We start from the raw sequence: 53,511 nt of genomic DNA, 5'->3' as shown, positions 1-53,511 counted from the left end.
GAGACGTGCGCGGCAGGGTGTCAGCGGTGGGCATGGGCGGGCGCCTCCGTGGGGTGCGGGTGGTCCGTCGTGGGCCGGGTCAGGGCGAGGAAGACGTCGTCGAGGGACGTCGTGCGCAGGGCGAACGTCGCCACGTCCGTGCGGTGCGGGTCGACCGCGTCGAGGAGTTCCCGTACGTGCCGGGCGGTGCCGTCCGTCGGGATGCCGAGGGTGAGCGTCTCGGGGGAGCGGTGGACCGCCCGGCCCGTGAGGCGCAAATAGGCGGAGTGCGTGGTGAGGGTGAGGTCCAGGCGGTGGCCCGCGACGCGCGACTTGAGCGCGGCGGCCGTACCGTCGGCGACGATCCGGCCCTCGTGCAACACCGCGATGTGGTCGGCCAGTTGATCGGCCTCCTCCAGGTACTGGGTGGTGAGGAACACCGTGGTGCCGCGGTCCGTGAGGCCGCGGACGACCTCCCACATCTGGCGGCGGCTGCGCGGGTCGAGGCCCGCCGTCGGCTCGTCCAGGAAGATCACCTCGGGGTCGCCGACGAGGCCCGCCGCCAGGTCGACGCGGCGGCGCATGCCTCCCGAGTACGTGGCGACGAGGCGGTGCGCGGCGTCGGTGAGCCCGAAGGCGGCGAGGAGCTCGGCGGCCCTGGCGCGGGCGGCGTGCCGGGGCAGGCCGGCGAGGCGCGCCATCATCCGCAGGTTCTCCGCACCCGTCTGCTTCTCGTCGACCGCCGCGAACTGGCCGGTGAGGCTGAGCGCGCGCCGCGCCGCGCGGCGATGGGTGCGGATGTCGTGCCCGGCGACGCGTGCGGTGCCCGCGTCGGGTTCGGTGAGCGTGGCGAGGATGCGGACGGTGGTCGTCTTGCCCGCGCCGTTCGGCCCGAGCAGGGCGAAGACCGTGCCCGGCGGCACGCGCAGGTCGATGCCGCGCAGGACGGGGACGGGGACGGGGGCGGGGGCGCGGGTGCGGCCCGCGCCCGCCGCGTACGCCTTGGTGAGGCCGGTCGCCTCGATGGCCGGGGGTGTGGGCGGCATGAGCGGCTCCTCGACTGGTCGCGCTACTGCGTAAGGTATACGCATTACTGCGTAAGGGTTACGCAGAACTACGATGTGCGTCAAGCGTCAGTGGGCGGCGAGTGCGGACGGGACTGACACAGTGAGAGGCGGCTGGCGATGGCGGCGAACGACGGCGGGGGCACGGGGCTGCCCGCCGGCCTGGAGGCGGCCTGGGGGCTGCGGGAGCGCCCGGCGAAGGGGCCGAAGCGCGGACTCAGCGTGGACCGCATCGTCGCCACCGGCATCGCGGTCGCGGACGCCGAGGGGATCGACGCGGTCTCCATGGGGCGCGTCGCGAAGGAGCTCGGCGTCTCGACGATGTCGCTCTACCGGTACGTCGCCGCCAAGGACGAGCTCTACGTCCTGATGCAGGACGCGGCGACGGGCCCGCCGCCCCCGCGGCCCGCCTCCGCGGACGGTTGGCGGGCGGGGCTGGAGTGGTGGGCGCGGGCGCAACGCGCCGTGTTCCGGCGGAACCTGTGGCTGCTGCGCATCCCCATCAGCTCGCCGCCCGCGACACCGAACGGGCTGGCGTGGATGGAGCAGGGCCTGCAGGTCCTCGACGGCTGCGGCCTCGACGAGGGCCGGAAGATCTCCGTGATGATGCTGGTCGGCGGCTACGTGCGCAACGAGGTCTCCCTCATGTCCGGCCTGGACGCCGCGATGCGGGCCGAGGGGCTCACGCCGGACGCGGTCATGCGGCGCTACGAACGCACCGTCGACGCGCTGACCTCGGCCCGCCCCGAGCGCTTCCCCGCGCTGCGGCGGCTGCTCGCCACGGGGGCGCTCGGGGAGGCGGACGCCGAGGACACGGAGTTCGAGTTCGGGCTGGCGCGGGTGCTCGACGGGGTGGCCGTGCTGGTGGGTGGCCCGGGTTCCGGTGGCTGAGGCGGGAGCCGATCAGCGGTACTGGACGGTGTCCCGCGCCCGCGACGTCCCGGAGGGCTCACGCATGGCCCCGGAGGGCTCACGCATAGCGCGGTAGTCCCGCCCGGAGTTGCTCGTACGCCTCGTTCGCGGACCTGAGCGCGTCCGGCGCCGCGTCCTGCGCGCTCTCGCCCGCCGCGATGCGGCGCCACGTCTCCTCGGCGAGGATCCGCTGCACGGCCACGATCTGGCCGGCGGCCAGGCGGGCCTGGAGCGGGGTGCCGCCGTGCGCCTCGGTCAGGGCGGCGGCCAGCGCCTGTTCGGAGCGGTCCTGGTACCCGTACAGGCGGGCGACCAGGGACGGGGTGCCGTAGAGGAGGCGGTGGAAGGCGCGGACGGCGGGCACGTCGCAGAGGCCCGTCACCGGGTCGTGGCGTTCGAGGCCGGCCAGGAAGTTGCGGTGCAGGGCGTCGAGCGCGGCCGTGCCGGCGGGGCGCGCGGCGACCACTCGGGCCGCCTCGTCCTCGTGGTCGGCGAAGCGGTGCAGGACCAGGTCCTCCTTGGACGCGAAGTACCGGAACAGGGTCGGCTTGGAGACCTCGGCCGCCTCCGCCACCTCCGCGACCGACACCTTCTCGAAGCCCCGCTCCAGGAAGAGCGCGATGGCCTTCTCGGAGATCTCCTCGTACCGGCGCTGCTTCTTGCGTTCACGCAGGCCGGCGGGGGCGGGGAGGTCGCCGGGTGTTCCCGGGGTGCCGGCTGTTGCGGGACCTCCGGCCGCTCCGGGCGTTCCGGCCGCTCCAGGCGCCGGGCTCAGTTCGTCGCTCGTCCTGCGGGCGCTGCTCATGCGCACAGCATACCCGCTTCCGAAACCCGGTTACGAATTTAACTCGGTTACATTATTCTCGGCGCATGACCACCCCGACACCCCACGACGCCCACGCCCTCGACCGGGAACGCCACCACCACGACCTCTGCCGCGCCGCCCTCACGGCCATGGTCGAGGGCGCCGAGGAACGCGTCGTCAAAGGCGCGGACGTCTCGGCCTCGGGGGCCGACGCCGAAGTGCTCGGCTACCAGTTCCGCAGCCACGCCAAGGCCATGCGCGAACTCCCCGAGGCACCCCTCTTCTTCGGCCGCCTCGACTTCGCCGACAGCGGTCCCGAGGGCGAACGGGCCGGCGACCACCGCGGCCAGCGCTACCACATCGGGCGGCTCCGGATCACCGAACACCCCGCCGCGCCGCCCCTCGTCGTCGACTGGCGCGCCCCCGTCTCCCGCGCCTTCTACCAGGCCGTCGCCCACGACCCGCAGGGCGTCGCCGTCCGCCGCCGGTTCGGCTGGGCGCCCGGCAGCAAGGGCGACTCCGCCGACCTCACCGGCATGGAGGACGAACTCCTCGGTGCGGCAGCCGGGTTGGCGCCGGACACCGTCGACGCCCCCGCCGGTCGCATCCTCGCCGGTGAGATCGAGCGCCCCCGCGTCGGCCCCATGCGCGACATCGCCGCCACCATCCAGCCCGACCAGGACGATCTCGTACGCGGTGAACTCGCCGCCTCCGTCTGTGTGCAGGGCGCCCCCGGCACCGGCAAGACCGCCGTGGGCCTGCACCGCGCCGCGTACCTCCTCTACACGTACCCCCAGCGCGTGCGGCGTTCCGGCCTCCTCATCCTCGGGCCCAACCGCACCTTCCTGCGCTACATCGCCGAGGTGCTGCCCTCGCTCGGCGAGAGCGGCGTACGGCAGTCCACCGTCCAGGACGAGATCGCGCGGCACCCGGTGCGCGCCGTCGACGACGAGGCCGCCGCCGTCGTCAAGCACGACGTGCGGATGGCCGAGGTGCTGCGCCGCGCGCTGTACGCGCAGGTCGCGCCGCCCGCCGAGGCGCTCGCGGTGGTGGACGGTTCGTACCGGTGGCGGGTGCCGCTCGGTGAGCTGGAGCGGATCATCGCGGACGTACGGGCCGAGGAGCCGCCGTACGCCGTGGGGCGCGAGCGGGTGCGCGGCCGGGCCGTGCGGGCGATCCAGGAGCGGGCCGAGCGCCGGGCCGGGCCGCAGGGCGGCGCCTGGCTGCAGAAGGTGGGGCGGTCCCGGCCGGTCGGCGCCTTCGTCGACGCGGCCTGGCCCAAGGTCCGGTCCGACGAGGTGCTCGCCGCGCTCCTCGGCGACGCGGACGCGCTCGCCGCCGCGGCCGACGGCGTCCTCGACGAGGCGGAACAGCGCGCCCTGCGCTGGGCCCGGCCGCCGCGCTCGTACAAGTCCGCGCGGTGGAGCGCCGCCGACCTGGTGCTGCTCGACGAGATCGAGGGGCTACTCGAACGGCCCGCCGGATACGGGCACATCGTCGTCGACGAGGCGCAGGACCTCTCGCCCATGGAGTGCCGGGCCATCGCCCGCCGCGCCGGCTTCGGCTCGCTGACCGTCCTCGGCGACCTCGCCCAGGCCACCACCCCCTGGGCCGCCCGCAGTTGGCTCGACCTCCTCGCGCACCTGGGCAAGCCGGACGCCGTGGTTACCCCGTTGACCGTCGGGTTCCGGGTGCCGCGCGCCATCGTCGGTCTCACCAACCGCGTGCTGGGGCAGCTCGACGTGGACGTGCCGGCCGCCCAATCCATGCGCGCGGACGGGGAGTTGTCGATCCGGGAGGTGCCGGACGTGGCGGCCGCCGCCGTGGGGGCGGTGCGGGAGGCGCTCGGGCAGGAGGGGTCCATCGGGGTCATCGCGGCCGACGGGGAGGTGGAGCGGCTGCGTACGGTGTTCGGCGCGGCGGGCGTGCCGGTGGCCGGGCCCGACGAACTCGGCGCCCGCGTCGCCCTGTTGCCCGCCTCGGTCGCCAAGGGCCTGGAGTACGACCACGTCGTGGCCGTCGAACCCGCGGCGATCGTGGAGGCGGAACGGCGCGGAATGCACCGGCTGTACGTCGTCCTCACCCGGGCGGTCTCCCGGCTCGACGTGCTGCACAGCAGACCGCTGCCGTGGGAAGCGTAAGACGGGGTCTCTCGGGGTCCCGTCGCCATCTTGGAGCTGGGGGGGTGCTCGTCAGGGCGGCGACCGCCCGCCTGCTCCGCCTGCTCCGATCAGGCGTGAGCGACGTGCCGGGCCCGGCGGACGCGCCGCACCGCGCCCCTCTTCCGGCAAGCTGCCCGGTACAGCTCGCCGCCTACGGTTACGGAGTCCGCCCATGCCCCACCCCGACGCCCCCGGACCTACCGAGCGCCCGGAACCGGAGACGGAGACGGAGGCGGAGCCGGAGACCGTGGCGGCGACATGCGGGCACACCCACCTGTTCCCGGGGGCCCGCTGTCGCCTCCAGGGGCTGTCCGACCCGCAGGCCTTCGCCGCCGCGCCGTGGCCGGTCGGCGTCGACCTGCGGTTCTCCGACGGGGTGATCGTCGACGCGGACCTGCGTGCCGGGGGCGAGACGGACCCCGTACTCACCGTCCCGTCCTACACCACCGGCGCCGGCACCCGGATCGGTGAACGTGCCTGGCTGGTACGGGAGTTCGCACCCGTAGGAGCCGAGGTGGAATTGACGACCGGCAACCACGCGTCACCCTGAAGACCGGCCACCTCTCAGCGTCGGCCGAGCAGCTCCGTGATCCGGGTCGAGCCGTCGGCGCCGTGGCCTTCCCCGATGACGCGGCGGGCCAGGCCCTCGGCGGCGCGCATGACGCTCGCGTCGATGCCGTGGGACTCGGAGGTGTGGATGACGTGGGCCATGGTGGAGGCCGCCGAGGTGATCGGATTGACCTCACCCGAGTACGTGCCGGTGTCCACGTCCACCGCGAACTCCTCGAAGAGCGCCGGCAGGATCGCGCTGATGCCGGCCGCGAACGGCGCGAGCTCCCGCGCGGAGATCCCCTCCGCCTGCGCCACGGCCAGCGCGTGCAGATAGCCGGTCATCGAGGTCCAGAAGACGTCGAGGAGCGCGATGTCGTACGCCGCCGCCCGTCCGATGTCCTCGCCGAGGTGGGTGTGGGTGCCGCCGAGCGCGTGGAGGACGGGGCGGTGCTCCCCGTAGAGCGCGGCGTCGCCGCTGTGGAGGAACACCCCGAGCGGCGTCCCGATGGTCGTGGTCGGCGTCATGATCGCGCCGTCCAGGTAGCGGATGCCGTGCGCGGCGGCCCAGTCGCCGGTGTCCCTGGCCCGGTCGGGGGTGTCGGCGCTGAGGTTCACGAGGGTGCGCCCCTTGAGGGCACGGGTGACGTCGTCGCGGCGCAGCACGGCGTCCGACGCGTCGTAGTTGACGACACAGACGACGGTCAACGGGCTTGCGGAGACGGCCTCTTCGGCGCTGCCCGCGCTCACCGCGCCGAGTTCGACGAGCTCGCCGTCCCGTCCGGACGTCCGGTTCCACACGGTGGTCCGTACCCCTGCGGCGAGGAAGGCGCGGCTGAGGGCACGGCCCATGGGGCCCAGCCCGAGAACGGTGACGGTGGGAGGGGTGGAGGTGGAGGTGGCCGTGCCGGTGGCGGTGGCGGACGGCTGGTGGGTGTGCTGAGGCATGATTCGACTTCCGTATGCGCAGAAAAATGGATGAGTCGCGGCGGAGGGTGCCGTGAAGGGGGAGGGGTACGAAGATGACGCGCAGCCGCGCCCATGACCCGAACGTCTGCGGGGTGACCGCCGCGATCGCCGTGATCGACGGCAAGTGGAAGACCGCGCTGCTCTGGACGCTGGAGACCGGCCCGCGCCGCCCCGGCGAGATGCGCCGCATGCTGCCGGGGCTGACCGAGAAGGTGCTGACCCAGGCGTTGCGTGAAATGGAGGAGGACGGCCTCGTGCTCCGGGAGGTGCACGACGTACGGCCGTTGAAGACCGTCTACTCCCTCACGGAGTTCGGCAGGGACCTCTGTGCGGCGCTGGCCCCGCTGTCCGACTGGGGGCACCGGCGCCTGGACGGAATGGCGGCACGTGTTCCCGCCGAGACCGCTGTGCGACAAGGGTTTTGACGCTCCGTCATGTCCGCCCCTTCTCTTCCCTCCCGTCTGTTGTCGGCGCTGTCCGCCGCTGCCCCATCAGCTTCGCCGCCGGTCGGGCGCCCGCCAAGTACCCACTTAAAAGTGGCCATCCCGCGCCGCCGCGCCCGGCCGGCGGGACATCGTCATCCGACGACGTCGGCGATCACACAGCTGACGTTGTCCGGCCCGCCCAACGCGTTGGCCAGCGCGACGAGTTCCCGTACGGCCTCCTCGGGATCGTCGACCGTGGCGACCACCCGGCGCACCTCCTCGGAGGGGACGACGGCGGACAGGCCGTCGGAGCAGAGCAGGTAGCGGTCTCCGGGGCGGACGTCGTGCAGGCGGACGTCGAGGGCGGTGTCCGAAGCAGCCGTGAGGGCCCGCTGCAGCAGCAGCGGCTGGGGGTGCGAGGACGCCTCCTCCGGGGTGATGCGGCCCTCGTCGAGCAGCGACTGCACCACCGTGTGGTCGTGGGTGATCTGGAAGAACTCGCCCTCGCGCAGGAGACTGGCCCGGGAGTCGCCGATGTGCACGAGCGCGAGCTGCGAGCCGGTCCAGAACATCGCGGTGAGCGTCGTACCGGCGTGGTTCGCGGCAGTCGCTCCTGCGGCGGCGTCGCGCACGGCCTGCCGGGTCGCCTCGATGGATTCCTCCAGGACGTCGAGGAGTTGCTTGGCCTCCAGGGCCTTCAGGGCTTCCGGAGTCTCCAGGCGCTTCAGCGAGTCGACGGCGGCGGCGCTCACCGCTCCGCCCGCGGGGCCGAAGCCGTCGGCGACGGCGAGGAGGCGGGCACCCGCGTACGCGATGTCCTGGTTGCTCTCCCGGACGAGGCCGGTGTCGGACAGCGCGGCGCTGCGGATGCGCAGGGGCTGGGTCGTCGAGGGCAAGGTGGGGTCCTTCCGGGTCAGATGGTCGACGAGGAAGGTGGCGAGGTCCCGCCGGGCGGCGGTCTCGGCCTCGACCTGCGCCCAGTACGCGCGTACCTCCTGGGCGGCGGTCTCCGCCGGGCCCGCACCCGCAGGCCCCGGCCCCGCGCCCGCCGCCGCCTGCGCATCCGCCTCCGCGTCCGCCAGCGCACACACGTGCTGGACGCGGGCGAGCGGCATGCCCAGGCGGCGGAGCCAGCCGACCAGGCGGGCCCGGTCCAACTGGTCCGGGGCGTAACGGCGGTAACCGGTCACCGGATCGACGACAGCCGGGCGCAACAGGCCGAGCTCGTCGTAGAGGCGCAGTGCCTTCGGCGACAGCCGGGACGCCTTCGCGAACGCCCCGATGGTCAGCAGCCTCATGGCCCGCCCCTCCCTCGTACCGGGCACGGCGCCCGGCCCCACCGATGCTGCGGCTTCCCCCAAGGTGAAGGTCAACTACCGGTTCAGCGGTCCGCGTGCGGCTGGACGAAACGGAGCATGTTGCCCGCCGGGTCACGGAAGGCGCAGTCCCGTACGCCGTACGGCTGGTCCACCGGTTCTTGGAGCACCTCGCCGCCCGCGGCGCGGACCCGCTCGAAGGTCGCGTCGCAGTCGGCGGTACGGAAGTTGACGCCGCGGAGCATGCCCTTGGCCATCAGCTCGGCCGCCGCGCGCCGGTCGGCGGCCGGGGCGTGCGGGTCCGCGAGCGGGGGTTCGAGGACGATCTCCACGCCCGGCTGCGCGGGCAGCCCCACCGTCACCCATCGCATCCCTTCAAAACCTACGTCGTTGCGCACCTCGAAGCCGAGCACGTCACGGTAGAAGGCGAGCGCCTTGTCGTGATCGTCGACGGCGATGAAGCACTGCGCGAGTTCGATGTCCATGTCTTCCACGCTAGGCACTCGGGTCGGTCTTCGCTTCTCCGTTCCTGACCGGCCGGGTGCGCAGTTTGGCGACGCAGGCGGGGACGGCGGCGCCGGCGGCGTGGTCGCGGGCCCGGTAGGCGCTCGGGCTCTCCCCGACCAGCTCGGTGAAGCGCGAACTGAACGAGCCGAGCGACGTACAGCCCACCTCGAAACAGACCTCCGTGACGCTGAGGTCACCGCGGCGCAGCAGCGCCTTGGCCCGCTCGATGCGGCGCGTCATGAGATAGCTGTACGGGGTCTCGCCGTACGCGGCACGGAAGCTGCGCGAGAAGTGGCCCGCCGACATGAGGGCGCCGCGGGCCAGCGCGGGGACGTCCAGCGGCTGCGCGTAGTCGCGGTCCATCCGGTCGCGGGCCTGGCGCAACCGGACGAGGTCGGAGAGGGGGACACCGGACATACGGGGCACAGGACCACCGTACCGAGCGGGGGGCGGGGGCGCCCCCGTAGGACGGCGGCGGCAGCACCGTACGGCGGCGGCAGCACCGTACGGCGGGAGCACCCGCCTCCCCCCCCGCCCCCTCACGCCCCGACGTACTTGGCCAGGTGCTCGGCCGTGAGCGTGGAGCGGGCCGCGACCAGGTCGGCGGGCGTGCCCTCGAAGACGACCTTTCCGCCGTCGTGGCCCGCGCCCGGCCCGAGGTCGATGATCCAGTCGGCGTGGGCCATGACCGCCTGGTGGTGCTCGACGACGATGACCGACTTGCCCGCGTCGACGAGCCGGTCGAGGAGGCCGAGCAGCTGTTCGACGTCGGCGAGGTGGAGGCCGGTCGTCGGTTCGTCGAGGACGTAGACGCCGCCCTTGTCGGCCATGTGGGTGGCCAGCTTCAGCCGCTGACGTTCGCCGCCGGAGAGGGTGGTGAGCGGCTGGCCCAGGCTGAGGTAGCCGAGGCCGACGTCCGCGAGGCGCCGCAGGATCCGGTGGGCGGCGGGGGTGTGCGCCTCCGCGCGCGCTTCCGTATCCGTATCCGTATGCGCACCCCCGTGCGCCTCGCCGCCGCCGAAGAACTTCTCCGCCTCGTCCACCGACATCGCGAGGACCTCGCTGATGTCGCGCCCGCCGAGGCGGTACTCGAGCACCGACGCCTGGTAGCGCCTGCCCTCGCAGTCCTCGCACGGGGTGGCCACGCCGGACATCATCGCCAGGTCGGTGTAGATGACGCCGGCGCCGTTGCAGGTCGGGCAGGCGCCCTCGGAGTTGGCGCTGAACAGCGCGGGCTTCACTCCATTCGCCTTCGCGAACGCCTTGCGGATCGGGTCGAGCAGTCCGGTGTACGTCGCGGGGTTGCTGCGCCGCGAGCCGCGGATCGGCGTCTGGTCGACGGTCACCACCTGCTCGCCGGCCGGCATCGACCGGTGCACGAGCGAGCTCTTGCCGGATCCCGCGACGCCGGTCACGACGGTGAGCACCCCGAGCGGAATGTCGACGTCGACCCCGCGCAGGTTGTGCGTGTCCGCGCCGCGGATCTCCAGCGCCCCGGTGGGTTCGCGCACGGTCTCCTTCAGCGCGGCCCGGTCGTCGAAGTGGCGTCCGGTGACGGTGTCGGAGGCGCGGAGCCCCTCGACGGTGCCCTCGAAGCAGACGGTGCCGCCGCCCGTGCCCGCGCCCGGGCCGAGGTCCACCACGTGGTCGGCGATCACGATGGACTCCGGCTTGTGCTCCACGACGAGCACGGTGTTCCCCTTGTCGCGCAGCCGCAGGAGCAGGTCGTTCATCCGCTGGATGTCGTGCGGGTGCAGCCCGATCGTGGGCTCGTCGAAGACGTACGTGACGTCGGTGAGCGAGGAGCCGAGATGCCGGATCATCTTGACGCGCTGCGCCTCGCCGCCGGACAGCGTGCCCGCGGGGCGGTCGAGCGCGAGGTAGCCGAGACCGATCTCCACGAATGAGTCGAGGGTCTGCTGCAGGGCGGTGAGGAGCGGGGCGACCTTGTCGTACGCGGGGTCGTACGCGGGGTCGTGCGCGGGGTCGTGCGCGGGGTCGGGGGCGCCCGAGGGTGTGTCCTGGCGCAACCCCCGTACCCATTCGGCCAGGTCGCGGATCTCCATGGCGCAGAGGTCCGCGATGGACTTCTGCCTGATCTTCGAGGAGCGGGCGCCCTCGCTGAGCCGGGTGCCGTCGCACTCGGGGCAGACGGTGAAGGTGACCGCCCGCTCCACGAACGCCCGGATGTGCGGCTGCAACGACTCCTTGTCCTTGGCGAGGAACGACTTCTGGATCTTGGGGATGAGCCCTTCATAGGTGAGGTTCACGCCGTTGACCTTCACCTTGACCGGCTCCCCGTAGAGGAAGGCCTGCAGCTCCTTCTTCGTGTACGCGCGGATCGGCTTGTCCGGGTCGACGAAGCCGGACTGGGCGTAGACCTGCACGGTCCACTGGCTGTCGGACTTCCAGCCGGGAATGGTGAACGCGCCCTCGGAGAGCGACTTGGAGTCGTCGTAGAGCTGGGTGAGGTCGATGTCGGAGACGCTGCCGCGGCCCTCGCAGCGGGTGCACATGCCGCCGGTGCGCTGGAAGGTCGCCTTCTGGGCCTTGGTCTTGTTGCCGCGCTCGACGGTGATCGCGCCGCTGGCCCGTACGGAGGCGGTGTTGAAGGAGTACGCGCTGGGCGGGCCGATGTGCGGCTCGCCGAGCCGGCTGAAGAGGATGCGGAGCATGGCGTTGGCGTCGGTGGCGGTGCCGACCGTGGAGCGCGGGTCGCCGCCCATCCGCTGCTGGCCGACGGTGATCGCGGTGGTCAGCCCGTCGAGCACGTCGACCTCGGGCCGCGCCTGCGCCGGCATGAACCCCTGCACGAACGCGCTGTACGTCTCGTTGATCAGCCGCTGCGACTCCGCGGCGATGGTGTCGAACACCAGGGAGCTCTTGCCCGATCCTGAGACGCCGGTGAACACCGTGAGCCGACGCTTCGGGATCTCGATGCTGACGTCCTTGAGGTTGTTCTCGCGGGCGCCGTGCACGCGGATGAGGTCGTGCCGGTCGGCGGCGTGCGGGGTAGCCGTCTGCGGCGGGGTGGTCTTCCGGGCCTTGCTCATGGTGGTCTCCGTCCGTCGGGCCCGGACCGCCCGGCGATCCTTGCCTCCGGCGCGTGTCGCGGTGGGGGTCACGCTAGCGGCGGCGCGGGTCGGACGCTTCTCGATTACTGACCGGATCCGGCCGCTCCGCCGCGGGTTCCCAGACCGAGGAGTCGTGGGCGAAGAGGACACGTCGCGGGTCGAAGTCGGCGAGCCGGTCCAGCCAGCGCGGATAGGGAGGGAGCGGTGGTCCGACGCCGTGGAGCGCGGCGTCGCGGGCCAGCTGGGCGGAGGCGAAATCGGAGGCGAAGTCGTGCGCCTGCCCCGCGAGGACGACGCTGCCGTCGCCCCGGCGCAGGACCAGCGACTGATGCCCTGCGGTGTGCCCGGGCGTAGGGACGACCCAGATCCCCGGATGGACTTCGACCTCGCCGCCGACCTCTTCATAGGTGGCACCGGGAAAGTCGATCAGTTCATCGACGGTGTAGTCACCCCGGCGGGCGGCGGCGAGTTCGACGTCCTGGACGAGGATGGGCACGCCGGCGAAGAGGGGATTGCCGCCGCAGTGGTCGAAGTGCAGGTGGCAGTTCACGACCATGGAGATGTCACCGACCCCGACCCCGACCGCAGCCAGCGCATCGCCCAACGCCCGCCGCCGGGGCCGGTAGTGCGCCTCGGTCCCGGCATCCGCCGCGCCGATCCCGGTGTCGAAGAGGAGCAGCCCGGCGTCGTGCCGCACGAGATAGGCGAGGGCGGGTTCGACGCGGGGGTGCGGGCCGCCGACCTCAGAAGCAGGCCGAACAAACCAACCAAGCGCAAGCCGCCGCACCACCATGTCCCTGCCCATGCGGCCATCTTGGGCGGGGGGAGGGGTGACGTACAGGGGGATCTGCCGAGGGCAGAGGGGGCGGGCGGCGGAGACGGGACACCGGGCACCGGACGCCGGACTGGTCACGATGCGATGGGCTTGTGGGCGGCGTCGGGAGCGGCGCGATGGCCTACTTCGGCTGGGGTCCTTCACGCACCGCGGCGGCGGCCAACGCCACCAAGTTGTCGCTCCAGCAGTCGCTCTCTTTCGTCGCGACTTCGAGACCGCAGCCGGAACAGACGAGGTTGGGGCCGTCCTGGCCCGCGAGGCCGCAGCAACCATTGAGGCGGCGAGCATCGGAGTGGAGCACCGCCCCCGGAACGTCATCAGGGTGAAGGATCAGAAGGGAACCGTCGAAGTTGACCTTGAAGGTTCCCTGAGCCATCCGCGGTGAAGCGATCTCGTGACCAGGCGGGCGCTCAGGGCCTCTCAACGGTTCCCCGGCTCCACCGCGCCAGTCAGCGGCTGCTGACAGTTCCTGCAGCGAAAGACAAGCACACGACCATTCTGCCTGGGTGATGTCATGGGCATGCTCCAACACCGTGTTCATTCACCACCAGCTTGGCATCCTGACGGACGAAGGGCCGGCCGCAGCCGTCTCATCCAATCCAGTCCCCGCAGGTCTACGCGATCCGGCCCGACTAACTTCGCTGCGACAGGTCAGCCGCCGTTGGCGGCTCGCCTTCCGAGATCACCGGTCCCCTGTCCTCTGCCAACGAACTTGGACGGCTTGTCACTGAAGTCGGACCGGCGGAGACCGCCTGTGCGGGGGCGGAGGGCTGCAGGGCCAGGCTTCGCGCCTTGAGTGCCGGCTGGGTGTCACCAGTCGACGTGCGCCTCGATCCAGCGGACCAGTCCCGCCATGTCGCCCTTGGGGGGCAGTTCGGGGGCCTGACTGAGGGGGGAAGCAGCGAGTTGCAGATGGGTGAGGTAGCCGTAGGGGCCGTTGTCTGCGTGTGGCCCCACGATCACGGCCTGCGTGGCGGTGCGCCAGATCCGGTGAAGCATCGGCGGGCCCGTCACCACGGCCGCGTCGCTGGTGACCGTCCGCTCCGGAGCGGCGCCGAGATGGGCGGTGACGGCGTCCGCGGCTTGGTCGAGTATCTCGGCGCACGCCTCTACCGTGGACGGGCGGTGGACCGTCCAGCCCGGGGCCCTGCCCCAGTCGTCCACGAGTTCGCCCAGCCAGGGCATGTTGTCGAGGTCGTCGTCGTGCGGGTCGACGGGATACAGCTGCCCGAACACCAGGAAACGTCGCGCTGTCGGGTCCCCGAAAGGGGTGTCGCCCTCGGTGCACAACGGATGCCCGTAGCCCGTGCGGTAGGAGTCCGTCAGGCATGCGTGTTCCCAACTCCAGCCCCGAGCGCGCAGAACGGCGTCGAGCGCGTCGAAGCCATCCGCAGCCGTCGGTTGCTGCGGCAGGGTGAGGAACTCTGCCACGGCGGCCGGGGTCAGGGGGCAGTGGGCCAGTGCGTGCACATGGGTGGGCATGGGGGTCAGGTTAAGGCGTGTCTGTGGGCTCGTGGCGACGATCGCGAGGCGCCGACAGAGGGAAGCGCTCGCAGTCGATTGCACCGGGGTTCGAAGCCATCGCGCAGGCCGTCGTCGACGCCCTGCGAGAGCTGCCCACGATGGGCGTTTCCGAAGAGGACATCGAAGACGCGGCCGCGGTTGGAGCAGAGGTACTGAACGAGGTCGTGCAAGCGGAGCCTGACCGAGGGAAGATCCGCCGCGCGGTGGCTTCCCTGAGGGGATACCTCGCGCCCATTGCTACAGGTGCCGTGACCGCAGGTGTTGCTGCTGGCTCTGAGGAGACGGCTCGGGCCGTCATCGAGCGCCTTAGCACCGCCTTCTGAAGGTGGGGCACGCAGTCAGAACCTCTGGGACTCGATCACTTCGCTGATCAGTTCCAGAGGAAACTGCCATCTGTACTGGGAACGGACAGCACTGGTGACAACAACCGCTGGAAGGTGACATCTATCGCGGGAAGTCACACGGACGCGGGACAGTGGCGTGGCGCACTTTTGCAAGCGGGTGCTTGCAAAAGTTAGCAAGGGTGCTGCACCATCGACGGCATGGCATCGCTCAACGTCGGCAATCTCGGTGAGTACCTGCGCGAGCAGCGGCGCAACGCGCAGCTGTCGTTGCGGCAGCTCGCCGACGCCGCCGGGGTGTCCAATCCGTATCTGAGCCAGATCGAGCGCGGCCTGCGCAAGCCGAGCGCCGACGTCCTGCAGCAGGTCGCCAAGGCGCTGCGGATCTCCGCGGAGACGCTGTACGTGCGGGCCGGGATCCTCGACGAGAAGGAGCGGGACGAGCTGGAGACGCGCGCCGTCATCCTCGCCGACCCGTCCATCAACGAGCGCCAGAAGCAGGTGCTCCTCCAGATCTACGAGTCGTTCCGCAAGGAGAACGGCTTCGAGACCTCGTCGTACGTGGAGGATCGGGACGACCGCGATCGGGATGATCGGGATGATCAGGACGGCGCCGGCGGCGTCATCCGCGGAGTCGACGGGAGCGCGTGATGCCCGTCCATGCGACGCATGGAACTCGAAGCACGGAACTCGAAGCACAGAGCTCAACGCACCAAGTACCGAGCCACAACCGCAACATCACCCTCAAGTGACAAGCTGACGCGAATCCGGGAGGACCATCGTCATGGCCATCACCGATGACCTGCGCAAGACCCTCAGCAACCCCACGCCCGCCTACTTCGTCGCCGGTTCCGCGGACCTCGCGTTCCAGCAGGCGAAGAAGGTGCCCGGCATCGTCGAGCAGCTGATCGCCGAGGCGCCGTCCCGATTCGAGGCGGTGCGCAACACCGACCCCAAGGCCGTGCAGGACAAGGCCGCCACCCGCGCCAAGGAGGCGCAGGAGACCCTGCAGGCCAGGGTCACCGAGGTGCTCGGCTCGCTCGACACCGACCTGAAGAAGCTCGGTGAGACCGCCCAGGACCTCGCGCTGCGCGGTGTCGGCGTGGCCGCTGAGTTCGCGGTCAAGGCGCGCGAGAAGTACGACGAGGTCGCCGAGCACGGCGAGCAGGCCGTGAAGGCCTGGCGCGGCGAGGCCGCCGACGAGATCCTCGACCTGGCCGAGACGGTCGAGCCGGACGCCGAGCCCGTCGAGCCGGAGACCGGCAAGACGGCGGGGGCCTCCGAGACCTCCGAGACCTCCGAGACCTCCACGGTCACCCCCGTCACCCCCGTGACCCCGGCCCCCCGTCAGCCGTCCGCGGCCGCCGCCGCCCCGGCGAAGAAGCCCGCCGCGAAGAAGACCGCGGGCACACCCCGCAAGACGACCGCGAAGAAGACCACGCCGCCCGCCAAGTAAGCGGAGAGGACCCGGTCGCGCGTACGGCGCGTGTACGGGGCGGGAGCGGGGCGGGCACTACCCGAGTGCCCGTTCCGTTGACCGGGTAGCGGGTACCGTGGCCGCGTAATGATGAGCCGAGACTGGTGGTGGACGTTGTGCTGATGCAAGGGTTCGCGAACTTCATGTGGCTGCTGTCGCTGGCCCTGATCGTCTTCAGCGGATTCGCGCTCATCGACGCCGCCGTCCGGCGCGAGGACGCCTACCGTGCGGCGGACAAGAAGACCAAGCCGTTCTGGCTGATCATCCTCGGCCTCGCCTTCGTAGTGAATCTGATCTTCCCGATCCTGTCGTTCCTGCCGATCATCGGGCTCGTCGCCACCATCGTGTACATGGTGGACGCGCGCCCCGCGATCCAGCAGATCACCGGCGGCCGGGGCGGCCGCCGCGGCGGCTCCAGCAGCGACGGCCCGTACGGGCCGTACAACGGCGGCCGCTGACCCGTACCGGGGTCCATGGTCCACCCGTAAGCCCGCCGGGTGGCCTCACCGGCCGCCCGGCGTCCGGTCCAGGAGCAGGACCGCCACGTCGTCCGTCAGATCCCCGCCGTTGAGGTCGCGCGCCTCGTTCACGGCGGCTTCGAGCAGTTCGTCGCCCTGCATCCCGGCGGCGATCTGGCGGCGGACCATCTCCACCATGCCTTCCTGCCCCAGCCGCTGGTTGCCCTGGCCGATCCGGCCCTCGATCAGGCCGTCGGTGTAGAGCATCAGGCTCCACGTGCCGCCCAGCTCCACCTGGCGGCGCGGCCAGCGGGCGCGCGGCAGCAGTCCGAGCGCCGGGCCGCCGTCCTCGTACGGAAGCAGCTCGGCGAGCCGGCCCTCGCGCGCGATCAGCGGCGACGGGTGCCCGGCGAGACAGAGTCCGGCCCGGCGGCCGTCGGGGGCTATGTCGACCGTGCAGAGCGTCGCGAAGATCTCCTCGTCCGCGCGCTCGTGCTCCAGGACCTTCTGCAGCGTGGAGAGCAGTTCGTCGCCACACAGGCCCGCGAAGGTCAGCGCACGCCAGGCGATCCGCAGCTCCACGCCGAGCGCGGCCTCGTCGGGGCCGTGCCCGCAGACGTCGCCGATCATGACGTGCACGGAACCGTCGGGCGTGCGCACGGTGTCGTAGAAGTCGCCGCCGAGCAGCGCGCGGGAGCGGCCGGGCCGGTACCGCGCGGCGAACCGCAGCGGGGAGCCGTCCAGGAGCGGCGTGGGCAGCAGGCCGCGCTCCAGGCGGGCGTTCTCCTGCGCCCGCAGGCGGGACTCGGAGAGCTGGCGCTGGGCGACGTCGGCGCGCTTGCGCTCCACCGCGTACCGGATGGCGCGGCTCAGCAGCCGGCCGTCCAGCTCCTCCCGGAAGAGGTAGTCCTGGGCGCCGACGCGCACGGCCTCGGCGCCTGCCTCGGAGTCGTCGTTAGCGGTGAGGGCGAGGACGGCGTGCCGGGGCGCGAGGCGCAGCACGTGCCTGAGCGCCGTGAGCTCGTCCTCGTCCGCCTCCGCGGCGCCCGGCCCGGCCAGGGCCAGGTCGAGCAGGATGCAGTGCACGTCGTCCGTGAGCAGCCGCTCGGCCTCGGTGAGGTTGCGGGCGGTGCGGATGCGGATGGGCTTGCCCGCGGAGTCGAGGAGCGCGGGGAGGCTCAGCGAGCCCGTGGGGTCGTCCTCGATCACCAGCAGGGTGAGCGCCCCGGAGTTGCCGCCGACGCCGGCACCCGTGCCGGTGCCGGTGCTCGGCCCGGTGCCAGTGCCGGTGCTCGTGCCGCCGCTGCCGTCGCTGTTCTTTTGGGTGTGGCCGTTGTCGGTGCTGCCGGTGGATCCGGTCGTGCCGGTGGATCCAATGGATCCGGTGGAGGCCGCCGTGTCGAACGGGGGCGCCGCATGAGCCTGACCGCCTTCCGCGGCCGGGATCGCTCTCTGCCTCGGTATGGGTACGGGCATCGTTTGGTCCTTCCCTCCCCCCGAGGGCATGGTGCCGCGCAGGTCGACGCAGCACCGACGGGGACCATAGCGGTAGCCGCGCCTCCATTGGAATGCCGCGCGGCAAACGGCCACCGTCATATGCCGCATCCAGGAACGCAATTGGGCACGGCAGGTCCCTGCGGGGGATGACGAACGTCACGCCGTGAGGGTTGGGCGCGGCGCCCCGGCGTGCACTGGGTCACACCCTTATGTCCGTAGGGTGCGGCCCCCATCGCAACCGCTACTTGTCCGGCCGTACGACCCCGAGGATCTGCATCGACCCCGCCCCCGTGATCGTCACGTCCCGGCCCGGCCGGGGCGCGTGCACGATCGCGCCGTCGCCCAGGTACATCCCGACGTGGCTGGCGTCCGAGTGGTAGATGATCAGGTCACCGGGGCGCATGTTCTTGACGTCGACGTGCGGCAGCTGCTTCCACTGCTCCTGCGAGGTCCGCGGGATGCCCCGGCCCGCCGCCGACCAGGCCTTCGAGGTGAGCCCCGAGCAGTCGTACGACCCCGGGCCCTCGGCGCCCCACACGTACGGCTTGCCGATCTGGGCGGTGGCGAACGCGATGGCCTTCCTGCCCTGGGCCGACGCCTTGCCGTCGATGTCCTTCAGGACGCCCGAACTCACCCACGCCGACTGCTTCTTGAGGGCGGCGGCCTCCTCCATCTTCCGCAGCCGCTCCCGCTCCTTCTTCTCCAGCGTCGACTCGAGCTTCTCGGCGGCCGCGATCTTCTTCTTGATCCGCTTCTTCGACGCGGCCTTCGCCTTGCGGTTGGCCTCGAGCTTCTTCCAGCGGGCGGTGGCGTCCTTGGCGTAGATCCGCAGGTCCTCCTGCGTGCGCTCCAGTTCGGTGAGCATGCCCTTGGTGGCCTTCTGGCCCTGCCGCATGCGTCCCGCGCCGTCGAGGAACTGGCCCGGGCTGTCGCTCAGCATCAGTTGGGCCTCGTCCGGCATGCCGCCGCCGCGGTACTGGGCGCGGGCCGCCGCGCCCGCGCGGGCCTGCAGTCTCTTGAGCTTCGCCTGGCCGTCGGCGATGTCCTTGGCCAGCTTCACGATCTGCTCGGACTGCTTGTCGGCCTTCTCCTCCGCGGCGTTGTACGCATCCGTGGCCACGCCCGCGTCGTGGTAGAGCTCGTCGATGTCCTTGCGGACCTGCTCCAGCGACTTGTCCGATCTGGGGGCCGGGTCCGTGGGCCGTGGAGGGGCCGGGCTCGCGTACGCCGCTCCTGGTGCGGTCACCACCACAGCCGCGCAGATCAGCGCCACAGTCGCCGCCGCCGAGTATCGCTTGCCGGTCACGTCCTGCCACCCCCAAAGCTGATTTACCGTCAGTAACTTACGGTCGCCAACGGGATGGTGCCACGCCGACGCCCGATCCGACAGAGCCCGGCGGCAACTCCGATCCCCCCACTCGCCCCATGTGACGTGCGACACGCGGAGATCGTTCCCCGCCGGCTCCCCACACCGGACCATCTCCGGGTGACGTCCGGGTGTCCCCGGAGCGACCTCGGGGTTCACCCCAACGGAGGCAGCCAGGGTTCCTCCCGATGGAGGCAACCGGGGGTTCACCTCGGCGGAGGCGTCCGGGACTCACCCCGCTCGAGGCGCCAACGCCCCCCACCCCACCGTCACTTCCCCCTGCCGCCACCGCGAAGTCCCGTCGAGCACCGGCCAGTCTGCGGTCAGGTCGCGCACCGCCCTGATCCACCGCTGCCGGGCACCGTACGAGGCGTACGGCGCCGCGGCCGCCCAGGCCCGGTCGAAGTCCCGCAGGAACGCGTGCACCGGCTCGCCCGGCACGTTCCGGTGGATCAGCGCCTTCGGCAGCCGCTCGGCGAGGTCGGAGGGCCGCTCCAGGGAGCCGAGCCGCGCCGCGAACGTCACCGTGCGCGGCCCCTCGGGCCCGAGCGCCACCCACACGTGCCGCCGCCCGATCTCGTCGCAGGTGCCCTCGACGAGCAGCCCGCCGGGGGCGAGGCGGGCGCACAGCCGCCGCCAGACGTCGGCGACCTGCTCCTCGTCGTACTGCCGCAGGACGTTCGCGGCCCGGATCAGGACGGGGCCCGCGCCGGGAGGTCCCGGCAGCGGCACCTCGAAGCCGCCGTGCCGGAAGGTGAGGCCCTCGCGTGCGTACGGGGCGGCCGCCGCGACCCGCGCCGGATCGATCTCGATGCCGACCACGCGCGCGTGCGGCGCGACGGAGCGCAGCCGCAGCAGCAGCTCGACGGCGGTCCAGGGGGAGGCGCCGTAGCCGAGGTCGACGGCGACGGGGTCGGGGGAGCGGCGCAGCGCGGCGCCGTGGACGGCGGCGATCCAGCGGTCCATGCGGCGCAGCCGGTTCGGGTTCGTGGTCCCGCGCGTCACCGTTCCCACGGGGCGGGAAGGGGTGCGTGGGGCCATGGGAGAAGGGTATGCGGGGGCGACCGGTTGAGAGCTCCACGTAATGCTTTGGCAAAATAGGACACGCGGTGCGCGGGGTGGAAATGGAGCGGCGACATCCGGTGTTCCCCCTCCGGAGGACCGTACGCCCTCCGTGTCGTCATGCCCGTACACAAGGAGGACCGCCACGTGAGCCAGTACGTGTCCAGGCTCGGGCGTCGCTCCCCGGCGGCACCCTCCAGGCTCCGCATCCCCGGCTCTCCCCGGCGCCCGCGCCGCGTGGCCATGCTCAGCGTCCACACCTCGCCGCTGCACCAGCCCGGCACCGGGGACGCGGGCGGCATGAACGTCTACATCGTCGAGCTCGCCAAGCGCCTCGCCGCGATCAACGTCGAGGTCGAGATCTTCACGCGCGCCACCACCGGCGGGCTGCCCTCCGCGGTGGAGCTCGCGCCCGGCGTCCTGGTCCGGCACGTGGACGCGGGTCCCTACGAAGGGCTCGCCAAGGAGGAGCTGCCGGCCCAGCTGTGCGCCTTCACCCACGGTGTGATGCAGGCCTGGGCGGGCAACCGCCCCGGCTACTACGACCTGGTCCACTCCCACTACTGGCTCTCCGGACACGTCGGCTGGCTCGCCGCCGAGCGCTGGGGCGTCCCCCTCGTCCACGCCATGCACACCATGGCGAAGGTCAAGAACGCGGCGCTCGCCGCGGGCGACACACCCGAGCCCGCCGCGCGCGTCATCGGCGAGACGCAGATCGTGCGGGCCGCGGACCGGCTCATCGCCAACACCTCCGAAGAGGCCGATGAGCTCATCCGCCACTACGAGGCCGAGCCCGGCAAGGTCGCCGTCGTCCACCCCGGCGTGAACCTCGAACGGTTCCGGCCCGCCGACGGCCGCGCCGCCGCCCGGCACCGCCTCGGCCTGCCGCAGAACGCCCTCGTGCCGCTCTTCGCGGGCCGCATCCAGCCCCTGAAGGCCCCCGACCTGCTGCTGCGCGCGGTCGCCGTCCTGCTGGACGAGCGTCCCGCACTGCGTTCGAACATCGTCGTCCCCATAGTCGGCGGCCCGAGCGGCAGCGGCCTGGCGAAGCCCGAGGGGCTGCAGAAGCTGGCCGCGAAGCTGGGGATCGCGGACGTGGTCCGCTTCCAGCCGCCGGTCGGCCAGGAGCAGTTGGCGGACTGGTTCCGTGCGGCGTCGGTCCTGGTGATGCCGTCCTACAGCGAGTCGTTCGGGCTCGTCGCCATAGAGGCGCAGGCGGCGGGCACGCCGGTGCTCGCGGCGTCGGTGGGCGGCCTGCCGGTCGCCGTGCGCGACGAGGAGACCGGCTTCCTCGTCCAGGGCCACGAACCGGCCCACTACGCGCGCGTGCTGCGCGATTTCGCCGACCACCCGCATCTCGTGGACCGGATGGGCGAGGCGGCCGCGCGGCACGCGGAGTCCTTCGGCTGGGACACGTCGGCGTCCGCCACGGCGGACGTCTATACGGCGGCCATGCACGACTTCCGGGCGTCGCAGCGTCACGTACGCTCGCACCATGGCTGAGCAGGCAGACACTCCTCCGAACACCGCGACGGTCATCGAGCGGACCCTGGACGACGCGGAGCTCGAATGGGAGGCCACCGGGCCCGGCTCGTACGTGGTGAAGCTCCCCGGCACGCGGAAGCTCTCCACCACGCTCTCACTGCGGGTCGGCAACCACTCCCTGTCCCTGAACGCCTTCGTGATCCGCCACCCCGACGAGAACCACGAGGCGGTGCACCGCTGGCTCCTGGAGCGGAACCTCCGCCTCTACGGGGTGAGTTACGCGATCGACTCGCTCGGCGACATCTACCTGGCCGGCAAGCTGCCGCTCGCCGCGGTCACGCCCGCGGAACTGGACCGGCTCCTCGGCTCGGTCCTCTCCGCCTCGGACGACTCCTTCAACACGCTGCTGGAGCTGGGGTTCGCGTCGGCGATCCGCAAGGAGTACGAGTGGCGCGTGGCGCGGGGGGAGTCGACGCGGAACCTGGACGCGTTCACGCACCTGACGCGGCCTCAGGCCTCAGGGGCGCGCGGGGACGGACGGGGCTGAGGCGACGGCCTCCGCGGTGAGGGAGGGGGCAGAGGCGACGGCCTCCACGGCGACCGCGGGAGCCGGAACAACCGTCTGCACGGGGGCCGACTCCTCCTCGCGAACCGGCTCCTCCTCGCGAACCGGCTCCTCCATGTGGGCCGGCTCCTCCTCGCGTACGGACTCCTCCGGAAGCGCCCGCATCAACCCCCAGTACCCCAGCGCCGCCACCGTCCCGAGCACCGCGCACGTCCCCCACAGCCACTCCGCGCCGAACCGGTCGATCGTGAAGCCCGACATCAGCGGGGCGACCAGCGCGGCCACGGACCACGACATCGTGTACATGCCCTGGTAGCGGCCGCGGCCATGGGTGGGCGAGAGGCGGACGACCAGGCCGGTCTGGGTCGGCGCGTTGACGATCTCGGCGAGCGTCCACACGCACACCGTCATCGCGAAGGCGCCGACCGATCCGGCGAACGCGGTGAGCCCGAAGCCGTACCCGGCGAGGACCGAGGAGATCACCAACAGCCGCCGCGGATCCCGGTGTTCGATGAACCGCGTGACCGGGATCTGCAGGGCGACGATCAGCACGCCGTTCACGGCGATGGCGATGCCGTAGTCGGAGGGTGCGAAGCCCGCCTGGCCCATCGCGACCGGCAACCCGACGGACCCCTGCTGGAAGATCAGCGCCACGAGGAAGGAGAGCCCCACAACGCCCATGAAGCGCCCGTCCTTGAGGACCGTCCCCATGCCGACCGCCGGCTCCGCGGCCTTCTCCAGCGCCGTGCGCACGGGCCGGGACTCCGGCAGCTTCGCGAAGACGACGATCGCGCACGCCATGGTCATGGCGGCCTCGATCAGGAACCCGGCGCGGTAGCTGTACGAGGCGATGAAGCCGGCGCCCGCCGACGAGACCGCGAAGCCGAGGTTGATGGCCCAGTAGTTGAGCGAGAACGCCCTGACCCGGTCCTCGGGCCGCACGATGTCGGCCATCATCGCCTGCACGGCGGGCCGCGAGGCGTTGCTGGCCATGCCCACGAGGAGGGCGACGCCCGCGATGGCGACGGGATGCTCCATGAAGCCGAGCACCGCCACGGACACGGCGGTCGAGGCCTGCGCGATCAGCAGCGTGGGCCGGCGCCCGAGCCGGTCGGTCATCACCCCCGCGCCGAGCGAGGAGACGACGCCGCCGAGCCCGTGCAGCGCGGCCACGAGCCCCGCGTACGAGGCGGAGTAGCCCCGCTCCAGGGTCAGGTACAGAGCCATGAAGGTGGCGACGAAGGCACCGAGCCGGTTGATCAGGGTGCTGGTCCACAGCCACCAGAAGGCCCGGGGAAGCCCCGAGACGCTCTCGCTGACGGCGCGTCTCACGCGTCCTGTGGCGGCGTACGGCATGGAGGTCCCCCCGAAGGTGCAAGCGGCTGACGTGTAAGTGGCGAAGACGGCATGCACACGTTACGAGCCCCGCACCCGGGACCGCCACACAATTGACGAACGCCGTCAACTGTCGCCGCGTTCGTTTGTTGGGCCGACAACGGCTACGGAAGTCACCGCTGAGCACAATGGTCGTCGCGGCAGCGACGCGAACTCGCGCCCTAAAGTCGGCCTTAGCGTCGTCCGCGAGTTCGTGCAGGCCGACGCGCCTGACTCCACCATCTACCTGCACATTCGCCTGGAGCCGTACGGCACTACGGTTGCGGTGCGGCCACGGGATCTGCACAAGGCGCAACGGTCGCTCGGGGCTGGGCACGCGCGAGGAGCCGCAGACTCATGGGGTGACGCACAATCGGCCTAACGATCGAACGCATGTCGCGTGAAAGGCGTCCGCGTCGTAGTGTCTCCAACTGCGCAGCCAGTGGGGCCATTTCAGCGGCTCAGGAGTGGGTGTGCGTCAAATGCTGCCGAGTGGGGGGACCGTGGGGGATACCGAAGGAACCGTGCCGACCTCGACCGCAGGGCCGGATGCCCCTGTCGGGATATTCCTGGACCGCTCTCCGAGTGACGCGGGAGGCGGCCCACCAGGCCCTGTCCGTCCAGATCTGGCGTCCTCACCTGCCCAGAAGCGAGCCTCGGCCAAGGCTATCGAGGAGCACATCCAGCCCGATACGAAGAAGGCCGGCGAATCGGCTGACGAAGAGACACACAACGCCGTGAAGGCCTTTGGGCCGAAGGACGGGCACGGGTGGCTCACGTCGAAGGCGATGACCGAGGCGTTGAAGGCATGGGGCGACCAGGTCGACACCCTCGTGCATCGGCTGTCCTCCGAGAAGACCGCGCTGCGGAGCACCAACACCACGCTGACCGGTACGGATACCGGCGTGGGGGCCGGGGTGAGGTCCCCGTCTCCTCTCGACGGGTTCTGATCCAGACCGTACCGACGGACAACGCCGCATCATCCAACGGGGAACCATGCCGACGTACCACGAGCTCATGACGACCGACCTGGCCACGCTTACCACGGCTGCCGAACAGTGGGAGCGAATGGCGACCAAGGAGTTCCATGAACTGGAAGGCACGTACCGCCGCGAGGTGCACGGCACGTCCATGGGCGACGGGTGGATAGGACTCAGCGCGGAAGCCGCTGCCAAGCGCTTCGACGTCACACTCAAGGAGTTCCAGAAGGCCCAGACGGAGGCGAAGGCGATCGCCTCTCTGCTGCGGCAGGCACACAGCGGCTTCAAGAGGCTGCGCAGGCAACTCAAGGTAATTCGTGACGCAGCTGTCGAGGCAGGAATGAAGGTGTCCGAGCGAGGAGTGGTGGCCTTCGACACCGCGAAACTGACCGACGGCGAGCGCACCGCCATGGTCCATGACCCCGACTATCAGAGCAGCGTGCACAAGGCCACCAACTCGTGGCAGCAGCTCATCGACCAGTGTGTGAAGGCCGCTGACGAGGCCGACAAGGATGTCCAGACCGCACTGTCGGGTGCGACGGCCGACGGGAACCTCCAGGACGGCACCGTCGTCGGATTCAACGGCAAGGCTCATGGAGACATCGACCAGTACCTCGGCAAGAAGGACACCGGTACGGAGATCGACGGCTGGCCGCGGTCGGGCTTCACGGTCACCGGCGCCAAGTATGGCAAGGAGGGGACTCTCAAGGCGTACATCGACTTCTCGCACGACACCGCCAAGGGTGAGTCCACCCACGGCGACCTGAGGCTCGCGTGGGTGGCGGACAACGCCACCGCCGCCCGTGCCACCGCGAACTACGGGTTCAACGAGAAGGGCGTCGTCGGCAAGGGCGAGATCTCCATGACGAGGCGCACCATGGTCGAGGGCCGGGCTGAGTACGGTCCGTACGGGGGCGGGTACGCGCGGGGCGAGACTTTCGAGGGCGTCGAACTCGGCGTCAACGCCAAGGCCACGAAGGAAGAGCTCACCGTGGGGGCGAAGGCCTTCGTGGGTGGCAGAGCCAGTGTGGCCGGTGGCGTCGAGGTCGCGGGGATCGGCGTCGGCGGGACGGCGGAGGGTTGGTTGGGCCCCGGTGGAGAGGCGTGGTGGGGCCTCAAGAAGGACGAGGACGACGGCGAGTACCACCTGGGCGGCAAGGCAGGTGCCTCCCCCTTTCTCGGCGGCGCGCTCGGAGTCGAGATCACCGTCGACCCGGGCAAGCTGAAGGAGACCGCCGGCGATCTCGCGGGCGCGGTGGGCGACGGAGCCGAGGCGCTCGGGGACGGCGCCGGCCACCTCAAAGACGCCCTGACCAGTTGGTACTGATCCACTTCTACTGGAAGGAGGGCCGGAGATGCCCACGCCTCTGCCCGTCCCCATCGACTTCCGCCTGCCCGAGGGCTGGCGGCCCGCCCGTCCGGAGATGGCCGACGCCGGCGGCCTGGCTTTCGCTGCTCTACATCCGCGCCCCGACGCCGGATTCGCCGCGAACATCACCATCGCCGGCGAGGTGCCACCGGAGACCACCACGCTGGAAGATATCGCGGACGAGTCGGTGGAACGTCTGCGCGAGGCCGCCCAGGCGGTGGTCGTGGTCCATCGCCGTGAGGCGGGATCTGCCGATGCACCAGGCCTCATCCAGCGACTGTCCTTCTCCGCCGACACCAACGGCACGCGACGCGACTTGGTCCAGACACACGCGTACCTTTCTCTGCCGGACATCAAGAATCCGACGCATCGCGCCGTGATTCGGCTGGTGTTGACCGCCACCGCGGCGCAGCACGGCGCCGTACTGGGGCAATTCCAGGAGTTCATCAGCACGATTCACACGGGCGCAGAGACGGAGGCGGGGGCGTAGTCATGGGCTTCTGGAACAAGTGGACCGGCACGAGGGTCCCCGATGGCCACGTCACTCCGAAACCTGAGGCCGAGGTCCGGGACGCACTGCTCGCACTGGACAGGCCAGGCGTGCTGTACAGCGTGCGTGAGGGGCGCCCCGACGAGAAGGCGGACCTGGTGGCCGAGTGCAACGTCACGAGGGTGGGCGTGCGCCTGAAGACCCGTATGCGTCTGGTCCCGGGGAAGCACGAGGTACGCGTGCTGCACGAGCGGTGGGAGAACCGTTCCGCTGGCAATGCCAACAAGCAGTACGGCCGTGGCCACGCGCCGGCGGTGTTCACGCAGAAGAAAACCGTGGTGGGAACCGACGGTCGCAAGCGGCGTGTGGTGGCGTTCCGGTTCGATACGCGGGAGATGACGACCCCCTTGGAGGTCGCGGTCCTGAGGGCCGGGTGGACCTGGCGTGGAGTGTTCAAGCTCTGACGAAGGTCGCGGGGTCCACAGGAGGCGCGGTCATGCCGTACCCCGCGCCCCTGCTCCGCATACTCGCGCCCGCGCGCGCGAGGCCCCCCGCCGTTCCATTACGCTCAGAGGCATGGCCGACGCACCGTACAAGCTGATCCTCCTCCGCCACGGCGAGAGCGAATGGAACGCGAAGAACCTGTTCACCGGCTGGGTGGACGTCAACCTCAACGAGAAGGGCGAGAAGGAGGCGGTCCGCGGCGGTGAGCTGCTGAAGGACGCCGGCCTGCTCCCCGACGTGGTCCACACGTCGCTCCAGAAGCGCGCGATCCGCACGGCCCAGCTCGCCCTGGAATCGGCTGACCGCCACTGGATCCCGGTCCACCGCAGCTGGCGCCTGAACGAGCGCCACTACGGCGCGCTGCAGGGCAAGGACAAGGCCCAGACGCTCGCCGAGTTCGGCGAGGAGCAGTTCATGCTGTGGCGCCGCTCGTACGACACCCCGCCGCCGCCGCTGGACCGCGACGCGGAGTACTCCCAGTTCGAGGACGCGCGCTACGCGACGCTCCCGCCCGAGCTGCGCCCGCAGACGGAGTGCCTGAAGGACGTCGTCGTCCGCATGCTCCCGTACTGGTTCGACGGCATCGTCCCGGACCTCCTGACCGGCAAGACGGTCCTGGTGGCAGCCCACGGCAACAGCCTCCGCGCCCTGGTCAAGCACCTGGACGGCATCTCCGACGCCGACATCGCGGGCCTGAACATCCCGACCGGCATCCCGCTCTCGTACGAGCTGGACACCGACTTCAAGCCGCTGAAGGCCGGGGGCACCTACCTCGACCCGGAGGCCGCGAAGGCGGCGATCGAGGCGGTCAAGAACCAGGGCAAGAAGAAGTAAGGCCTGCGGTCACGCCCCTGACCTGCGCGGAAAGCGCGGATCAGGGGCGTTTTCGCGTCATGCGGCGCTACACCGCTCCGTCCCGCCAGCGGTAGAGGTCGCGCAGTAGGCACATCTCGGCGCCGTGATGGATCAGCTCCCTGTTGACGTGCAGGATCCTGTTCTCCAGGGGAAAGCGCTCGGGGCCCGCAGCGGGCGGATTCTCCAGGTCGGCGTCCGAGAGTCCGCGGACCCCCGCGTTCCATTTCCCGTACATCTCATCGAGCTGCCGCAGCGCCTCGTCGGCGGTCCCCGCGTACGCGAACGTCTCGGAGTCGATGTCCTGGCCGCCGAAGTACCAGCCGACCCGGTAGCCCAGGCACGAGACGATGATGTGCGCCAGCCGCCAGGCCACCGTGGTCACCGGCGCCGGCTCCGGGGACGGGTACGCGAAGTCCATCGTCCATTTCCCCGAACCTTCGGACATCGGGGCGGTCGACGTGCCGCGCGGGCGGATGCTCCAGCAGCCGCGTACCGGCTCCCAGAAGTACTCCTCATCGGTGAGGCCGGCCAGCCGAGGCCGCAGGTTCTGCTGCCAGTACCAGTCCAGCTGCTCCGCGAGCCGCTCGCTTCTTGTCATGGTCATTTGCGCACGCTACACACGACGTACCGGCCCCGCTCAGCGCGTGCTCGACTCCGAGATGCCCTGGGCCAGGTCGGTCACCACGTTCTGGATGCCCTGGCCGAAGTCGGTCGGGGCGACCAGGATGCCGAAGACCAGGACCACCGTCATGGTCAGCGCCGTGTCCGCCTTGGTGCGGGGCGCCACCCGCCTGCGCAGCAGCACGATGATGACGACAGCCAGGAGAACCGCGAGATCGATCGACAGCACCACTTGGCCACCCCTCCCGTCAGGCCCGTCAGGAGCGAAAGACGCAAACGCCCGTCGTTCCTGTGTAGCCCCGACCGGTCCGGGGAGTGGGGCACTTGCCCGCAGTTGGCAGCAATGCGCTCATCAGAGGCTGGATCGCTCGGGCCGCATCGCTCGGGCCGGCGCGGCACCATCCGTGCCTGACCGCGCCGTCGGGCGAGCCCCGGCACACGCCCCCCGCCCACGCCCCGAAGAGAGCCACGCGCGCGTGCGCCGTTGATGCGCCCGCCCCCGTGGGCATGCAATGGGCAACAGGCAGTACGTCGTACGCCTTCGAGGAGGAGACCATGGCCGAGTGCCCTATGCGCGAACCCGTCCCCGAGCAGCCGGTCGACACGCCTGGGCTGCCCGCCCTCGTACTTCTGGGCGCCTGCGGCTGCGGCTCCGGCTGCGGCTGTGGCTGCCAGTCTGGCGGTCCCTGCCAGTGCGGGGGCGGCTGCGGCTGACCGAAGGACCGGCAGGACCGCACACGGCTGTGCCCCGCGCGACACCTGACGTCGTCGTGCGGGGCACCCGCGCGCGGGGGGCGAGTTACGCGCCCTCCACCGGAGCCGGCCCCGTCGAGCCCGCCGCAGGCCCCGCCGACCCCGACCCCGCCCCCGTCGCCTGGATCTCGTCCGCGTGCTCGCCCGTGACCAGGTACACGACCCGCTTCGCGACCGACACCGCGTGGTCCGCGAAGCGCTCGTAATAGCGGCCGAGGAGCGTCACGTCGACGGCCGTCTCGATGCCGTGCTTCCAGCGGTCGTCCATCAGGTGCTGGAAGAGCGTGCGGTGCAGCTGGTCCATCTCGTCGTCGTCCTGCTCCAGTTGGAGCGCCAGGTCGACGTCCTTGGTGATGATGACCTCCGCCGCCTTCGCCATCAGGCGCTGCGCGAGCTGGCCCATCTCCAGGATCGTGGCGTGCAGATCCCGCGGCACCGCCGACTCCGGGAAGCGCAGCCGCGCCAGCTTCGCGACGTGCTGGGCGAGGTCGCCCGAGCGTTCCAGGTCGGCGCTCATGCGCAGGGACGTGACGACGATGCGCAGATCCGTGGCGACCGGCTGCTGCCGCGCCAGCAGGGCTATCGCGCGCGCCTCCAGGTCGTGCTGGAGATCGTCGACCTTCTGGTCGGCGGCGATCACGCTCTCGGCCATCTTCAGATCGGCGTCGAGCATGGCCGTCGTGGCGCGCCCGATCGCGGACCCGACCAGGCGGGCCATCTCGACCAGGCTGTCGCCGATCGAGTCAAGTTCCTCGTGGTACGCGTCCCGCATGTGGCTGTCCCTCTCTCGTACGTCCAGGGGGCCGGCCCCTACCGCTCCGATACGTCGCAAGGGGCTGGCCCCTACGCTCCCACGGTGCGGGCCGCACGCGTCCGTTTCCGGCACCCCACATGAATCGCCCCCGTCGCCAAGGTGAACTGTGGGCGACGTAACCCTCCGTCCCGGCGCGCGCCCGCCGCCGTCCGGCCGGGGGAAGTGAACCGGCACCGTCCCCACGGTGAACTCTGGGCGACGAGTGTTCGAGGCGGCACCCGTTTGGCTGTGGGCGACACCGAACCGGCGCATAACCTGGAGACATGGACGTGAACGCGGCGGTCGCCGCAGCGGCAGCGATCGCCGGGGTGTGCACCGGCGTCATCGCCATGCTGGCGTTCCGATGGAGCGAACGCGACCAGAAGCGCCCCACCCGGACCTCCCTGCACACCGACCCCGTACTCCCGCCCGGCGTGGACACGGTGCTCTCCGTGCTGCGCTCCTCCGCGGTCGTCCTCGACGAGGCCGACAGCGTGGTCAAGGCCAGCTCGGCGGCGTACGCACTCGGGCTCGTGCGCGGCGGGAAGCTCGCCGTCGAGCCGATGCTGCAGATGGCCCGCGACACCCGCCGCGACGGGGAGATACGCCAGGTCGAGCTGGACCTGCCGCGGCGCGGCACCGGGCGCGGCGACGCCCTCGCGGTCTCCGCCCGGGTGGCGCCGCTCGGCTCACGCCTCGTGCTGCTCCTGGTCGAGGACCTCACCGAGGCCCGGCGCATCGAAGCGGTACGGCGCGACTTCGTCGCGAACGTGAGCCACGAGCTGAAGACCCCGGTCGGCGCCCTCAGCCTGCTCTCCGAGGCCGTCATGGATGCCTCGGACGACCCGGAGGCCGTCGAACGCTTCGCGGGCCGCATGCAGATCGAGGCGACCCGCCTGACCAGCCTCGTCCAGGAGCTCATCGACCTCTCCCGGGTGCAGAACGACGACCCCCTGGAGGACGCCGAGCCCGTCCCGGTCGACGAGCTGGTGGCGGAGGCGATCGACCGCAGCCGGCACCAGGCCTCCCACAAGCAGATCACCATGGCCGCCGGAGGCACCGCCGACCTGCAGATCTGGGGCAACCGCGGCCAGCTCGCCGCCGCCCTCGGCAACCTCGTCGAGAACGCAGTGAACTACAGCCCCGCCCGCACCCGCGTGGGCATAGCCGCCCGCCGGGTCTCCGCACCCGGTGGTGGGGGCACCTCCCAGGCATTCGGCTCCGGGGACCTCATCGAGGTCGCCGTCACCGACCAGGGCATCGGCATCTCCGACAAGGACAAGGAGCGCATCTTCGAGCGCTTCTACCGCGTCGACCCGGCCCGCTCCCGGGCCACCGGCGGCACCGGCCTCGGCCTCGCCATCGTCAAGCACGTGGCCGCCTCGCACGGCGGGGAGGTCACCGTGTGGAGCTCCGAGGGACAGGGCTCCACCTTCACCCTGCGGCTGCCCGAGGCGGCCGCGCACCGCGACCGCGGAACCGGTCGTGGCGGCGGAAACGACGGCGGGCTCGACGAGGAGACCGCCACCCCGCCCCACGGGGGCACAGCAACCGCCGCGACCACCACGTACGAACCCATTCCTGCCCCGGAGGTCCTTCCGTGACCCGAGTGCTCGTCGTCGAGGACGAGGAATCCTTCAGCGACGCCCTGTCCTACATGCTCCGCAAGGAGGGCTTCGAAGTCGCCATCGCGGCGACCGGCCCGGACGGACTCGACGAATTCGAGCGCAACGGCGCCGACCTCGTCCTGCTCGACCTGATGCTGCCCGGCCTGCCCGGCACCGAGGTCTGCCGCCAGCTGCGCAGCCGCTCCAACGTCCCGGTGATCATGGTGACCGCCAAGGACAGCGAGATCGACAAGGTGGTCGGCCTGGAGATAGGAGCCGACGACTACGTCACCAAGCCCTTCTCCTCGCGGGAGCTGGTCGCCCGCATCCGCGCGGTCCTGCGCCGCCGCGGGGAGCCCGAGGAGGTCGCCCCGCAGGCGCTGGAGGCCGGCCCGGTCCGCATGGACGTGGACCGCCACGTGGTCACGGTCTCCGGCTCCAAGATCGACCTGCCGCTGAAGGAGTTCGACCTCCTGGAGATGCTGCTGCGCAACGCCGGCCGCGTCCTGACCCGCATGCAGCTCATCGACCGCGTCTGGGGCGCCGACTACGTGGGCGACACCAAGACCCTCGACGTCCACGTCAAGCGACTGCGCGCCAAGATCGAGCCGGACCCGGGCGCGCCGCGCTACCTGGTGACGGTGCGCGGCCTCGGCTACAAGTTCGAGCCGTAAACAGCGGACACCGACCCGACAGCGACATGAAGAAGGGCGGGACCCCGGTGGGGTCCCGCCCTTCTTTCACGCTTTCACGACGTGGGTACGGAGATCAGTGCTCGGCGCCGGTCCCGGCGTCGTCCGTACCGTGCTCGCCCGCGTCCGACGCCTCACCGGAGGGGTTGCCGGACGGCTTGCCGGAGGCCGTACCCGAGGGGTCCGTGCCGCCGCCACCGGGCTTGCCGGACTCGCCGGGCTTGCCGGACTCGTTCGGCTCACCCGACGTGCCGGGCTTCGCCGACTCCGACGCCTTGCCGTTCGGCGCCTGCGGCACCTGGCTCGGGCCCCACTTGGTGAAGTAGCTGTCGGCGGGGACGACGAACGCCTCCATCTTCACGTCGCCGGACCTGCTGAAGGCGAACGTGATCCGCTGCGCGTTGCCGTCCTTGACCTCCTCGCCGGCGCCCGAGATGAGCGCGGAGGCGTTGTCCTTGCCACCGATGACGAGGGAGCCGCCGGCCGGGATGGTCAGCGGGCCGTTCGGCTTGGAGACCTTGTCCTCCTTGCCGCGGGCGAGCTTGGCCTTCGAGTCGGCGCCCTCGACCGAGATGGAGTTCAGCTTCTGGGGCTTGTCGCCGGCGTTGAAGATCGTCGCGGAGACCGCGGCAGGGCCCTGGGCCTCCTTGTCCGGCTGGGTGATGACCAGGGCGTTCTGGATCTTGATGTCGCCGACGGAGATCGCGGCGTTGTCCGGCTTGACCTCCATCGTCTGAGCGTTGTTGCCGGCTGCGCACGCGGAGAGCGAGGCAAGCGAGAACGCGATGGCGGTGGCGGCGAGGGCGCCGCGTCGAAGGCTGCGGCTCACGGCGGCGGCAACTCCTTGAACGTGGGCGGTACAGGACGGGGCGGGCGGCCGTAAAGCCGTCCTAAGGGTGTGTCAGCGCGCTTAGATTACCGAGCCGTTCCCGTGCCACCGCACCCGACCCGCCCCTTAACGCGCCCGGCCGCCCTCCGGACACCACGCGCCCCGCCGGACGGCCCGCGCCCCACCCGTCCCCGTGTCCCCTCGGTCATCTTTCGGATAAGCACTGTCAAGAGCTCGGGGGCCCACCCTGCGGATTTCCGGTAAGGAATGCATGGGGGTCCGGAGAATTGATCACCCGGTGCCTTGATCAATTCAGGAAACGCTCCGGACGGCGCACAGCACACCTCTTCCTCCTCCGAACGGAGTATCGAAAGTTCACCGCTTGGAACCGCGCAAACCGGGACGTTCGGCCGCTCGGAGCGCACGTGAGGGGCGCGTATCGGGCGCGATTCCGGGTCCTCGGAGAGCCGCTCCGACCTGCGAATACCCCGTTCCGGAGGCCCTCCGCAGCACGTTCCTGTCGCTGTTGTCAAGCCCCGAGATATGCCCTGACCTGCGAAAACGCCATTCAGAAGAGGCGATTCTCGTGTTAGGATGGATAGCCACGGAAGGGGTACCTGTCACATGACGTTCAAGGTTGGCGACACCGTGGTCTATCCCCATCACGGGGCCGCGCTGATCGAGGCTATCGAAACTCGCCAGATCAAAGGCGTGGACAAGACCTACTTGGTGCTGAAGGTCGCCCAGGGCGACCTGACGGTGCGTGTGCCAGCGGACAATGCGGAGTTCGTCGGTGTGCGTGATGTGGTCGGGCAGGACGGCCTCGACCGGGTCTTCGAAGTACTGCGCGCGCCGTACGCCGAAGAGCCCACGAACTGGTCGCGTCGCTACAAGGCAAATCTCGAGAAGCTCGCCTCCGGCGATGTCATCAAGGTCGCGGAAGTCGTGCGTGACCTGTGGCGTCGTGAGCGGGAGCGGGGACTGTCGGCCGGCGAGAAGCGCATGCTCGCCAAGGCCCGCCAGATCCTGGTGAGCGAGCTCGCCCTCGCGGAGAACACGAACGAGGACAAGGCCGAGGCCCTGCTGGACGAGGTCCTCGCGTCCTGACGCGGACGGTCCGGGGCAGCCGCCTCGGAAGTTCCGCGCTGAATTGGCGCAGCAATGCCGCGGTGCCCGCTGACCCTGATGGTGTCGCCGGGCGCTGCGGCATGTTCGTACCCGGACTCGACACCTCGTGGACACCCAGGCCCTGTACGTCTTGTACGGCCTGGTCCTGTGCGTCTCGTACGTCTTGTTGTCAGCGGCCCCGAGCGGGGCCGTGCTCGGCGTGCCGGGTCCGGGCAGCTCGCTCGACCGGATGTCACGGAAGGGTCCGGTCGAGGCGTCCCACCCGGCACGGTGTGGCCATACCCACGTCGGTCGAGCACACAAACCTGAACGGAACCGATGTCTAGCGAATCCCGTACCGCGGTGGTCATTCCCGCGGCTGGGCGGGGCGTGCGCCTCGGCCCTGGCGCCCCCAAAGCACTGCGCGCGCTGAACGGCACCCCGATGCTCATCCACGCGGTGCGTGCGATGGCGGAGTCCCGCGCCGTCTCCCTCGTCGTCGTGGTCGCACCGCCCGACGGCGCCCCCGAGGTCAAGACCCTCCTCGACGACCACGCGCTGCCCGAGCGGACCGACTTCCTCGTCGTCCCCGGCGGCGAGAGCCGCCAGGAGTCCGTGCGGGCCGGTCTCGACGCGCTGCCGCCCGGCTTCGACGTCGTCCTCGTGCACGACGCGGCCCGCCCCCTCGTGCCGGTCGACACGGTCGACGGCGTCATCGAGGCGGTACGCGACGGGGCGCCCGCCGTGGTGCCCGCGCTGCCGCTCGCCGACACCGTCAAGCAGGTCGAGCCCGCCGCGGCGCCGGGCGAGCCCGAACCGGTATTGGCCACACCCGAGCGGGCGCGGCTGCGCGCCGTGCAGACCCCGCAGGGCTTCGACCGGGCCACGCTGGAGCGCGCGCACGCGAGCGTCACCGGCGAGGTCACCGACGACGCCGGCATGGTCGAGCAGCTGGGCCTGCCCGTCGTGTGCGTGCCGGGCCACGAGGAGGCCTTCAAGGTGACCCGCCCCCTCGACCTCGTCCTCGCCGAGGCCGTCCTCGCCCGCAGGAGGGCCAACGATGGCTTCTGAGACGCCCGCACCCGCGCCCGTGCTGCCGCAGGTCGGCATCGGCACCGACATCCACGCCTTCGAAGAGGGCCGCGAGCTGTGGTGCGCGGGCCTGAAGTGGGAGGGCGAGGGCCCCGGCCTGGCCGGGCACTCCGACGCCGACGTCGTCGCGCACGCCGCGTGCAACGCGCTGTTCTCCGCCGCGGGTCTCGGCGACCTCGGCGCCCACTTCGGCACCGGCCGCCCCGAGTGGTCCGGCGCCTCCGGCCTGACGCTGCTCACCGAGGCCGCCCGGATCGTCCGGGACGCCGGCTTCACCGTCGGCAACGTCGCCGTGCAGGTCATCGGGGACCGCCCGAAGATCGGCAAGCGCCGGGACGAGGCGCAGAAGGTGCTCTCCGAGGCGGCCGGCGCGCCGGTCTCGGTCTCCGGGGCCACCACCGACGGCCTGGGCTTCCCGGGCCGCGGCGACGGCCTGGCGGCGATCGCCACCGCGTTGGTCGTACGTACGTCGTCGTAGCCGGGCGATGGGGTATTCGTATGCCTCGTACAGGCAGATGCCCCGTACGCACACCGCACGAAGGAGTGAGCCATGTCCGCCCAACTCTCCGACGCCCTGAAAGAGCTGCTCGACAGCCCCGTCTTCATCACGGTCGCCACGATTCAGCCCGACGGGAGTCCTCAGGTGTCCCCGGTCTGGGTGAAGCGTGATGGGGACGACGTGTTGTTCTCGACGACGGTGGACCGTCGCAAGGAGAAGAACCTGCGGCGGGATCCGCGGGTGACGGTGCTGGTGCAGCCCTTCGACGCGCCGTACTCGTACGCGGAGATCCGTGGGACGGCGCAGATGACGACGGAGGGCGGGCAGGAGCTGATCGACGAGCTGTCGGTGAAGTACACGGGCAAGAAGTACGCGGAGTTCAACCCGTCCTCGAAGGACGACACCCAGCGCGTGGTCGTCCGCGTCTCGGCGCGCAAGGTGGTCGGGAGCATCTGAGGGCCGTGTCCGCCGTGCCCCGCGGCGCGTGACGTCACAGTTCGGTGCCCTGTGGTCCAAGGGGCGCGGGGCACTGTCCCGCGCCCACTACCCTGGTGTGGTGACCATTCGCCTGTACGACACCAGCGCCCGGCAGATCCGTGACTTCAGCCCCCTCAACGACGGCTGTGTCTCGATCTACCTCTGCGGCGCCACGGTGCAGGCGGCCCCGCACATCGGGCACATCCGGTCCGGCCTGAACTTCGACATCATGCGCCGCTGGTTCGCCTACCGCGGGTACGACGTCACGTTCATCCGGAACGTCACCGACATCGACGACAAGATCATCAAGAAGTCGGCCGAACAGGGCCGCCCCTGGTGGTCCATCGGGTACGAGAACGAGCGCGCCTTCAACAGCGGATACGACGCGCTCGGCTGCCTCCCGCCCACCTACGAGCCCCGCGCCACCGGCCACATCACCGAGATGATCGAGATGATGCGCGGCCTCATCGAGCGCGGCCACGCCTACGAGGCCGACGGCAACGTCTACTTCGACGTGCGGTCCTTCCCGGGCTACCTGGAGCTGTCCAACCAGGACCTCGACGAGCTGCGCCAGCCGTCCGGCGAGGGCGAGACCGGCAAGCGCGACCCCCGTGACTTCGCCATGTGGAAGGCCGCCAAGGAGGGGGAGCCCAGCTGGGAGACCCCGTGGGGCCGAGGCCGCCCCGGCTGGCACCTGGAGTGCTCGGCGATGGCCCACAAGTACCTGGGCCGCGAGTTCGACATCCACGGCGGCGGGATCGACCTGATCTTCCCGCACCACGAGAACGAGATCGCCCAGGCCAAGGCCTTCGGCGACAGCTTCGCGCGGTACTGGGTGCACAACGCCTGGGTGACCATGAGCGGCGAGAAGATGTCGAAGTCCCTCGGGAACTCCGTCCTCGTCAGCGAGATGGTCAAGAAGTGGCGGCCCATCGTGCTGCGCTACTACCTGGGCACCCCGCACTACCGCTCGATGATCGAGTACAGCCCGGAGGCCCTGCAGGAGGCCGAGTCCGCGTTCGCGCGCATCGAGGGCTTCGTGCAGCGCGTGGTGGAGATGGCCGGCGGCGTCGTCGAGCCCGCCGCCCAGGTGCCGCCCGCCTTCGCCGACGCCATGGACGACGACATGGGCGTCCCGCAGGCCCTCGCCATCGTCCACACCACCGTGCGGCAGGGGAACTCCGCCCTCGCCGCCGACGACAAGGAAGCCGCCGTCGCCCGCCTCGCCGAGGTGCGCGCCATGCTCGGCGTCCTCGGCCTCGACCCGCTCGCCCCGCACTGGGCCGGCGCGGCGAGCGACCGCGGCGAGGACCTGCACGGCGTCGTCGACGCCCTGGTTCGCCTGGTCCTCGACCAGCGCGAGGCCGCCCGCGGCCGCAAGGACTGGGCCACCGCCGACGCCATCCGCGACCAGCTGGGCCAGTCGGGCCTCGTCATCGAGGACAGCCCGAGCGGGCCCCGCTGGACGCTCGGTCCGCGCTGACCGACCCCGCTGATGTGCCGCCCGGCCTTCCGGGCGGCACACTTCATAGACGTACACGGCACACTTCAGAGACGTACACCTCTGCGCGTACGCACGTACGCGCACCCGCAACACGACAGACAGGTAGGTCATGGCCGCTAACAACCGCCGCATGTCCGGCAAGAAGGGCGCGCAGGTCGGCAGCGGCGGCAATCGGCGCCGCGGCCTCGAGGGCAAGGGCCCGACGCCGCCCGCCGAGGCGCGCAAGGGGCACGTGAAGAACCGCATCGCCAACGCCAAGGCCAAGAAGGCCGCGGGTGGCCGCCGTCCCGCCACGCTCAAGGGGCGCGGCGGCAAGGGCACGTCCGAGATGGTCGTCGGACGCAACCCGGTCTTCGAGGCGCTGCGCGACGGCGTGCCCGCCTCCACGCTCTACGTCCAGCAGTTCATCGACAACGACGAGCGGGTCCGCGAGGCGCTGCAGCTCGCGGCCGAGCGCGGTGGCATCCACCTCATGGAGGCCCCCCGCCCCGAGCTGGACCGCATGACGAACGGCCTCAACCACCAGGGCCTCGTCCTGCAGGTCCCGCCGTACGAGTACGCGCACGCCGAGGACCTCGCCGCCGCCGCGTACGACGAGGGCCAGGACCCGCTGATCGTCGCCCTGGACGGCGTGACCGACCCGCGCAACCTCGGCGCCGTCGTCCGCTCCGTCTCCGCCTTCGGCGGCCACGGCGTCCTCGTCCCCGAGCGGCGCGCCGCCGGCATGACGGCCGGCGCCTGGAAGTCGTCCGCGGGCACCGCCGCCCGCACCCCGGTCGCGCGCTGCACCAACCTGACGCGCGCCCTGGAGGCGTACAAGAAGGCGGGCGTCGCCGTCGTCGGCCTGGCCGCCGACGGTGAGCACGAGGTCGGTGACCTGGAGGCGCTCAGCGGCCCGGTCGTCGTGGTCGTCGGCAGCGAGGGCAAGGGCCTGTCCCGCCTCGTCGGCGAGACCTGCGACTTCCGGGTGCGGATTCCGATGCCGGGTGGCGCGGAGTCCCTGAACGCCGGTGTCGCCGCGGGCATCGTGCTCTACGAGGCCTCGCGCCGCCGCGCCTGATCCACCTGGGATGTCCGGGCCGCGGTGATCTCTTGACGCGGCCCGGACATTTCCCCATGGTCAAGGCAGTGTCCTAAACACACATCACTCGGTTAGATGAGTGTGGACACCAGAACACCCCGCACTCCCACGGGGGGAAGCTCGTCAGGTTTCGACGATGCTCCCGCGCTGAGCATGGTGAAGGTGCCGAGCGACCCGGCGCAGGTCATCGTCAATCACGCGAGTTTCCGCGTGCAGCTTCCCGCCGCTGGGCGCACTCAATCCCCGCGTATCTCACGGCACTTGGGCACCCCCGACGAGACGGTGCGGATCCCCGCCGTCGGGGCGGCCGCCAGGCGTCGCGCGCCCGTCGTCTGGAGCGGGAAGTCCGATCCGGACGACACCGGCGCGATCAGACTGCTGCAGGCCGTCCGAGGCAACAGCGTGCGCCGTTCGGCCGAGGAGGCAGGGCCCTACCAAGAGGCCGGAGCCACGCAGGTCATCCCGCGCATCGACCTCGACGACGGCCCCGAGACCGCCGAGACGCCCGCCGTCATCGGACCGCGCACCCCCGAACCAGGGACCCGGCTGCTGCCCCAGATGCGGCCGTCGGGCAGCGACTACGACGAACGGATCGCCCAGGAGGGCGAGGACGCCGACGCGTACGGGTACGGATACGACGCCGCGGACGGCGGCGCGGAACGGGTCCGCCGGCACGGCTCGGACCCCGTCCGGCACGCCTACTACCCCGGCCGCCGCATGAACCTCGGCGTCGTCCTGCTCCCGCTGCGCGTCTTCCTCGGCTTCATCTCCATCTACGCCGGCATGGGCAAGCTCTGCGACCCCGTCTACTTCGACGGCGGCCGGCGCGGCTCCATGGTCAAGTGGCTCACCTCGCTGCACCCCTGGGCGCTCGCCGAGCCACTGCGCGACTTCGCCCTCCAGCACCCGGTGGGCGCCGGCCTCTCCATCGCCTTCCTCCAGGTCGTCGTCGGCGTCCTGACCGTCCTCGGGCTCTGGCAGCGCGTCGCCGCCTCGATCGGCGTGCTGCTGTCGGCGGCGCTCATCGTCACGGTGAGCTGGAAGACCGTCCCCGCCTACGACGCGCCGGACATCATCTACCTCGCCGCCTGGTCGCCGCTGATCATCGCGGGCGCCCCCGTCTACTCCGTGGACGGCCGTCTCGCGGGCGAGGCCTGGCGCACGCTCGGGCCGCGCGTCGACATCTGGGACCTGCGGCGGCGCGTGCTGCGCCGCGGCGCCCTGGTCGGGGCGGTCGTGGTCGGCCTCACGCTGCTCATCGGCTCGATGCTGGGCGGCGCGGTGCGGGACGCGGACCGCGTCACCGCGCCAGGCCCCGGCGAGGCCCCGCGCAACGAACTGCCCGGCTCCCCGCTCCCCGGCGACCCCGCGAAGAAGCGGCTGCACCGCCAGTCGCAGAGCCCCACGGCCTCGACGGGCGCCCCCACACAGGGCAGTTCGGCGAGCCCCACGCAGGGCGGCGCGACGACGCCGGGCGCGGCCCGCTCCCGCGACACGGGCACGGTCGGCTCCACGCAGCCCAGCCAGACCCGGGGCAGCGGCACGTCCGGCCAGGCCCCACCGCAGCAGTCGGCGCCGCAGCAGCCGTCGGCCACGACCGCGGGCCCGTCGACGACCGGCGGCTCCGGCGGCTCCGGCGCCGCGGGCGGTACGGGTGGCGGCGCGGGGACGTCGGGCGGCACCGGCGGGGGCGACGAGCCCGGCGGGCTGCTGGGTGGCGTGCTCGGCCGCTGACCTGCTCCCACTCCCGCTGAACACACGGGGCCCCGCACAGCAGGTGTGCGGGGCCCCGTCGGCGTATCCGGAGGAAAGGTCGTACGAGTGGAGAGGTCCTCAACGGGCCTGTGCGGAGAGCTCCTTGGCGGCTTCGGTGAGGTCCTTGGCGGTGTCGATCGCGCGCCAGTAGGCGCCCTGCGGCAGCGGGAAGCCGGCCAGCCGCTTGGCGCGGGCGAGCCGCGGGAACGTGGTCCGCTCGTGGTCGCCGAGGTCCGGCAGGAGTTCGGTGAACGCGGCCGAGAAGACGTACACGCCCGCGTTGATGAGGTACGGGGACGGCGGGGCCTCGATGAAGTCCGTGATGTGGCCGAACGCGTCCGTCTCGACGGCGCCCCACGGGATGCGGGGGCGGGCCAGGGCGAGGGTCGCGGTGGCGTCGCGCTCGGCGTGGAAGGCCGCCATGTCGCGCAGCGAGAAGCGGGTCCAGATGTCGCCGTTCGTCGCGTACCAGGGCTGGTCCGCGTGCGGCAGGTGGCGGGCGGCGTACTTGAGGCCGCCGCCGCGGCCGAGGGGCTCCTTCTCGACGACCGTCGTGACGTTCAGCGGCAGGTCGGCGGAGTCCAGCCACTCCTGGAGGACCTCGGCGAGATGGCCGCAGGAGACGACGGCGTCCGTGACGCCTTCCTCGGCGAGCCAGGCAAGCTGATGGCCGATGATCGGGGTCCCCGTGCCGGGGATCTCGACCATCGGCTTGGGTCGGTCGTCGGTGTACGGACGGAGGCGGGAGCCTTGGCCTCCGGCGAGGATCACGGCTTGCCGGGGCGGCGGGTCAGTAGTCATGCACTGCACCATAAGCGGACGCAGTGCGGCTGTGTCCCGGGCCCCGGCGCGGAGTCGTGCGGGGGTGCGTGCGGGGGTGCGTGCGCGGGCTTGGGTACGGGTGCGTGCGCGGGTTACGCGGGTCCGCGTACGGGGGCGTGCGCGGGCCTCTGCGGGGACTCGGGCCCGGGTCTGTGCCGGTGGCTCTGCCCGGGCCCTCGCCCTCGCTCCCGCCCTTGTTCTCCCCTGCGTTCTCACCCGCGTTCTCACCCGCGTCCGCGGGCGCCGGGTGTCTCAAGAGGCGTACCGGGCCACGCCCGTGGCGTACGACGTGTCGCAGACGGGCCTGGCGTACGACTGGGCGCGGCTCGGGCCGTACACCCGCACGGCGGCACGGCCGAGCGCGCGGGCGATCGCGGCGCAGTGCCGGGCGAGCGAGGGATGGCGGTTCACCTCCTGCTGGAGGTGGGTGAGGGCGACGCCCGGGTTCTTCTCCTGGAGTTCCAGGAGGAGCCGGTCGCGCACAATGTCCTGCGGGGCGCGCGACTTGGCGGGCTTGGAGAGGTTGTCGGCGGATGCGGTGAGCATCGAGTCCGAGGAGTTCCCCGACCAGTTGACGCTGGTGACCGCGAGGGTCCCGGAAAGCACCAGCATCACGGGCAGGACGAGGGCGAGCGTGCGGCCGATGCGGCGGGCGGGGCCCCGGTGGGCTCGGCGCGGCTTCTGGGTGTAGTTGGCGGAGTGCGTCACGCGAGTGAGCGTAGCGCTAGGTGATGATTTGGCGACATTTAGTCACTCGGTCGAGCGACACGGAATCATGTTTCTCTGGAGCGGTGTTGACGGGGCCGCGGCGAAATGACCGATGTGCCGGGGTATTTGTCGACAACGTGGCCGAACGCGCAGGGCCCCGCACCGAGGTGCGGGGCCCTGCGCGTCGCTGGTGAGCGGGGTTCGCCCGGGGTTCGCTCGGGGTCAGTCGCTGAGGCGCTCGCCCGTCGAGGTGGAGAACACGTGGGTCTCACCCGGACGCGGTACGACGTGGAGCTGGGCGCCCTTCTCCGGGACGCGGCGGCCGTTCACGCGGACCACGAGGTCCTTGTGCTCGCCGGCGACCTCCGCGGAGCCGTAGACGTACCCGTCGGCGCCGAGCTCCTCGACGACGTTCACGGAGACGGCGAGTCCGGCCGGGGCGTCGGCGGTCTCCTTGGAGAGCGTCTTGGCGGTGGTGCCGTCCTGCTCGACGATGTCGAAGTGCTCGGGGCGGACGCCGACGGTGACGGTGCGGTCGCCGCGGTCGGCGGCGGCGGAGAGCGCCTCGCGGTTCACGGGGACGACGCTGTTGCCGAACTTCACGCCGCCGTCGGTGATCGGGACCTCGACGAGGTTCATGGCCGGGGAGCCGATGAAGCCGGCGACGAAGAGGTTGGCCGGGCGGTCGTACATGTTGCGGGGGCTGTCCACCTGCTGCAGCAGCCCGTCCTTGAGCACGGCCACGCGGTCGCCCATGGTCATGGCCTCGACCTGGTCGTGGGTGACGTACACGGTGGTGATGCCGAGGCGGCGCTGGAGGCTGGCGATCTGCGTACGCGTCGAGACGCGCAGCTTGGCGTCGAGGTTGGAGAGCGGCTCGTCCATGAGGAAGACCTGCGGCTCACGCACGATGGCACGGCCCATGGCGACACGCTGACGCTGACCACCGGAGAGCGCCTTGGGCTTGCGGCCCAGGTACTCCGTCAGGTCGAGGATCTTGGCGGCGTCCTCGACCTTCTGCCGGATCTCGGTCTTGTTGACGCCGGCGATCTTCAGGGCGAAGCCCATGTTGTCGGCGACGGTCATGTGCGGGTAGAGCGCGTAGTTCTGGAACACCATGGCGATGTCCCGGTCCTTCGGCGGCAGGTGCGTGACGTCGCGGTCACCGATGCGGATGGCGCCGGCGTTCACGTCCTCGAGCCCCGCGAGCATCCGGAGCGAGGTGGACTTGCCGCAGCCGGACGGGCCGACGAGTACGAGGAACTCGCCGTCCTCGATCTCGATGTCGAGGCCGTCGACGGCGGGCTTGTCGCCACCCGGGTAGATGCGGGTCGCCTTGTCGAACGAAACAGTGGCCATGGTGAGGGCCCCCTTCACCGGCAGGAACGTGCCGGACGATCCGTTGTAGAGAGGGAGTGGTGTAGTCCACCTGAGTGAACTGCTCGTGACGGTATACCGGAGCCCCGCGGTCTGTCAGCAGTCGCGGCCCGACGACCTTCGACCTTCGAGGAAACTTTCGACGGGCGTACGGCGGGGTTGGTTACACTGCGGGGGCGCGATCCGCGAGGACCGTGTGTGCCTCCTTAGCTCAGATGGCCAGAGCAACGCACTTGTAATGCGTAGGTCGTCGGTTCGAATCCGACAGGGGGCTCCATTTTTTTCTCCCTCTCGCCGGGTTTCGGCGCCCCCGTGGCGCGCGGGATCCGAAGGCGCTGCACGGATGGCGCGGTCGCGGGTAGGCGTTCAGGCATGGACAGATGGTCTGTGATCAAGCTTGTGCCGGTGTCGTGGCGGGAGCGGCGCGGGGTGCTCTGGGGTGTGGTGATCGCCGTCTGGGTGGTGCTCTACGGGGCACTCGGCCTGTTCTGGCACTTCGTGCTGGACCACTCCTGGACGGAAGCCCTGGTGTTCACCGTGGTGCTGTCGGTGGTCAACGGAGTCATTCAGTGGTGGGCCCTGGGCCACCGACAGCGCACGCGTCGTCGCGCCGGATGACCTCTGGTCGCCTGGGCCCGCGCCCGGCGCCGCCTCACCGGAGGTCGCACGGGTCCTCGCCCGGGGGGATCGGCTTGGTGTCGGCCACCAGGCAGGAGGAGTAGACGCGGGTCGGCGCTGGCTGCGGCTCGGGGTCCGGCTCCGCCCCCACCGCGACGCCCACGGCCACCCCGGCGCCCGCGCAGAGGAGGCCCGCCGACAGGGCGAGCCGGGTGCGGCGGCTCACCGGTCGCCCTGGAGGTGGTCGCGGAGCTCTTCGTCGCAGCTCTCCTCCCCGGCCGTGCGGATGCGTGAAATGGCCAGTAGGGGGTCTCCTTCGCCTCCGTCGGCCTCCCGCTCGGCCTTGGCCAGTTGCGCGTCGATGTCCGCGATCTGCTCGGCGCACTCGGCGCTGACGGACTGCTCGGGGTGTGGGTCCGGTGTGGTGGAGGCGTTGAGTCCGGCGCTGGCGGCGATGCCGCCCGCACACAGGACCGCCCACGCGGCGACCCACGTGCGACGGCTCGTTCGTATTCGGGCGGGCATTCGGGCAGGCATTCGGGAATCTTACGAGCGAACGGCCGGTCCCGGCAGTCCTGTTGGGTCACCGTGCCCGGCGATCAGTGCCGGCCCGCCACCCGGTTCGCCCACTGGGCCAGGCGGGAGGAGTCGGTGGTGTGGGTGGTTTGTTCGCGGCGGTCTGCGGCGTGGTACGTGGCGTACATGCCGTGTACGCCGAGCCAGCGGAACGGTTCCGGTTCCCACTTGCGGACCTTGTGGTTCACCCACGGGAGCGTGGTGAGGTCCGTGGGGCCCGCCTGGCCCGAGTCCTGTTGGACCAGGTCGCGCAGGGTGCGGGCGGCCAGGTTGGCGGTGGCGACGCCCGAGCCGACGTAGCCGCCCGCCCAGCCGAGGCCCGTGGCGCGGTCCAGGGTGACCGTGGCGCACCAGTCGCGCGGGACGCCGAGGACGCCGGACCAGGCGTGCGCCACCCGTACGCCCGCGAGTTGGGGGAAGAAGCGGGTCAGGATGGCGTGCAGGGCCTCGACGGTGGGCTGCTGGGTGCGGCCGTCGTTGTCCGTCTTCGAGCCGTAGCGGTACGGAACGCCGCGGCCGCCGAGCGCGATGCGGCCGTCGGCCGTGCGCTGGGCGTACATGTAGGCGTGGGCCATGTCGCCGAGCGTCTCGCGGCCCGCCCATCCGATCGACTCCCACTGGGCGTCCGACAACGGCTCCGTCGCGATCATCGAGGAGTTCATCGGGAGCCAGGTGCGGCGCTGGCCCTTGAGGGAGGCGGTGAAGCCCTCCGTGCAGCGCAGCACGTACGGGGCGCGGACCGTGCCGTACGGGGTGACGGCGTGCTTCGGCTTGATCTCCGTGACGGGCGTCGACTCGTGGATCGTGACGCCGAGCGCCTCGACGGCCGCGGCCAGGCCCTGGACGAGCTTGACCGGGTGCAGGCGGGCGCCGTGCGGGGTCCAGGTCGAGCCGACGGCGCCCGCCACCCGTATCCGCTCGGCCGTCTCGCGGGCGCCGTGCAGGGTGCGGTCCTTCTCCCCGTACGAGAGTTCCGTCGCGTGGAAGGCCTTCAGACGGGCCAACTGGGCCGGGGTGTACGCCACTTCGAGTACGCCGCCGTGGTGGACGTCGGCGTCGATGGACTCCTCGGCGGCGGCCCGGATCACCTCGTCGACGGTGTCGTTCATCGCCCGCTGGAGGCGGACCGCGGCCTCGTGGCTGTGCAGCTTGGCGTAGCGGTCGCGGCCCGCGATGCCGTTGTAGAGCCAGCCGCCGTTGCGGCCGGAGGCGCCGTAACCGCAGAACTTCTGCTCCAGGACGGTCACGCGCAGGAAGGGCGCGGCCTTCTTCAGGTAGTACGCGGTCCACAGGCCGGTGTATCCGCCGCCGACGACGCAGACGTCCGCCGTCGCGTCGGCGGTCAGGGGCTCGCGGACGGGGGGCAGGCCCTGGTCGGCGTACCAGAACGATATGCCGCCGTTGACGGTGCCGGCCCCGCTCCCGGTCCCATGGGACGTGTTGTTCGTGTTGTTCGCGCTGCTCATGGGCGGACGTTACTGCGCAGGTGGGGGCCGTGTGCAGGGGGTGGGGCCTTGGTCCTTGGGGGCGGGTCCTTCGGCGGGTGGGACGCGGGATAGATTCCGATACTTTGAGCGGTACGGGTCGAACTTCTGGAGGATTCCACTCATGGCCGTACACAAGGCCGGGCGCAGGGCCGGGCGCGTCGCCACCGCGGTGGCAGCGGCGGCGCTGATCGGGGTGGCCGCGTCCGCCTGTGGCCCCGACGACGGGAACGACAGCGGCAAGGGCGGCGGCAAGAGCGCCGGCGCCGACGAGAAGCCCGCCGCGTCCTCCGACGGCTCGTCCGGCGGTTCGTCCGACGGCCCGTCCGGCGAGCGGTCCCCCGGGGCCGACGCCGACGCCCCGAACGCCGAGGAGCCCCCGGCGGCCAGTTCCCAACTCGCCGACGTGCCCGCGTCGGTGAAGGGCGGCGTGATCACGGTCGGCGATCCGAAGGCCGGGCACACGGTCAAGGTGTACGAGGACCCGCGCTGCCCGTTCTGCAAGAAGTTCGAAGACGGCGGGGCGCAGGCGCTGGTGAAGCCGGTCGTCGACGGCAAGGTCAAGGTCGAGTACACGATCGCCTCGTTCCTCGACGACAACCTCGGCGGCAGCGGCTCGGTGAACGCGGCGAACGCGCTGCGGGCGTCCGTGGAGGCGGGCAGGTTCCCGCAGTTCCACGCGGCGGTCTTCGCCAACCAGGCGGAGGAGGAGACCGAGGACGCCTACACCCCCGCGTTCCTGCTGAAGATCGCCGACAAGGTCGACGGCCTGCGCGGCGGCGCCTTCGACAAGGCGGTCACCAACGGGACGTACAAGAAGTGGGTCGGCGAGGCGATGGAGGCCTTCACCGCCGACGGGGTCCAGGGCACGCCGACCGTCTTCATCGACGGCAAGAAGGCCGGGGGCGGCGGCAACGCGCTCTACGAGCAGGCGGCGTTCGCCAAGGAGCTCAAGGCGGCGGGGATTTCCTGACGGGCGGCGGCGCGGCGGGTGGGGCCGGTGCGGCTGTCGCGGCTGGTGCGGCTGGTGCGGCGCCCCGGGTGAGCGGGTAGCAGGCCAGGCCGACCAGGACCGACGTGAAGTGGCCCAGGTCGGTGAAGGTCCTGCCGGTGATCAGCGGGGCGCCGTACACCGCGAGGACGATCAGGAGATACGCGTACCGCCACGGGCGCGGGATCCGGTACGTGAGTACGGCGACCACGCCCGCGAGCGCGTAACTCACGCCCACGTCCAGAGTGTTGACCGAGGAGCGCGGGGCGGCGCCGTGGTGGATCGCGAGCGCGAGGACGCCTTCGCTGATGAGGGTGGCGAGGACGTGGGAGAGCGCGGCCACCGCCAGCCAGCGGCGGGTGCCGAGCCAGTGCTCGGCGCTCGCGTGGAAGACGGTGTAGAGCACGGCGTACGGCAGCCAGCTTCCGCCGTCGATCCAGAACGCGCTGGAGATCAGCACCCGCACGGGGTTGCGCGACAGCTCGTGGATGTTCGTGGAGTGCTGACGCAGGAAGGCGTCCTCGAACTCCGGCGACATGTGGTGCAGGGCGACGGTCGTCACGAAGAGGGTGGTCAGCCAGATGTACGTGCCCGGGGCGGTGCGGATGTAGGCGGCGGCGCGGGAGACGAGGGCGGTGGCGACCGCTCTGGGGGTGCTGGCCGCTCCGGGGGTGCTGGCCGCTCTAGGAATGGTGGCGAACCGGGCGGTGGCGATCCGGGTGGCGGCGCGCTTGGCGGTGGCGATCCGGGCGGCGGCGTGCTTGGCGGTCCGCGCGGGTCCGGTCACGTCCCGCCCCAAAATCCTCATGCGGCGATTCACGCACGCCGGTAGGGTCCGGGCCGTGATCGACATTCGCGTTCCGGACGGGTTGGTCGCGTCGCAGCACATGTACGCGGGGGAGGCGGGCCGCGCCTTCGTCGCCGCGCTGCCCGCGCGCGTACGGGAGTTCGTCGAGCGGTGGGAGCTGACCCCCGACGGAGAGCCGATGCACGGCATGGCCGCGCTCGTGCTGCCCGTGGTGCGCGCCGACGGCACGCCCGCCGTGGTCAAGTTCCAGGTCCTGGACGAGGAGACCGAGGGCGAGCCGGTCGCGCTGCGGGTGTGGGACGGTGACGGGGCGGTGCGGCTCCTCGACCATGACGCGGACACCGGCACCATGCTGCTCGAACGCCTCGACGCCGGGCGGATGTTGTCGACGATGACCGACACCCGTCAGGCCGTACTCGTCATCGCGGAACTCCTCGCCCGGCTGACGGCGGGGCCCGCGCCCGAGGGCATGCGCCGGCTCGGCGACATCGCGGCCGAGATGCTCGACGGGCTGCCGGGGGCGCTGCGGGCGATCGCCGACCCGGCCGAACGCGCGCTCGTCGAGCGGTGCGGGGGCGCGGTGCGCGAGGTCCTGGATGAGCCGGGGGACCGGCTGCTGCACTGGGACCTGCACTTCGAGAACGTCCTCGCGAGCGAGCGTGAGCCGTGGCTCGCCATCGACCCGAAGCCGCTCGCCGGGGACCCGGGCTTCGACCTGTGGCCCGCCCTCGACAACAAGTTCGACGCGGACGACGTGCTGTGGCGGTTCGACGCGATGACGGAGGTCCTGGGCCTCGACCGCGAGCGGGCCAGGGCGTGGACGCTCGGCCGCGTCCTGCAGAACTCCCTCTGGGAGATCGAGGACGGGCGCCCGCTGGTGGCCGACCACGTGGAGACCGCGCGGCGGCTGCTGGGGCGGTGAGGGGCCTCTGGGGCTGGGGCTGGGGGGGCGGGGTGAGGTGACGCCGGCGTCGGTGGGGTGGTCTCGCTGGTCGGTGGGACGGCGTTGACCGTGGTGGGGTGGGCGTGGCTTGCTGACCTCATGATTCGTACCGCCACGCCTGCCGATGTCCCCGTCATCCACACCCTGGTCCGCGACCTCGCCGCCTACGAGAAGGCGCTCGACGAGGTGCGGGCCTCCGAGGAGCAGCTGCGCGAGGCGCTCTTCGGGGAGCGCCCCGCCGCGTTCGCGCACGTCGCGCAGGACGACGCGTCCGGCGAGGTGGTCGGCTTCGCGCTGTGGTTCCTGAACTTCTCCACCTGGCGCGGGGTGCACGGGATCTACCTGGAGGACCTGTACGTACGCCCCGAGGCGCGCGGCGGCGGCCACGGGAAGGCGCTGCTCGCCGAGCTCGCACGGATCTGCGTGGCCCGCGGCTACGAGCGCCTCGAATGGTCCGTCCTGAACTGGAACGAGCCGTCCATCAACTTCTACAAGTCGCTCGGCGCGCTGCCGCAGGACGAGTGGAGCGTCTATCGGCTGACGGATGGGGCATTGGGGGACGTGGCGTCGCTGGCCGCGCGGGTCTAACGGTGTGGGGGTGGGGGGCGAGGGAGGGAGGAATGGGCGGCCTCGTTCTCGTCAAAAGATTCCTTTGCGCAAAGAAGATCATTGCGTGTGCGGAGGGCCCGCTGGTAGCGTCCCGCGTGCAATGACCAAGCAATTGCGGGAAGTTGGGGGAACGACTTCGTGAAAATGCGCAATAAAGGGATATCCGTGGCGATTGCCTGCGCCTTGACCGGGGTAGCGGGTAACGCGGCGTACGCGTCTTCTTCGGCGCACGGCGAGGGAAATGCGGTGGCCGCCTCGTCGGCCTCGTCGGCCTCGTCGACGGCGGCTCGTCAGGCGCTGGGAGCGGACGAGATCTGCGCGGTCCTGGGAATCGGCAGCGGGGCGGCGGGCCTTGCCAAGGCGCTGGCCAAGGGGGCATCGTGGGTGGGCATCGGCGCCAGCGTCGGGTGCTACGCCTATACGAAGGCCAAGGAAGCGACGCCTGCGCAGAAGCGTGCGGCCATGATCAAGTCGTACAAGAAGTACCAGGCCATGAGCGATCTCAAGAAGCTTGATGCCCTCGGCTATTACTGCCGGAAGCAAAGCGGCGGTGGCGGTGGTGGAACCGATGTCGCCCCGATGAACACGACCGTAGGGGTGATGGCGGGGTGGCGGACCATCAAAATGAAGGGCGTCACGTACAAGTGCACGGCCAGCAGGGACTGATGACGCGCCGCGGCCCCGGATACGGGGCCGGATATGGGGAGCGCTTTCTGCTCTCCCTGGCCTTGGCCGTGGTGAGCCTGCTGTGGATGACGCGGGACATGGCTCAATGGGCGACCGTGTTGTGTGCCGTCGGTGCGGGGATCGGAGTGGTGGGAATGCTCTACTTCGGCCGGGGGTATGTGCGGGAGCGCGGGAATTCCCGTTAGGGGTTGGCGGTAACGGTTCAGCCGACTCTCTTCCGTGCTGGATTATTCCGTGCTGGGTTGAATTCGTGTGCGCTGATTCGTTGGGCGCCCGCACCGCCTCGGGATGAGGTTCGGTGCGGGCGTCCTGTCTTTCTGGTGCGTGGTGCGTGGTGCGTGGTGCGTGGCGTGTGGTGCGCGGTGCGTTGCGCGTGGCGCGTTGCGTACGGGGCCCGCGGCCGCCCCGCTTCAACCCGACGTCGGCCTGAGGTGCAGGCGGGACTCGGTCAGCGCGAGTGTCACCGCCTCCAGTGCGCTGTTGAACGAGACCTCGGAGAGCAGGCCCGGCGCCGCGACCTGGTCGCCCGCGAGGTAGACGCCGTCGCCACGGTCGATCGCGGGGCGGTCCCGCCAGGTGGTCCCGGGGCGGTCCAACGCGCCGGTGCGGCCGTTCGCGACCGCGGCGCGGCGCCATGTCAGCCGCTCGCGCCAGCCCGGATACCCCAGGTCGAGCAGGTGCTCGGCGCGGGCCACGCCGTCCGCCTTGGTCTCGTCGGGGGAGAGCGGGATCTGTGCCTGGACGAGCTGTTCGCCGTCGGGGGCGAGGGTGCGGTCCTGTGCGGTGAAACGTTCGACCCACCCCGTACGGTCCAGGTCGGACACGACGAAGGCGTCGCCCCTGCGGGAGCGGAACGCCACGTCGACGAGGGCGGTGCGGCCGCTCGGCCAGCGCAGGGACTCGTCGTCGAGGAGGCGGCGGGCCGACTCCAGTGAGGTGGCGACGACGACCGGGCCGGTCCGGGTGGGCCCTGTCAGGTCGTCGACGCGGTCCAGGGTCTCCGTGCGGACGCCCATGTTCCAGGCGAGCGCGGCCATGCGGTCGATGACCGAGCCCCAGCCGCCGCGCGGGTAGTGCGCCTCCGGGGGCAGTTTGGCGGCGCGGCGCAGGCGTTCGTGCACGAAGCGGGCGGAGAGGGAGCCGGGGTCGTGGTGGAACGTCGCCACGGCGACGTAGTGCGCGGCCGCGCGTGCGCCCTCCTCGCCGACCTGTGCGGTCGCCCAGGTCGTGAAGTCCTGGTCCACCGGGGCGTGTTCGGCCTTGCGGCGCAGCAGCTTGAGCATGGCGAGGGGAGGGACGCGGCGCAGCTCACCGTGGTGGAGGAGGCGCAGGCGGGCGCCTTCGAGGGGTGGGAGGGGTGCGAGGGGGCCGATGAGGTCGCGCTGCTTGAGCCAGGCCCAGTGGGGGCCGCCGTTGTAGAGGGCGTGCGGTCCGTCGTTCGTCTTGTACGTGCCTTCGGAGGTGCGGGCGCGGCCGCCGAGGGTGTGGTGGGCCTCGCGGAGGGTGACGCGGGCGCCGGCCTCCGCGGCGGTGATGGCGGCGGTGAGTCCGGCGAAGCCGCCGCCGATGACGGTGAGGTGGGTGGGGTCGGGGCGGGGCGTGGGGGTGTGGGGGTGAGGGTGGGTGCGGGGGTGGGGCTGGGCGTGGGCGTGGGTGGCTGTGTGGGGGTGGGCCGGGGTGTCTGGCATGGGATGGGCTCCCTCGGGGTGCTTGGGCTTCACCTCTTGGACGGTCGGGGGTGGGCGGGGTGTGACATCGGGTGGGGGGAGGTGGCTTGGGGTGGGGGAGGTGACTTGGGGCGGGTGGCGGTGGTGCGGTGGTGCGGTGGTGGGGCGGGGATTGTCAGTGGCGGCGTGCACGATGGGGGGATGGTGCGGAAGAGAGTTCAGGCGGGTGCGGGTGCGGGTGCGGGGGCCGGGGACGGGGACGGGGGTGGGGCCGTCGTCAAGGCTGCTCGGCGGGCCGAGGTGCGGTTGCCTGCGCTGAGTCCCTTCGAGGGGCGGGAGTTGGAGCCCGACGGGGATTACGACGGGGTCGAGTTCCGTGGCCTCGACCTCGGGGGGCAGGACGGGGGTGGCGCGTTGTTCATGGACTCCGCGGTGACGGGGTGCACGGTGGACGAGACCCGGCTGACGCGGGCGCGGTTCGTGGACTCGGTGCTGACGGAGTTGCGGGGGGTGGGGACGGATCTGGTGGAGGCGTCGCTGCGGGACGTGGAGGTGGTCGACGCGCGGCTCGGGGGCGTGCAGGTGCACGGGGGCGTGCTGGAGCGGGTGGTGGTGCGGGGCGGGAAGATCGACTACCTGAACCTGCGGAAGGCGCGGTTGCGGGACGTGGTCTTCGAGGAGTGTGTGCTGGTGGAGCCGGACTTCGGGGAGGCGACGTTGGAGCGGGTGGAGTTTCGGGGGTGTGTGGTGCGGGGGGTCGACTTCACGCGGGTGCGGATGCGGGATGTGGACTTCCGGGACGCGGCGGAGTTGGGGGTCGCGCGGGGGATCGAGAGCATGGCGGGGGCGGTGATCAGTCCGGTCCAGCTGATGGAGCTGGCGCCGGTGTTTGCGGGGCAGGTGGGGGTTCGGGTGGCGTGATTTTTCCTGGCGGGGGCGCCTTGGGCGGGGGCGTGGCGTCTGCGCTCTGGGTCCGTGGTGGGGTGCGGGGCGCGGGGGCGTGCGTCTGCGCCTGGGGTCGTTTGTGGGTGCGGGGCCGCGGGGGTATGTGCGTACTCGCCATCCACTGTTCGCCACGCCTCACGAACAACATTGCTACAGCGCGCTCGGTGCTCCGTGCGCACATACCCCCACGTCCCCTCCCGAGCGTTTGCGCCTGCGGCCCGGTGGGGCGGCTCCCTGTGCCTGCGACCGGTTCAAGGCCGCGGGTCGGTGGACGGCCGCCCGCGCTCGCAGCGGGTTACGCCCCGCCGCGCCCTGGCGTCAGCCGGGCCCCGTTGTGGGGTGGACCCGCCCGCCCACCGCTACTCCCGCCGCAGGTCGCGGGGCACACCCACCCGCTCGTCCCTACGCCGGCTGGCCACACATCGCAGGTAAGCCCACCTACCCGCCCCGCGCCGGCCGTACGTCGTGGGTAAGCCCACCCACCCCTACGCCGGTCGCACGTCGCGAGTAGGCCACCCGCCC

The 53,511-nt window shown here is 71.3% G+C and carries 57 protein-coding genes and 1 tRNA gene (1 of these 58 only partly in view); 31 read left to right on the top strand and 27 right to left on the bottom strand.

Translation table 11 applies throughout. The features are described 5' to 3' along the window. Both ACZ6CV_RS19250 and ACZ6CV_RS19245 read right to left on the bottom strand, forming a co-directional pair. On the bottom strand, nt 1-34 hold the 5' end (the start) of the coding sequence (locus ACZ6CV_RS19250) for an ABC transporter permease (protein WP_469251951.1). The gene continues 749 nt to the left of window position 1, outside the view; only the first 34 of its 783 coding nucleotides appear in the window; it begins with the start codon at nt 32-34; its stop codon lies beyond the left edge, outside the window. Then, entirely contained in the window at nt 21-1,025 is a 1,005-nt protein-coding gene (locus ACZ6CV_RS19245) for an ABC transporter ATP-binding protein (RefSeq protein WP_469251950.1), read from the bottom strand. The genes ACZ6CV_RS19250 and ACZ6CV_RS19245 overlap by 14 nt, the downstream gene beginning before the upstream one ends. Before the next feature lie 138 nt (nt 1,026-1,163). On the opposite strand from ACZ6CV_RS19245, the gene ACZ6CV_RS19240 reads away from it, so the two are divergent. Beyond that, complete coding sequence (locus tag ACZ6CV_RS19240) at nt 1,164-1,934, top strand: TetR/AcrR family transcriptional regulator (RefSeq protein ID WP_469251949.1); 771 nt, start codon at nt 1,164-1,166, stop codon at nt 1,932-1,934. A gap of 79 nt (nt 1,935-2,013) precedes the next feature. On the opposite strand, the gene ACZ6CV_RS19235 is transcribed toward ACZ6CV_RS19240, so the two are convergent. Next, nucleotides 2,014-2,760, bottom strand: a complete 747-nt coding sequence (locus ACZ6CV_RS19235) for a TetR/AcrR family transcriptional regulator (RefSeq protein ID WP_469251948.1) — start codon at nt 2,758-2,760, stop codon at nt 2,014-2,016. Nucleotides 2,761-2,825: 65 nt separating this feature from the next. On the opposite strand from ACZ6CV_RS19235, the gene ACZ6CV_RS19230 reads away from it, so the two are divergent. Together ACZ6CV_RS19230 and ACZ6CV_RS19225 are read left to right on the top strand one after the other, a co-directional pair. Further along, a complete protein-coding gene (locus tag ACZ6CV_RS19230; protein ID WP_469251947.1) occupies nt 2,826-4,901 on the top strand; it encodes a HelD family protein in 2,076 nt (691 codons plus the stop codon). Nucleotides 4,902-5,094: 193 nt separating this feature from the next. Continuing rightward, nucleotides 5,095-5,472, top strand: coding sequence for a hypothetical protein (locus tag ACZ6CV_RS19225; protein WP_469251946.1), 378 nt, complete (start codon nt 5,095-5,097; stop codon nt 5,470-5,472). A gap of 14 nt (nt 5,473-5,486) precedes the next feature. Here ACZ6CV_RS19225 and ACZ6CV_RS19220 read toward each other — a convergent pair whose 3' ends face one another. Next, a complete protein-coding gene (locus tag ACZ6CV_RS19220) occupies nt 5,487-6,419 on the bottom strand; it encodes an NAD(P)-dependent oxidoreductase (protein WP_469251945.1) in 933 nt (310 codons plus the stop codon). A gap of 74 nt (nt 6,420-6,493) precedes the next feature. Here ACZ6CV_RS19220 and ACZ6CV_RS19215 point away from each other — a divergent pair, with 74 nt between their 5' ends. Continuing rightward, nucleotides 6,494-6,865 (top strand): winged helix-turn-helix transcriptional regulator, encoded by a 372-nt coding sequence (locus ACZ6CV_RS19215; RefSeq protein WP_469251944.1) that lies wholly within the window; start codon nt 6,494-6,496, stop codon nt 6,863-6,865. A 152-nt stretch (nt 6,866-7,017) separates the two neighbouring features. Here the strand turns inward: ACZ6CV_RS19215 and ACZ6CV_RS19210 are convergent, their stop codons facing one another. The 7 genes from ACZ6CV_RS19210 to ACZ6CV_RS19180 all read right to left on the bottom strand — a co-directional run bounded on the left by ACZ6CV_RS19210 (nt 7,018) and on the right by ACZ6CV_RS19180 (nt 14,079). Beyond that, a complete protein-coding gene (locus tag ACZ6CV_RS19210; protein ID WP_469251942.1) occupies nt 7,018-8,163 on the bottom strand; it encodes a MerR family transcriptional regulator in 1,146 nt (381 codons plus the stop codon). Between the two features lie 83 nt (nt 8,164-8,246). Beyond that, a complete protein-coding gene (locus ACZ6CV_RS19205) occupies nt 8,247-8,666 on the bottom strand; it encodes a VOC family protein (RefSeq protein WP_469251941.1) in 420 nt (139 codons plus the stop codon). Between the two features lie 10 nt (nt 8,667-8,676). Then, nucleotides 8,677-9,105, bottom strand: coding sequence for a helix-turn-helix transcriptional regulator (locus ACZ6CV_RS19200; RefSeq protein WP_355819253.1), 429 nt, complete (start codon nt 9,103-9,105; stop codon nt 8,677-8,679). Between the two features lie 122 nt (nt 9,106-9,227). Then, nucleotides 9,228-11,741, bottom strand: coding sequence for an ATP-binding cassette domain-containing protein (locus tag ACZ6CV_RS19195; RefSeq protein ID WP_469251940.1), 2,514 nt, complete (start codon nt 11,739-11,741; stop codon nt 9,228-9,230). Nucleotides 11,742-11,814: 73 nt separating this feature from the next. Further along, a complete protein-coding gene (locus ACZ6CV_RS19190; protein WP_469251939.1) occupies nt 11,815-12,567 on the bottom strand; it encodes an N-acyl homoserine lactonase family protein in 753 nt (250 codons plus the stop codon). 151 nt (nt 12,568-12,718) lie between these two features. Continuing rightward, on the bottom strand, nt 12,719-13,138 hold the full coding sequence (locus ACZ6CV_RS19185; protein ID WP_469251938.1) for a hypothetical protein: 420 nt from the start codon (nt 13,136-13,138) through the stop codon (nt 12,719-12,721). A 269-nt stretch (nt 13,139-13,407) separates the two neighbouring features. After that, a complete protein-coding gene (locus tag ACZ6CV_RS19180) occupies nt 13,408-14,079 on the bottom strand; it encodes a hypothetical protein (RefSeq protein WP_469251937.1) in 672 nt (223 codons plus the stop codon). A gap of 17 nt (nt 14,080-14,096) precedes the next feature. Here ACZ6CV_RS19180 and ACZ6CV_RS19175 point away from each other — a divergent pair, with 17 nt between their 5' ends. The 4 genes from ACZ6CV_RS19175 to ACZ6CV_RS19160 all read left to right on the top strand — a co-directional run bounded on the left by ACZ6CV_RS19175 (nt 14,097) and on the right by ACZ6CV_RS19160 (nt 16,397). Further along, entirely contained in the window at nt 14,097-14,444 is a 348-nt protein-coding gene (locus tag ACZ6CV_RS19175; protein WP_469251936.1) for a hypothetical protein, read from the top strand. Between the two features lie 219 nt (nt 14,445-14,663). Further along, on the top strand, nt 14,664-15,113 hold the full coding sequence (locus ACZ6CV_RS19170) for a helix-turn-helix domain-containing protein (protein WP_469251935.1): 450 nt from the start codon (nt 14,664-14,666) through the stop codon (nt 15,111-15,113). Nucleotides 15,114-15,246: 133 nt separating this feature from the next. Further along, nucleotides 15,247-15,918, top strand: coding sequence for a hypothetical protein (locus tag ACZ6CV_RS19165; RefSeq protein WP_469251934.1), 672 nt, complete (start codon nt 15,247-15,249; stop codon nt 15,916-15,918). A gap of 125 nt (nt 15,919-16,043) precedes the next feature. Continuing rightward, nucleotides 16,044-16,397: a DUF2516 family protein gene (locus ACZ6CV_RS19160; protein WP_469251933.1), complete on the top strand. Its 354-nt coding sequence runs from the start codon at nt 16,044-16,046 to the stop codon at nt 16,395-16,397. A gap of 45 nt (nt 16,398-16,442) precedes the next feature. On the opposite strand, the gene ACZ6CV_RS19155 is transcribed toward ACZ6CV_RS19160, so the two are convergent. The 3 genes from ACZ6CV_RS19155 to ACZ6CV_RS19145 all read right to left on the bottom strand — a co-directional run bounded on the left by ACZ6CV_RS19155 (nt 16,443) and on the right by ACZ6CV_RS19145 (nt 20,301). Then, nucleotides 16,443-17,873: a PP2C family protein-serine/threonine phosphatase gene (locus tag ACZ6CV_RS19155; protein ID WP_469251932.1), complete on the bottom strand. Its 1,431-nt coding sequence runs from the start codon at nt 17,871-17,873 to the stop codon at nt 16,443-16,445. Between the two features lie 262 nt (nt 17,874-18,135). Further along, a complete protein-coding gene (locus tag ACZ6CV_RS19150) occupies nt 18,136-19,200 on the bottom strand; it encodes a C40 family peptidase (protein ID WP_469251931.1) in 1,065 nt (354 codons plus the stop codon). A gap of 291 nt (nt 19,201-19,491) precedes the next feature. Further along, nucleotides 19,492-20,301 (bottom strand): class I SAM-dependent methyltransferase, encoded by an 810-nt coding sequence (locus tag ACZ6CV_RS19145; RefSeq protein WP_469251930.1) that lies wholly within the window; start codon nt 20,299-20,301, stop codon nt 19,492-19,494. Between the two features lie 168 nt (nt 20,302-20,469). On the opposite strand from ACZ6CV_RS19145, the gene mshA reads away from it, so the two are divergent. Beyond that, entirely contained in the window at nt 20,470-21,825 is a 1,356-nt protein-coding gene (mshA, locus tag ACZ6CV_RS19140; protein WP_469251929.1) for a D-inositol-3-phosphate glycosyltransferase, read from the top strand. Further along, nucleotides 21,818-22,354 carry a type III secretion system chaperone family protein gene (locus ACZ6CV_RS19135; protein WP_469251928.1) on the top strand — a complete coding sequence of 179 codons (537 nt, stop codon included), beginning with the start codon at nt 21,818-21,820 and terminating at the stop codon, nt 22,352-22,354. The genes mshA and ACZ6CV_RS19135 overlap by 8 nt, the downstream gene beginning before the upstream one ends. Here the strand turns inward: ACZ6CV_RS19135 and ACZ6CV_RS19130 are convergent. Next, the gene (locus ACZ6CV_RS19130) at nt 22,325-23,728 is read right to left on the bottom strand and encodes an MDR family MFS transporter (protein ID WP_469251927.1); all 1,404 of its coding nucleotides are present in this window, start codon (nt 23,726-23,728) and stop codon (nt 22,325-22,327) included. The two genes, ACZ6CV_RS19135 and ACZ6CV_RS19130, sit on opposite strands and share 30 nt — an antisense overlap. Nucleotides 23,729-24,270: 542 nt before the next feature. Between ACZ6CV_RS19130 and ACZ6CV_RS19125 the strand changes: the two genes are divergently transcribed. The 5 genes from ACZ6CV_RS19125 (at nt 24,271) to ACZ6CV_RS19105 (ending at nt 27,923) form a co-directional block, all read left to right on the top strand. Then, entirely contained in the window at nt 24,271-24,696 is a 426-nt protein-coding gene (locus tag ACZ6CV_RS19125; RefSeq protein ID WP_469251926.1) for a hypothetical protein, read from the top strand. 67 nt (nt 24,697-24,763) lie between these two features. Further along, nucleotides 24,764-26,053, top strand: a complete 1,290-nt coding sequence (locus ACZ6CV_RS19120; protein ID WP_469251925.1) for a hypothetical protein — start codon at nt 24,764-24,766, stop codon at nt 26,051-26,053. A 28-nt stretch (nt 26,054-26,081) separates the two neighbouring features. After that, nucleotides 26,082-26,585, top strand: coding sequence for a hypothetical protein (locus tag ACZ6CV_RS19115; RefSeq protein WP_469251924.1), 504 nt, complete (start codon nt 26,082-26,084; stop codon nt 26,583-26,585). Nucleotides 26,586-26,587: 2 nt separating this feature from the next. Next, entirely contained in the window at nt 26,588-27,049 is a 462-nt protein-coding gene (locus tag ACZ6CV_RS19110; RefSeq protein ID WP_469251923.1) for a hypothetical protein, read from the top strand. 112 nt (nt 27,050-27,161) lie between these two features. Beyond that, a complete protein-coding gene (locus ACZ6CV_RS19105; protein ID WP_469251922.1) occupies nt 27,162-27,923 on the top strand; it encodes a phosphoglyceromutase in 762 nt (253 codons plus the stop codon). Nucleotides 27,924-27,990: 67 nt separating this feature from the next. Here ACZ6CV_RS19105 and ACZ6CV_RS19100 read toward each other — a convergent pair whose 3' ends face one another. The 3 genes from ACZ6CV_RS19100 to phoU all read right to left on the bottom strand — a co-directional run bounded on the left by ACZ6CV_RS19100 (nt 27,991) and on the right by phoU (nt 30,090). Next, nucleotides 27,991-28,542, bottom strand: coding sequence for a DinB family protein (locus ACZ6CV_RS19100; protein ID WP_469252027.1), 552 nt, complete (start codon nt 28,540-28,542; stop codon nt 27,991-27,993). Between the two features lie 39 nt (nt 28,543-28,581). Then, nucleotides 28,582-28,794: a hypothetical protein gene (locus tag ACZ6CV_RS19095; RefSeq protein WP_469251921.1), complete on the bottom strand. Its 213-nt coding sequence runs from the start codon at nt 28,792-28,794 to the stop codon at nt 28,582-28,584. 570 nt (nt 28,795-29,364) lie between these two features. Then, on the bottom strand, nt 29,365-30,090 hold the full coding sequence (gene phoU / locus ACZ6CV_RS19090; RefSeq protein ID WP_469251920.1) for a phosphate signaling complex protein PhoU: 726 nt from the start codon (nt 30,088-30,090) through the stop codon (nt 29,365-29,367). 305 nt (nt 30,091-30,395) lie between these two features. Here phoU and phoR point away from each other — a divergent pair, with 305 nt between their 5' ends. Together phoR and phoP are read left to right on the top strand one after the other, a co-directional pair. After that, nucleotides 30,396-31,715, top strand: a complete 1,320-nt coding sequence (phoR, locus tag ACZ6CV_RS19085) for a two-component system sensor histidine kinase PhoR (RefSeq protein ID WP_469251919.1) — start codon at nt 30,396-30,398, stop codon at nt 31,713-31,715. Next, entirely contained in the window at nt 31,712-32,392 is a 681-nt protein-coding gene (phoP, locus tag ACZ6CV_RS19080) for a two-component system response regulator PhoP (protein WP_127911779.1), read from the top strand. The genes phoR and phoP overlap by 4 nt, the downstream gene beginning before the upstream one ends. A 94-nt stretch (nt 32,393-32,486) precedes the next feature. Here the strand turns inward: phoP and ACZ6CV_RS19075 are convergent, their stop codons facing one another. Further along, nucleotides 32,487-33,239: a copper chaperone PCu(A)C domain-containing protein gene (locus ACZ6CV_RS19075; protein WP_469251918.1), complete on the bottom strand. Its 753-nt coding sequence runs from the start codon at nt 33,237-33,239 to the stop codon at nt 32,487-32,489. 624 nt (nt 33,240-33,863) lie between these two features. Between ACZ6CV_RS19075 and ACZ6CV_RS19070 the strand changes: the two genes are divergently transcribed. The 7 genes from ACZ6CV_RS19070 to ACZ6CV_RS19040 all read left to right on the top strand — a co-directional run bounded on the left by ACZ6CV_RS19070 (nt 33,864) and on the right by ACZ6CV_RS19040 (nt 40,733). Continuing rightward, nucleotides 33,864-34,346 carry a CarD family transcriptional regulator gene (locus ACZ6CV_RS19070; RefSeq protein ID WP_003953493.1) on the top strand — a complete coding sequence of 161 codons (483 nt, stop codon included), beginning with the start codon at nt 33,864-33,866 and terminating at the stop codon, nt 34,344-34,346. 339 nt (nt 34,347-34,685) lie between these two features. Then, entirely contained in the window at nt 34,686-35,417 is a 732-nt protein-coding gene (ispD, locus tag ACZ6CV_RS19065) for a 2-C-methyl-D-erythritol 4-phosphate cytidylyltransferase (protein WP_469251917.1), read from the top strand. After that, complete coding sequence (gene ispF, locus ACZ6CV_RS19060) at nt 35,407-35,916, top strand: 2-C-methyl-D-erythritol 2,4-cyclodiphosphate synthase (protein ID WP_355819196.1); 510 nt, start codon at nt 35,407-35,409, stop codon at nt 35,914-35,916. The genes ispD and ispF overlap by 11 nt, the downstream gene beginning before the upstream one ends. Nucleotides 35,917-35,988: 72 nt before the next feature. After that, complete coding sequence (locus tag ACZ6CV_RS19055) at nt 35,989-36,393, top strand: PPOX class F420-dependent oxidoreductase (protein WP_362372212.1); 405 nt, start codon at nt 35,989-35,991, stop codon at nt 36,391-36,393. Nucleotides 36,394-36,493: 100 nt separating this feature from the next. Beyond that, nucleotides 36,494-37,897, top strand: coding sequence for a cysteine--tRNA ligase (gene cysS / locus ACZ6CV_RS19050; RefSeq protein ID WP_469251916.1), 1,404 nt, complete (start codon nt 36,494-36,496; stop codon nt 37,895-37,897). Between the two features lie 130 nt (nt 37,898-38,027). After that, nucleotides 38,028-38,978, top strand: coding sequence for a 23S rRNA (guanosine(2251)-2'-O)-methyltransferase RlmB (gene rlmB, locus ACZ6CV_RS19045; protein WP_362372218.1), 951 nt, complete (start codon nt 38,028-38,030; stop codon nt 38,976-38,978). Nucleotides 38,979-39,074: 96 nt separating this feature from the next. Then, a complete protein-coding gene (locus ACZ6CV_RS19040; RefSeq protein ID WP_469251915.1) occupies nt 39,075-40,733 on the top strand; it encodes a DoxX family membrane protein in 1,659 nt (552 codons plus the stop codon). A 99-nt stretch (nt 40,734-40,832) separates the two neighbouring features. Here ACZ6CV_RS19040 and ACZ6CV_RS19035 read toward each other — a convergent pair whose 3' ends face one another. The 3 genes from ACZ6CV_RS19035 to ACZ6CV_RS19025 form a co-directional block, all read right to left on the bottom strand. Then, entirely contained in the window at nt 40,833-41,555 is a 723-nt protein-coding gene (locus tag ACZ6CV_RS19035; RefSeq protein WP_469251914.1) for a nucleotidyltransferase family protein, read from the bottom strand. Nucleotides 41,556-41,828: 273 nt separating this feature from the next. Next, nucleotides 41,829-42,284 carry a hypothetical protein gene (locus ACZ6CV_RS19030; protein WP_362372224.1) on the bottom strand — a complete coding sequence of 152 codons (456 nt, stop codon included), beginning with the start codon at nt 42,282-42,284 and terminating at the stop codon, nt 41,829-41,831. Between the two features lie 222 nt (nt 42,285-42,506). Further along, nucleotides 42,507-43,643, bottom strand: coding sequence for an ABC transporter ATP-binding protein (locus tag ACZ6CV_RS19025; RefSeq protein ID WP_469251913.1), 1,137 nt, complete (start codon nt 43,641-43,643; stop codon nt 42,507-42,509). 218 nt (nt 43,644-43,861) lie between these two features. Here ACZ6CV_RS19025 and ACZ6CV_RS19020 point away from each other — a divergent pair. Both ACZ6CV_RS19020 and ACZ6CV_RS19015 read left to right on the top strand, forming a co-directional pair. Then, a tRNA-Thr gene (locus tag ACZ6CV_RS19020) sits at nt 43,862-43,938 on the top strand. A 95-nt stretch (nt 43,939-44,033) separates the two neighbouring features. Continuing rightward, nucleotides 44,034-44,279 (top strand): hypothetical protein, encoded by a 246-nt coding sequence (locus tag ACZ6CV_RS19015; RefSeq protein WP_469251912.1) that lies wholly within the window; start codon nt 44,034-44,036, stop codon nt 44,277-44,279. 34 nt (nt 44,280-44,313) lie between these two features. Here ACZ6CV_RS19015 and ACZ6CV_RS19010 read toward each other — a convergent pair whose 3' ends face one another. The 3 genes from ACZ6CV_RS19010 to ACZ6CV_RS19000 form a co-directional block, all read right to left on the bottom strand. Next, a complete protein-coding gene (locus ACZ6CV_RS19010; RefSeq protein ID WP_469251911.1) occupies nt 44,314-44,505 on the bottom strand; it encodes a hypothetical protein in 192 nt (63 codons plus the stop codon). After that, complete coding sequence (locus ACZ6CV_RS19005) at nt 44,502-44,816, bottom strand: hypothetical protein (protein ID WP_469251910.1); 315 nt, start codon at nt 44,814-44,816, stop codon at nt 44,502-44,504. Before ACZ6CV_RS19005 ends, ACZ6CV_RS19010 begins: the two co-directional genes overlap by 4 nt. 62 nt (nt 44,817-44,878) lie before the next feature. Continuing rightward, entirely contained in the window at nt 44,879-46,321 is a 1,443-nt protein-coding gene (locus tag ACZ6CV_RS19000) for an NAD(P)/FAD-dependent oxidoreductase (RefSeq protein WP_469251909.1), read from the bottom strand. A 142-nt stretch (nt 46,322-46,463) separates the two neighbouring features. On the opposite strand from ACZ6CV_RS19000, the gene ACZ6CV_RS18995 reads away from it, so the two are divergent. After that, on the top strand, nt 46,464-47,312 hold the full coding sequence (locus tag ACZ6CV_RS18995; RefSeq protein WP_469251908.1) for a DsbA family protein: 849 nt from the start codon (nt 46,464-46,466) through the stop codon (nt 47,310-47,312). Here the strand turns inward: ACZ6CV_RS18995 and ACZ6CV_RS18990 are convergent. Beyond that, nucleotides 47,290-47,937 carry a rhomboid-like protein gene (locus ACZ6CV_RS18990; protein WP_469252026.1) on the bottom strand — a complete coding sequence of 216 codons (648 nt, stop codon included), beginning with the start codon at nt 47,935-47,937 and terminating at the stop codon, nt 47,290-47,292. The two genes, ACZ6CV_RS18995 and ACZ6CV_RS18990, sit on opposite strands and share 23 nt — an antisense overlap. A gap of 199 nt (nt 47,938-48,136) precedes the next feature. Between ACZ6CV_RS18990 and ACZ6CV_RS18985 the strand changes: the two genes are divergently transcribed. The 3 genes from ACZ6CV_RS18985 (at nt 48,137) to ACZ6CV_RS18975 (ending at nt 50,356) form a co-directional block, all read left to right on the top strand. Beyond that, a complete protein-coding gene (locus tag ACZ6CV_RS18985) occupies nt 48,137-49,060 on the top strand; it encodes an aminoglycoside phosphotransferase family protein (RefSeq protein WP_469251907.1) in 924 nt (307 codons plus the stop codon). Between the two features lie 120 nt (nt 49,061-49,180). Beyond that, on the top strand, nt 49,181-49,669 hold the full coding sequence (locus tag ACZ6CV_RS18980) for a GNAT family N-acetyltransferase (RefSeq protein WP_469251906.1): 489 nt from the start codon (nt 49,181-49,183) through the stop codon (nt 49,667-49,669). Nucleotides 49,670-49,834: 165 nt separating this feature from the next. Next, nucleotides 49,835-50,356: a hypothetical protein gene (locus ACZ6CV_RS18975; RefSeq protein WP_469252025.1), complete on the top strand. Its 522-nt coding sequence runs from the start codon at nt 49,835-49,837 to the stop codon at nt 50,354-50,356. A 431-nt stretch (nt 50,357-50,787) separates the two neighbouring features. Here ACZ6CV_RS18975 and ACZ6CV_RS18970 read toward each other — a convergent pair whose 3' ends face one another. Next, on the bottom strand, nt 50,788-52,065 hold the full coding sequence (locus tag ACZ6CV_RS18970; RefSeq protein ID WP_469251905.1) for an NAD(P)-binding protein: 1,278 nt from the start codon (nt 52,063-52,065) through the stop codon (nt 50,788-50,790). 180 nt (nt 52,066-52,245) lie between these two features. On the opposite strand from ACZ6CV_RS18970, the gene ACZ6CV_RS18965 reads away from it, so the two are divergent. Beyond that, a complete protein-coding gene (locus tag ACZ6CV_RS18965; RefSeq protein WP_469251904.1) occupies nt 52,246-52,965 on the top strand; it encodes a pentapeptide repeat-containing protein in 720 nt (239 codons plus the stop codon). Nucleotides 52,966-53,511 lie beyond the last annotated feature (546 nt).

It is taken from the genome of Streptomyces sp. NPDC041713, from assembly GCF_055591085.1.
Note: the sequence above shows the minus strand (reverse complement) of the source record. Positions and strands in the feature narration are given on the sequence as shown.

Coding starts and splice junctions, on each gene's coding strand:
- ACZ6CV_RS18975 (WP_469252025.1), top strand. CDS start 49,835: ATGCGCAATAAAGGGATATCCGTGGCGATTGCCTGCGCCTTGACCGGG.
- ACZ6CV_RS19245 (WP_469251950.1), bottom strand. CDS start 1,025: ATGCCGCCCACACCCCCGGCCATCGAGGCGACCGGCCTCACCAAGGCG.
- ACZ6CV_RS19225 (WP_469251946.1), top strand. CDS start 5,095: ATGCCCCACCCCGACGCCCCCGGACCTACCGAGCGCCCGGAACCGGAG.
- ACZ6CV_RS19105 (WP_469251922.1), top strand. CDS start 27,162: ATGGCCGACGCACCGTACAAGCTGATCCTCCTCCGCCACGGCGAGAGC.
- ACZ6CV_RS18970 (WP_469251905.1), bottom strand. CDS start 52,065: ATGCCAGACACCCCGGCCCACCCCCACACAGCCACCCACGCCCACGCC.
- ACZ6CV_RS19070 (WP_003953493.1), top strand. CDS start 33,864: ATGACGTTCAAGGTTGGCGACACCGTGGTCTATCCCCATCACGGGGCC.
- ACZ6CV_RS19055 (WP_362372212.1), top strand. CDS start 35,989: ATGTCCGCCCAACTCTCCGACGCCCTGAAAGAGCTGCTCGACAGCCCC.
- ACZ6CV_RS19205 (WP_469251941.1), bottom strand. CDS start 8,666: ATGGACATCGAACTCGCGCAGTGCTTCATCGCCGTCGACGATCACGAC.
- ACZ6CV_RS19220 (WP_469251945.1), bottom strand. CDS start 6,419: ATGCCTCAGCACACCCACCAGCCGTCCGCCACCGCCACCGGCACGGCC.
- ACZ6CV_RS19200 (WP_355819253.1), bottom strand. CDS start 9,105: ATGTCCGGTGTCCCCCTCTCCGACCTCGTCCGGTTGCGCCAGGCCCGC.
- ispD (WP_469251917.1), top strand. CDS start 34,686: ATGTCTAGCGAATCCCGTACCGCGGTGGTCATTCCCGCGGCTGGGCGG.
- ACZ6CV_RS19025 (WP_469251913.1), bottom strand. CDS start 43,643: ATGGCCACTGTTTCGTTCGACAAGGCGACCCGCATCTACCCGGGTGGC.
- ACZ6CV_RS19240 (WP_469251949.1), top strand. CDS start 1,164: ATGGCGGCGAACGACGGCGGGGGCACGGGGCTGCCCGCCGGCCTGGAG.
- ACZ6CV_RS18985 (WP_469251907.1), top strand. CDS start 48,137: ATGCGGCGATTCACGCACGCCGGTAGGGTCCGGGCCGTGATCGACATT.
- ACZ6CV_RS19110 (WP_469251923.1), top strand. CDS start 26,588: ATGGGCTTCTGGAACAAGTGGACCGGCACGAGGGTCCCCGATGGCCAC.
- rlmB (WP_362372218.1), top strand. CDS start 38,028: ATGGCCGCTAACAACCGCCGCATGTCCGGCAAGAAGGGCGCGCAGGTC.
- ACZ6CV_RS19135 (WP_469251928.1), top strand. CDS start 21,818: ATGGCTGAGCAGGCAGACACTCCTCCGAACACCGCGACGGTCATCGAG.
- ACZ6CV_RS18965 (WP_469251904.1), top strand. CDS start 52,246: ATGGTGCGGAAGAGAGTTCAGGCGGGTGCGGGTGCGGGTGCGGGGGCC.
- ACZ6CV_RS19115 (WP_469251924.1), top strand. CDS start 26,082: ATGCCCACGCCTCTGCCCGTCCCCATCGACTTCCGCCTGCCCGAGGGC.
- ACZ6CV_RS19190 (WP_469251939.1), bottom strand. CDS start 12,567: ATGGGCAGGGACATGGTGGTGCGGCGGCTTGCGCTTGGTTGGTTTGTT.
- ACZ6CV_RS19155 (WP_469251932.1), bottom strand. CDS start 17,873: ATGCCCGTACCCATACCGAGGCAGAGAGCGATCCCGGCCGCGGAAGGC.
- ACZ6CV_RS19185 (WP_469251938.1), bottom strand. CDS start 13,138: ATGAACACGGTGTTGGAGCATGCCCATGACATCACCCAGGCAGAATGG.
- phoR (WP_469251919.1), top strand. CDS start 30,396: ATGGACGTGAACGCGGCGGTCGCCGCAGCGGCAGCGATCGCCGGGGTG.
- ACZ6CV_RS19130 (WP_469251927.1), bottom strand. CDS start 23,728: ATGCCGTACGCCGCCACAGGACGCGTGAGACGCGCCGTCAGCGAGAGC.
- ACZ6CV_RS18980 (WP_469251906.1), top strand. CDS start 49,181: ATGATTCGTACCGCCACGCCTGCCGATGTCCCCGTCATCCACACCCTG.
- ACZ6CV_RS19000 (WP_469251909.1), bottom strand. CDS start 46,321: ATGAGCAGCGCGAACAACACGAACAACACGTCCCATGGGACCGGGAGC.
- ACZ6CV_RS19195 (WP_469251940.1), bottom strand. CDS start 11,741: ATGAGCAAGGCCCGGAAGACCACCCCGCCGCAGACGGCTACCCCGCAC.
- ACZ6CV_RS19015 (WP_469251912.1), top strand. CDS start 44,034: ATGGACAGATGGTCTGTGATCAAGCTTGTGCCGGTGTCGTGGCGGGAG.
- ACZ6CV_RS19215 (WP_469251944.1), top strand. CDS start 6,494: ATGACGCGCAGCCGCGCCCATGACCCGAACGTCTGCGGGGTGACCGCC.
- ACZ6CV_RS19100 (WP_469252027.1), bottom strand. CDS start 28,542: ATGACAAGAAGCGAGCGGCTCGCGGAGCAGCTGGACTGGTACTGGCAG.
- ACZ6CV_RS19180 (WP_469251937.1), bottom strand. CDS start 14,079: ATGCCCACCCATGTGCACGCACTGGCCCACTGCCCCCTGACCCCGGCC.
- ACZ6CV_RS19040 (WP_469251915.1), top strand. CDS start 39,075: ATGAGTGTGGACACCAGAACACCCCGCACTCCCACGGGGGGAAGCTCG.
- ACZ6CV_RS19230 (WP_469251947.1), top strand. CDS start 2,826: ATGACCACCCCGACACCCCACGACGCCCACGCCCTCGACCGGGAACGC.
- ACZ6CV_RS19035 (WP_469251914.1), bottom strand. CDS start 41,555: ATGACTACTGACCCGCCGCCCCGGCAAGCCGTGATCCTCGCCGGAGGC.
- ACZ6CV_RS19165 (WP_469251934.1), top strand. CDS start 15,247: ATGGCCATCACCGATGACCTGCGCAAGACCCTCAGCAACCCCACGCCC.
- ACZ6CV_RS19235 (WP_469251948.1), bottom strand. CDS start 2,760: ATGAGCAGCGCCCGCAGGACGAGCGACGAACTGAGCCCGGCGCCTGGA.
- ACZ6CV_RS19210 (WP_469251942.1), bottom strand. CDS start 8,163: ATGAGGCTGCTGACCATCGGGGCGTTCGCGAAGGCGTCCCGGCTGTCG.
- ACZ6CV_RS19005 (WP_469251910.1), bottom strand. CDS start 44,816: ATGCCTGCCCGAATGCCCGCCCGAATACGAACGAGCCGTCGCACGTGG.
- ACZ6CV_RS19120 (WP_469251925.1), top strand. CDS start 24,764: ATGACGACCGACCTGGCCACGCTTACCACGGCTGCCGAACAGTGGGAG.
- ACZ6CV_RS18995 (WP_469251908.1), top strand. CDS start 46,464: ATGGCCGTACACAAGGCCGGGCGCAGGGCCGGGCGCGTCGCCACCGCG.
- ACZ6CV_RS19145 (WP_469251930.1), bottom strand. CDS start 20,301: ATGGCCCCACGCACCCCTTCCCGCCCCGTGGGAACGGTGACGCGCGGG.
- phoU (WP_469251920.1), bottom strand. CDS start 30,090: ATGCGGGACGCGTACCACGAGGAACTTGACTCGATCGGCGACAGCCTG.
- ACZ6CV_RS19170 (WP_469251935.1), top strand. CDS start 14,664: ATGGCATCGCTCAACGTCGGCAATCTCGGTGAGTACCTGCGCGAGCAG.
- ispF (WP_355819196.1), top strand. CDS start 35,407: ATGGCTTCTGAGACGCCCGCACCCGCGCCCGTGCTGCCGCAGGTCGGC.